The organism is Paraplanobispora takensis (genome assembly GCF_016863195.1).
GTDB classification, from domain to species: domain Bacteria; phylum Actinomycetota; class Actinomycetes; order Streptosporangiales; family Streptosporangiaceae; genus Planobispora; species Planobispora takensis.
Genome location: NZ_BOOK01000036.1, coordinates 110,829 through 166,841, shown reverse-complemented (window position 1 = coordinate 166,841; position 56,013 = coordinate 110,829). Strand labels below are relative to the sequence as shown.

The following is a 56,013-nucleotide window of genomic DNA, read 5'->3' as shown; positions in this document are numbered from 1 at the left end:
CGCGCTCGGGTGTCCGCATCATGACTCGTACTCCCTCGCGCCTGCAGGGACAGGGCAGGCACTCGCTGTCTTACCAGGAAATACCTTGCCATGCAGGGCGATAGATAACCTTCATCTTCCCCGTGATCCGCCGGGCCGGTCCTCTGCCAGGACTCCGTCCACGGGCGGCGGTCCGGTGGCGATGTAGACCATGGCGGTCTCGGGCTCGAACACCGCCCGGTAGCCGGCGTTGGTCAGCACGCTCATCACGGCCAGGTGCACCGCGGCGCGGATGCCGGGGTAGCGGCCGGACATCCCCTCGGCATCGGTGGGGTCCCACATCACGACCAGCCCGAGGTCGGCGTCGGAACGTAACCGCACGCTGTAGGGGTCGTCTTCGGAGGTGCGGGAGTTGATGAATCCGGCGTCGGTCAGCAGGGCGCGTACGCGCGCCTTCAGGCGGGCGATGTCGTCGTGGCCGGCAGGGTCAGGGGCGTCCACACCCCTCACGGTAGCGGAGGCGCCCGGTTTCCACGGCCGGACCTGCGGATGGAGCGGGCCGCGGAGCGGGAGACGCCGGCCGGCGCCGGACGACGGGCGCCGGCCGGCTCCGCTCACGCGGTGCCGTACGGGTTGTCGATGACGTATCTCCACAGGCCGTCCCGGCCGCGCCGGGCGACGTCGGCGGCGGTCCCCTCGAAGCGGACGCCGGAGCCGTCGCGCGCGGTGCCGCGGATGGACCAGTCGACGATCAGGAGGGCGATGTCGCCGGCGACGTAGACGTGCCGGGGCCGTGACTCGATCGGCACGCCCAGGCCGACCAGGTGCGCGATGGCCCCGGTCCGCGCCGGGCCGGCGAGAGGATGGCCGGGCCGCGGGACGACGAGGCCGTTCTCCTCGTAGGTCTGGTCGACGGCGGCCGGATCGCCGGCGTTGAACGCGTCGACGAAGACGGCGTGGTGGAGTGCGGGGTCCTCGGTGAGACGCACGCGAGGCTGCGCGGGGTCATGATTACTCATCATGACTTATGCATCATAACACGAATTTAGTTGAAATTTCCAGTTTTATTGGCTCGTACGGCTGCGCGTTCACGGCCGCTTCCATGAAAAAGACGGCGGGAATTCTTTTCCGTCCCGCGAGCCGGCGGCCGGGAAGCCGCGAGCCGGCGGCGGGGAGGTCACGGGCTGACGGCGAGGAAGAGGAAGCAGGCGAGCAGGGCGAGATGCACGCCGCCCTGCAGGAGGGTCGCGCGTCCCGGGACGACGGTGAGGGTCGTCACGACGACCGTGATGGCCAGGAGCACCATGTGCGTGGCGCCCAGGCCGAGCAGCAGCGGCCCGTCGAGCCAGATCGACGCCACGGCGATGGTCGGGATGGTCAGCCCGATGCTGGCCATGGCCGAGCCCAGCGCGAGGTTGAGGCTGGTCTGGATCCGGTCCCGCCGGGCGGCCCGGGTGGCGGCGATGGTCTCCGGCAGCAGCACCAGCAGCGCGATCACGACGCCCACGACCGCCTGCGGCAGCCCGGCGGAGGCGACGGCCGCCTCGATCGCCGGGGATTCGACCTTCGCCAGCCCGACGACGGCCACGAGCGCCACCAGCAGCAGGCCCACGCTGGCCAGGGTCCTGCGTCCCGAGGGGGGAGCGGCGTGCTCGTCGACGTCGATGACGGCGCCCTCGGAGGTGACGGGCAGGAAATAGTCACGGTGCCGGATGGTCTGGGTGACGACGAAGAGCCCGTACAGCGTGATCGAGGCCACCGCGGCGAAGGCGAGCTGGGCGGAGGAGAAGGCGGGCCCCGGCGTGCTGGTGGTGAAGGTCGGCAGCACCAGGCTCATCGTCGCCAGCGTGGCCACCGTGGCGAGCGCGCCGCCCGTGCCCTCGGCGTTGAACACCGCCACCCGCCGCCGCAGCGCTCCGACCAGCAGCGCCAGGCCCACGATGCCGTTACATGTGATCATCACCGCGGCGAAGACGGTGTCCCTGGCCAGCGACGCCGTCTCCGGGCCGCCGGACAGCATCAGGCTGACGATCAGCGCGACCTCGATGATCGTCACCGCCACCGCGAGGACGAGGGAGCCGAACGGCTCGCCCACCCGATGGGCGACCACCTCGGCGTGGTGGACGGCCGCCAGCACCGCGCCCGCCAGGAACACGGCCGCGATGACCACTCCCGGCGTCGGCAGGTCGCGTCCCCACGACAGGATCAGCATCACGGTCGCGAGCAGCGGGACGAGGACGGTCCAGTGGGCGGCGGGTGAGCGGATCAGGTCTCCGACGACGGAGAGTGGGCGGGTCATGCCTCCAATGCTGCCTCACCGCCCTGCCCCGGCCGGTAGGCGGCCTTCGGGAGCGGCCCTCACCGGTCGAGGGCGGTCCACAGAGTGGTGAACTCCTCGGCGGTCAGCGGGTTCAGCCCGAAGTCGTGCGGATGGAGCGGGCCCTCGGCCAGGAAGCCGTGCTCGTCCTCCAGATGGCGCCAGGAGTATCTCCGGGGCAGGCCGTCGGAGCCGAGCTCGGCATGTCTGACCGGCCAGTACTCGCCGCCGTCGTCCACGACCGTCTCGAACAGCCAGATGCGGCCGTCGCCGTCCACGCCGTGCCAGTACAGGTGCGGCCGGTCGCTCTCGTCGAGCGTCCGGATCATGTATCTGCGCTGGTCCTGCAGCATCTTCATCCCCTCTGCCGGAATCGGCTCCGCCGAAAACTACCGAAAGCCTCTGAAAACTGCCGAAAATCTCTGGAAACCACCGAGAAGCATCAGAATCCGCCGGCCTCCGCGGTCCGGAGAGCTCCACCGGGTCCTTAGTCTGGCCTGGTCATGTTGCGCGTACTCGGTCCTCTGCAGGCGGAGATCGACGGCCGCGCGGTGGACCTGGGCACCTCACGGCAGCGGGCCGTGATCGCCAGGCTGGTCGCCGCGGGCGGGCACGTCGTCTCCACCGATCGTTTCATCGACGACCTGTGGCGGGGGCAGCCGCCGCCCAAGGCGCTGGCCGCCCTCCAGGTCTATGTGTCGAACCTGAGGCGGGTGCTCGAACCCGCACGGGCGCCGCGCACCCCTGCGACCATACTGGTCAGCGCCGCCCCGGGATATCGCCTGTGCCTGGACCCGGAGCTGGTGGACGCCTGGTCGTTCCCCGCGCTGACCGACTCCGCCGCCGCCGCGCTCGCCGCGGGTGACGGGGAACGGGCGCTGGAGCTGGCCGACCGGGCGCTCGGGCTGTGGCAGGGGGCGGCCTACGCCGAGTTCGCCGACGAGGAATGGGCCGAGCCGGAGGCGGCGCGGCTGGAGGAGCTGCGGCTCGTCGCGGTGGAACACCGGGCCGAGGCGCTGCTGGCACTCGGGCGCAACGCCGGGATCGAGCTCGAACGGCACGTGCGCGCCCATCCTCTGAGGGAGAACGCCGTCCGGCTGCTGGCCCTGGCCCACTACCGCGCAGGACGGCAGGCGGACGCGCTGGCCGCCATCAGGCGGGCCCGCGACGTGCTCGCCGAGGAGCTGGGAGTCGATCCCGGACCCGGCCTGCGCGCGCTGGAGGCCGACATCCTCTCGCACGCCGAGTCGCTGCGCCGGGAGCCGCCGGCGTCCGCCCGGACGCCGGTCCGGCTGCGGGCGGCCGAGCCCGTCCCGGCCGAGCCCGTCCCGGCCGAGCCCGTCCCGGACGGGCACGACCTCGCAGAGGGCCCCGGCCCCGGAGACGGTCATGCCCGTGGCGACGGGGAGGCTCGCGACGACGGTGACGCCCGTGAGGACGGTCTTGCCTCCGAGCAGACCGGCGGGCTCGTCGGCCGTACGGCGGAGCTGGCCGCGCTGCACGCAGCGGCCGGGTCGCCGGGGTTGCACACCGTCTGGCTGGGCGGGGAGGCGGGCGCGGGCAAAAGCGTGCTGGCCGAGACGTTCTCCCGGAGGCTGGCGGCGCGGGGATGGCTGACCGCGACCGGGCAGTGCCCGGAGACCGACGGCGGGGCGCCGCCCGCGTGGGCGTGGAGCGAGGTGGTGCGCGCGCTGGCCGCGCCGTGCCCCCCGCAGGGCGACACGGCGGTGCGGCTGGCGCCGCTGCTGGCCGACGACGCCCCGCCCGCCGGTCAGTTCCTGCTGGCCAGGGCGGTGGAGGACTATCTGGCGGGAGTCGTGCGGGAGGGCGTGCGGCTGCTGGTCGTGCTGGAGGACGTGCACCGCGCCGACGGGGAGACGCTCCAGCTCCTGCGCCACCTGGTGGTACGGCTCGCCGCGCGGGACATCACGGTGGTGGCGACCTACCGTCCCGCGGAGGCCGGCGACCACCTCGGCGCCACCTGGGCGGCCCTGGCGGGCCGGGACACCCACCGGGTCGACCTCGGCGGGCTCGGCGGCGACGACGTGGCCCTGCTGCTGAGGCGGCGCTCCGGGATCGAGGTGGACGCGATGACCGCCCGCGCGGTGGCGGAGCGGACCGGGGGCAACCCGCTGTTCGTCTCCGAGACCGCGCGGTTGATCAGCACGGACGGCGCCTCCGCGGCCAGGGCGCTCCCTCCCGGGGTGCGCGACCTGATCAGGCGCAGGATCGCCCGGCTGCCCGCCACGGCCAGGACCGTGCTGCGGGACGCGGCGATCGTCGGCCGCGACGTGGACGTGGACGTGCTGCTCGCGATGGAGGGTGCCGAGGAGGACACGGTGCTCGAAGGGCTGGAGGCCGGCGTGCTGACCGGCCTGCTCACCGAGCCGGCGCCGGGCCGGGTGCGCTTCGCCCACGTGCTCGTGCGCGAGACGCTCTACGAGGACACCCCGGGCATCCGCCGTACCCGCCTGCACGGCAGGGTGCTCGCCGCGCTGGAACGGGCCCGGCCGGGGGACGTCTCCGCGCTCGGGCACCACGCGCTCGCGGCGGCCACCCCGGGCGCGGCGGACCGCGTGCTGCCGTACATCGAGGCGGCCGCCTCGGCGGCGGCGGGCCTGCACGCCTACCGGGAGGCGGAGACGCTGTACTGCGGCGCGCTCGGCCTGGTCGGCGACGACGACCGCCGGAGGCTCGACCTGCTGTGCGGGCTGGTGGGCGTCCAGGCGCAGGAGGGCAACGTCATGGGGGCCAGGGAGAATCGGGAGCGGGCCATCGAGGTGGCGCGGCACCTGGGATCCGGGCTGGTCCGGGCCCTGACCTCCTACGACGCCCCGGTCACCTGGTCGATCCAGCCGAACCGGAGGGTCGACGGGCCGTTCGTCGCCGTGCTGGAGGAGGCGCTGGCCACGCCGGGGCGGGACGGGCAGGACGACGAGGCGCGCTGCCGGCTGCTGGCCACGCTCGTCTTCGAACTGGAGGGACACGACGACGAGCGGTGCGAGCGCTACAGCGCCGAGTCCCTGCGGCTGGCCCGCGCGCCGGGCCGTACCGAACTGCTCTGCCTGGCCCTCAACGCCCGCTACTTCCTGCTGCTGACCCCGGGCCGGCGCGAGGAGCTGGAGGCGGTGGGCCGGGAACTGGTGGAGCTCGGCGAGCGCGGAGGGCTGCCGGGGTACGCGATGCAGGGCCACCACGCCCTGTTCATGGTGAGCCTGGGCCGGGGCGATCTGGCCGCGGCCCGGCACCACGCCGACCGGGCGCTGGAGTACTCCACCGGCGGGCAGCTCGGGCTGGCGCTGGCCGTGCTGGCGCTGCTCGACACCCTGGTCCTGCTGATCAGGGGGGAGTTCGAGCGCGCGGAGAGCTCCTACACGGCCACGGCCGAGATCATGGCCGCGGCCGGGGGCGCCAACGCGCTCGGCATCGGCGTCGCCGGCCGGTTCGTGACCAGGCTGGCGGCGGGCTCGCCCCAGGACATCGACGAGATAGCGGCCATGTACGAGCTCATCCCGCAGGACTCCTCCGAGATCCTGGTCCGGGCGCTGGCGGCCGAGGGGCGCCACGAGGAGGCGCGTTCCTTCTGGGAACCGGACTGGGAGCATCGTCAGGACTACTACTGGCTGGTACGGCTGGCGCTGCGGGCGGAGAACGCGGTGGCCCTGGGGGACCGGGAGGTGGCCGAGCGGTGCTACCGGGAGCTGCTGCCCTGGGACGGGGAGACGGCCGGCCTGCAGTCCGGGTCGATCACCATCGGACCGGTCGCCTGCGTTCTCGGCGATCTCGCCGAGTTCCTCGGCCGGGACGGCACGGACCACTACGCGAAGGCGGCGCGGGTCGCCGAGGCGATCGGCTCCCCGCACTGGGCGCGCAGGGCCGAGGACATGCTCAGGCGGCAGGGGTCCGGGCGGCAAGGGCTCAGGCAGTAGGGACTCAGGCCCGGACTCAGGTGACGGGGACTCAGGTGGCCTGGCCGAAGATGAGCCGCTGGCGGCGCCGGTAGCCGCCGCGCAGCAGCGCCAGCATGACGGTCAGCACCGGACCGGCCAGCCGGCGCAGCCGGGCGAGCTCGTCCGGCCTGGCGTAGTGCTCGATCCTGGGCAGGTCGAACTTGATGTTGCCGCCCTTGCGGACCGCGTTCTCGACCGTCTCCCAGTCGGCCACGGACACGTACTCGGTGATGATCGGGAAGATGAGCCGCTCCTCCTCCTCGATGTGCTCGTCGAGCATGTCGGCGAGCCGGGTCAGCGCGGTGGCGAGCGCCGAGGCGTCCCGGGTGGCGGCGAAGCGGGCCGCCTGCGCGGTGATCTCCTCCAGCAGGGGGTCCAGCTCGGAGTGGTCGTCGCTCAGGTCGCGCAGGTCCACCTCGGCGCCGGCGGAACGCTCGATGACCGGCCAGAGCATCTCGTCCTCCATCGTGTGATGGTGGTGGATGCTCCTGCACAGCAGCGCGACGTCCTCGGAGATCGCGGCGGCGCGGGCGGCGCCGGCGGACTGCCGGCCGGCGGCCAGCTCCGTCGCCAGGACGGCCATGCGGCGGGTGTCGCCCCGCATGGCGCGGTGCGCGATCGTGAATCCCAGCAGGTCGGGGGTCATGTCAGGGCCCTTTCACATCGTTGCGGGTGGTACTCCGCAACGATGCGACGGCCCGTTTGGAACCTACTTGGTGAGGACTTGCGATCCTCTCGGGGACCCGGTCGCGGCGGGCCGGGGCACGGGAGATCCGATTTCGCATCGTGTGCTCGGGACGTGTATGGTTACACCTGTCCGCAACGCGAGAGCGGCAACGGACAGGCCCCTATAGCTCAGTCGGCAGAGCGTCTCCATGGTAAGGAGAAGGTCAACGGTTCGATTCCGTTTGGGGGCTCCACAGCCTCGATGCCCTGACCGTCCGGTCGGGGCATTCGGCTTGGGTGGGTCTGAGGACCACCCGTGAAATGCTCAAGGTTCCCGGCACACGGACGGGCACAATGGGGGAAATCCCCATGGAATTGTCCTGACGTGCGCAAGTGCGCAGGCGCTCTGCGAGTCGGGTATCCTTGCGGTGGCCGGTCGATTTCGCCGGTCCCAGGCGGAGTAGCTCAGTCAGGCAGAGCAAACGGCTCATAATCGTTGTGTCGCCGGTTCAAGTCCGGCCTCCGCTACTACCCTCCCGGGCCCCGACCACAAGCGGGGCCCCGGCATGGGTTGTCCCAGTCCCGAACGTAGAAAGGCACTCCCAAGTGGCTGCCACCGACGTTAGGCCGAAGATCACGCTGGCCTGCCAGGAGTGCAAGCACCGCAACTACATCACGCGGAAGAACCGGCGCAACGACCCGGACCGGCTTGAGCTCAAGAAGTACTGCCCGAACTGCAAGACGCACCAGGCGCACCGCGAGACCCGCTAAGTCTCTGCGAAGCCCTCCCCCTCGGGGTGGAGGATGAGAACTTCTGTAGCGCTCAGATACCCAACGCAGACCGGCGTCCCCTCCAAGGACGCCGGTCTGTTGCTTTTCCCCGGTCTGCATGACAGTCATGGCCATGCCCGGTGTGCTCCGGACCTTTTCGCTCGGACCCCGGTCCGTATGGCGGGGCCGTACCTCCTCGACCTCGCCCGGGCCGCTATCGTGATCGATTGTCGCATCCGCACAGCTTTCCGGCGCGGGTGTTGACCGTGCTCGACAGCCGGCTGCGGTGCGTGCCGGGCTACGGTTTCCTGGTGGCCGATCGGGGCTCGACCTCCCGAATCTTGTTCTGTTACTGTCGGCCTCACCAGCTCGGATTCCGTAAAGGAGCACGATGGCTCTGAACCGCGATTTCGTCGGGCGGGCGTCCGCGCCTTCCGCGCCCTATGAGGTCAGCCGTGTGAAGATCAGGGAGTTCGCGACGGCGATCGGCGACAGCAATCCGATCTACCACGACAGGGGTGCCGCGCAGGCGGCCGGTCATCCCGATGTCGTCGCCCCGCCCACCTTCCCGATCGTGTTCAGCCTGTCCGGCGGGGCGATCCTGGCCGACCCCGAGCTCGGCCTGAACTTCGCGATGGTGGTCCACGGCGAGCAGCGCTTCGAGTACCGCAGGCCCATCCACGCCGGTGACGAGCTGGTCAGCGTCTCCACCGTGACCGATATCCGCAGCGTCGGCCGCAACGAGTTCATCACCGTCAGGAGCGACGTCACGACCGTCGAGGGTGAGCTCGTCTGCACCACCTACAACACCATCGTCGAGCGCGGAGGGGCGGGCTGACATGGCCGCGACGGTCAAGTACGACGAGGTCGAGATCGGCCAGGAGATCCCGGCCGCGGACTATCCGGTCCGCCGGATCAACCTGGTGATGTACGCCGGGGCGTCGGGGGACTTCAACCCCATCCACTGGAACGAGCGCTTCGCCAAGACCGTCGGCCTGCCCGACGTCATCGCCCACGGCATGTTCACCATGGCCCAGGGCGGCCGGTTCGTCACGGACTGGGCCGGCGACCCCGGGGCGGTCGTCGACTACGGGGTGCGGTTCTCGTCCATGGTGGTCGTCCCCGACGACGACCACGGCACCGTGATCACGGTCAGCGGCGTCATCGAGGAGAAGCTCGAGGACAAGCGCGTGGTGGTCGCCCTGACGGCCAAGTGCGACGGCTCCCGGGTGCTGTCCAAGGCGCGCGCGGTGGTCCAGCTCGCCTGAGGCGGGCTTCGGCCGGTCCGCGCCCGGGCGCGTGCACCGGGGCGGGCCGTGCCGGGCTTCTGCGTGGGGTCGTGCCGGGCTTCTGCGTGAGGCCGGGGCGAGAGAATCTTCTCCCGGTGCGTGGGTAGCGTCAGGAAATGAGCGAAACACCACGTTACGTGACTGAGCGGGCCGAGGAGAGGACCGGTGAACGGCTCGACGGCCGGCCCGAGGACGCTTCCGCCGCCGCCGAGGCCGCCACGCCGGGTGGCTCTCCCCACGCCATCCCCGAGCCCGAGGCCAAGCGGGTCGCCGACGAGGAGGCGGCCCCCGAGCAGGTGCCCGAAGGCTCCGAACTCGTCGGCCGGGCCGGTGACAACGAGCTGGAGGGCAACCCCCAGCGGGTGGCCGCCTCGCAGCGCTACTGGGACGGGGCCACCGGGACGTCGCGGATCGACGAGGCCATGCCCCGCGGCCAGGACGAGGATCCCGCCGGATCGGGCGAGAACACCGGCGGAACGGAGCTGTGACCTGACATCCCGGCCCCGGGCATGCCGCACTGCCTTGCTCCGTGGTGGGGCGGTGCCGAGGGGGTGGGGGGCCGCGTAGGGTGGTCGGCGGATTTCGCATTGACCCCCGAGGGACGTGGCATGGCAGAACGGGTGGCAGGGGTACGGCTGGCGCCGTACACGACGTTGGGGCTGGGCGGACCGGCGCGGGCGTTCGTGGAGGGCGGGTCGGCCGAGGAGATCGTCGAGCTGGTCGCGGAGGCCGACCGGGCGGGCGAGCCGGTCCTCGTGCTCGGGGGCGGCAGCAACCTGGTCGTCTCGGATGACGGGTTCGACGGGCTGGTCGTGCGGGTCGCCTCACGGGGTGTCGAGATCGACGGCGACCGGGTCACCGCCCAGGCCGGGGAGGACTGGGACGCGCTGGTCGCCCGGGCCGTGGCGGAGGGGCGCTCGGGCGTCGAGTGCCTGTCGGGGATCCCCGGCATGGTCGGCTCCACGCCGATCCAGAACGTCGGGGCCTACGGGCAGGACGTCTCGCAGACGATCACCGGGGTGCGGGTCTACGACCGGGTCTGCGGGCAGGTGCGCGACCTGCCGGCGGCCGAGTGCGGGTTCGCCTACCGGCACAGCGTCTTCAAGGAGGACCCCGGCCGGTACGTCGTCCTGGCGGTCACCTACGTGCTGCCCGGGGACGGGCTGTCCGGTCCCGTCGCCTACAAGGAGCTGGCCGTACGGCTGGGCGTCGGGATCGGCACGCGGGTGCCGCCCGCCGAGGTCCGGCAGGCGGTCCTGGAGCTGCGCGCGGGCAAGGGCATGGTCCTGGACGCCGCGGACCCGGACAGCCGCAGCGCGGGGTCGTTCTTCACCAACCCGATCCTCACCGCCGCCCAGGCGGCCGAGCTGGAGCTGCGCGCCCCCGGCTTCCCCCGCTGGGACATGCCCGGCGGGGACGGGGTGAAGGTCCCGGCCGCCTGGCTGATCGAGAACGCCGGGTTCCCCAAGGGCTACCGCCGCGGCCCGGCCCGGATCTCCACCAAGCACACCCTCGCCATGACGAACCCCGGCCTGTCGGCGACCACGGAGGAGCTCCTCGACCTGGCCCGCGAGGTGCGCGACGGGGTGCGCGAGAAGTTCGGCGTGACCCTGGTCAACGAACCCGTCCTGGTCGGCACCCGGCTGTAGCGTCCGGCCCCTAACCGGCCCCGACCGGTTCCGCGGCGGGAATGAGCAGCTCCCGGCGGGTGTTAAGGTCGGGTGGAAACACCCGAAGGGGAGTAGTCCCAATCGCGTGATCGACACACTGGCGCCCCGGCGCCCGGTCACGCGGGCCTCGTTCCCGGTGAGAGGCGCGGTTGCGCGCCCTCCCGCGCGGACAGGCGGACGAGACCTTCGGCCTGGCAGGCATACGACATCAATGCCGCCGGGCCGAAGCGCGCCCGAAACTCCCCGGGTGCCCTCGCCGGCCCGGTCGCATGCGCATGAAGGGCGATCGCGTTGGAAGCGTTCTGGATCAGTCTCGCTGTGATCTTCGTGGCCGAGCTCGGCGACAAGAGCCAGCTCATGGCGATGACGTTCGCCACCCGGTTCAAGCCGTGGCCGGTCCTGGCCGGAATCACCCTGGCCACCGCGGTGGTCCACCTCGTCAGCGTCGGCCTCGGCGGCCTGGTGGGGGACTTCCTGCCCACCACCGCCATCTCGATCGTCGCGGGCCTGGCGTTCCTCGGCTTCGCGCTCTGGACGCTGCGCGGCGACGAACTGACCGACGACGAGGCGCAGAAGGCCCGGCGCACCACCCGCTCGGCGATCATCGCGGTGACCGTGGCCTTCTTCCTCGCCGAACTCGGCGACAAGACCATGCTCGCCACCATCACCCTGGCCACCCAGCACGGCTGGTTCGGCACGTGGATCGGCTCGACGGTCGGCATGGTCGCCGCCGACGCCCTCGCCATCGTGGTCGGCCGCATGCTGGGCAAGAACCTGCCCGAGAAGGCCATCCGCTACGGCGCCGCCGCCGCCTTCGCGATCTTCGGCGTCCTCCTGCTGCTGGAGCCGGTCATCGCCTGACCCGGGCCGGGGCGAGACGGGAGTCAGTCGATCAGGGCCAGGCGGTGGGCGGCTGCGGCGGCCTCGCCGCGGGTGGAGGCGCCGAGCTTGCCCAGGATGTTCGAGACGTGGACGCTCACGGTCTTGGCCGAGATGAACAGTTCGACGGCGATGTCCCGGTTCGAACGTCCCAGGGCGACCAGCCGGAGCACCTCCTGCTCGCGCGGGGTGAGCGGCGGGGCGGCCGGGGCGTCGTCGCCCGCGACCCCCTCCCGCGGATCCTCGGCGTCCCGGGAGAGCGCCACGCCGGTCCGGCGGGCCAGGGCCTCGATCTCGGTGATCAGCGGACGGGCCCGCATGGCGACGGCGATCGGATGGGCGGTGCGCAGCCGTACGGCGACGCCTTCCCGGTCGCCCGCCTCGGCGGCGGCCCGCCCCGCGTGCAGCAACGACTTGGCCCGCATGAAGGGACGGTCCAGCCGTTCCCAGGCGAGGGCCGCCGCGTCGTGGTCGCGGGCCAGGCAGAGCCGGTAGGCCTCGGCCACCGGAGTGTCGGCCGTCATCATGGCCCCGGCCTCCTCGGTCCGGCGGCGCAGCGCCGCGGCCCGGCCGGGGGCGACGCTCTGGGCGGCGTCGCAGACCCAGGCGATCAGCACGAGGATCCGCCAGCCCAGCAGCGGCTTGCTCAGGATCCGGGTGTCGAGCTGGAGCTTCTCGGCGGCCTCCAGCGCGGCCGCCGGGTCGCCCTCCAGCAGGTGGAGGCTCAGCTTGAGCCGGGCGTTGGCGGTCAGCTCCTGGGTGAACTCCTCCTCCACGGTGAAGCCGTCCACCTCGGCCAGCACGGACCTGATGACCTCGGTCTCGCCGCGGATGGCCGCCACGTCCCCCCGGATCCGGCGCAGGTGGTGCCGGGTGCGCAGGGTCGGATCCATGGTCAGGGCCTGCTCGGCCGCCTCGGCGGCCTCGTCGAGGCGGCCCAGGCACTCCAGGGCCTCGGCCCGGTTGTTGGCGATGAAGGTGCCCTGGACGCGGTAGCGGCCGTACTTCCTGGCCAGCCGTTCTCCTTCGAGGGCGAGCTCCACCGCGCGGGCCGCGTCGCCCATGTTGTACAGCGCGTCCACGTTGTTGGCCAGGGCGCGCAGGATGACATGGCCGGAGCCGATGCGCTCGCCGATCGCCCGGGCGGTCTCGTTCAGCTCGACCGTCAGCTCCATCTGGCCGGCGACCGAGTGTCCCACGCCGAGGGTGAGCAGCAGGTCGGCCTCCAGGTCCCCCTGGCGGTGGGCGCGGGCGATCTCCAGCGCCTCCTCGGCGAGCGCCGTCCCCTCCGTCACCTCGCCCTGGAACATCAGGTAGGAGCTGAGCCTGGCCAGCACGTTGGCGCGGGCCAGGCCGGGCAGGGGGACCAGCCGTTCGGCGTGGCGCAGGTCCTCCAGCGCCCCCGGCTTGCGCTTGGAGATCTTGAACTGGGAGAGGCGCACCACCAGCTCGGCCACCCGCTCGGGATCGGCCTCCTCGTCCAGCTCGGACAGGGCGGCCTTGACGAACTTCATGCCCCGGTCGATCTCGCCGCAGGCGTGGGCCGCCTTGGAGGCCTCCTCCAGGACCGTGGTGTGGTCCACGCCGATCCGGTCGGCGGCGTCGGGCACCTTGCTCCACAGGCTGAGCACCCGCTCCAGGAGCTGCACCTTCTCGTTGTAGGCGAAGGTCTTGGCGGCCTTGAGGGCGGCGTCCCAGGCGGAGACCAGGGCCCACAGGTCGTCGCGGGCGGCGTACCAGTGGTGGGCGATCTCGATCGCGGCCCGGCCCGGCGGGACCAGCCTGCGGTTCTTCTCGATCTCCTCGGCGAAGCGGGCGTGCAGCCGTACGTGCTCGCCGGGCAGGAGCTCGTCGTGGACGGCCTCGCGGATCAGCGCGTGCCGGAAGACGTAGGCGCGGCCGTCGGCGACCTGGACCACGTTGGCCGCGATGGCGGGACGGAGCGCGTCCTCCACCTCGACGTCGGACAGGCCGCTGACGGCGGCCAGCAGGGCATGGCTGACCCGGATGCCGCCCGCGGCGGCGATGCGCAGCACGCGCTGGGTCTCGTCGGGCAGTTGCTCGACGGAACCGATGATCAGATCGTGCAGGGAGTCGGGGAAACGGCAGTCGCCGTCGCACTCCAGCAGGGCCTCGACGAACAGCGGGATGCCCTCGCTGCGCTGGTAGACCCTTCCGACCTGGGCGAACTCCGGAGTCGTGCCGAGGATGCCGGCCATCTGGGCGGCCACCTCGTCCCGGGTGAGGCGGGGGAGCTCGAACCGCAGGACCCCCTCCACCCGGCCGAGCTCGGCGAGCACCGGCCGGAGCGGGTGCTGGCGGTGCAGGTCGTCGGAGCGGTAGGTGAGGACCATCAGGACCGGCGCGGTGCGCAGGTTGCGGCTGAGGAAGGCGATGAGGTCGCGGCTGGAGCGGTCGGCCCAGTGGATGTCCTCGATCAGGAGGATGACGGGGCGGCGTTCGGCCAGCCGTTCCAGGAGGGTGAGGATCTGCTCGAAGAGCCGCGCGCGTGCGGTCTCGCTCTCCACGTCGCCGCTGGGCTCGCCGAACTCGGGCAGCAGCCGGGCCAGGTCGCGGGCCGCCCCCTCGGGCAGCAGGGCCGCCACCTCCTCGGCCCCCTGTTCGCGGACGAGCTGGCGGATCGCCGCGGTGAACGGGGCGTAGGCCAGGCCCTCGGCGGACAGCTCCACGCAGCCCCCGGCGAGTACGTGGGCGCCGTCGGCCGCGGCCCGTTCGGCGAAACAGTTGATCAGCCGTGTCTTGCCGACCCCGGCCTCCCCGCCGAGGAGCACGGCCGCGGCGGCCTTCTTGCGCGCCTGTTCGAAGGCCTCGCCCAGGCCCGCGAGCTCCGCCTCCCGCCCCACGAAGACGGGGCTCACCGCCCGACCCATCATGTCGTCCAGCATGTCATGCCTTATGTCGGGGTTTCTCCTCCTTATTCGGCGGCGCACCTATCCGGTGGCGCGCCGCCCGCCCGGTGGGCGAACCACCGGGCGGGCGTCAGGGGGGCTGAGATGCCCGGCCGGACGGGAGGAGGCGGCCGGGCTCTCGTGAGGCGGTCATGCTGCGCTGAACTTGCGCAGGAACCCCAGCGCGCGGTTGCGCTCGCCGCGGGAGCGGCTCTTGCTGGCGGCCTGCGCCTCGCGTACCCGGCGGTACCTGGCGGCGTCGGCGCGGAGCTCGGCGTGGCGGTTCATCATCATGTCGAAGTGGATGTCGGGACCCATGTCGGGTGCCTCCTTGAGTGGTGCGATTCCCTTACACACTCAAGATTCGGTCTAAGGCCCCCACCCCCACATCGGACGGATGCCCTATCTCCGGCGTCGGGACCGCCTCAGGGGTACCTAGACCGCCCGTCCCCCGCCTTAGGCCATGCCGGAGACACCGGGGTCGGCGAATGTTGACGAAAAGCTGTGGAAGGACTGGGCCACGTCCAGTTTGGAACTAATCACACCAGTCGGCATGCTGGAGTGGTGTCAACTATGACCTCTTCGCTCGCTGACGTGGCCTCGTCCAACGCCACGCTGCGAGCTTTCCTGCACGGCCTGCCCGGAGTCGACCGCGTGGGCGCCGACCAGCGGGCCGCTACGCTCGGCACCCGTTCGATCAAGACCACCGCCAAGGCGGCGGCCATCGACCTGGCCATCCGCATGGTGGACCTGACGACCCTGGAGGGCGCGGACACGCCCGGCAAGGTCCGGGCGATGTGCGCCAAGGCCGTCCACCCCGACCCGGGCGACCCGTCGGTGCCCAAGGTGGCGGCGGTCTGCGTCTATCCCGACCTGGTGGCCCAGGCGGTCGAGTCGCTCGGCGACTCCGGGGTGAAGGTGGCCAGCGTCGCCACCGCGTTCCCGAGCGGGCGCTCCTCGCTCGACGTCAAGGTCGCCGACACCGCTCTCGCGGTGGCCGCCGGAGCCGCCGAGATCGACATGGTGATCGACCGGGGCGCGTTCCTGGCGGGCGACTATCTGAAGGTCTTCGAGGAGATCACCGCGATCAAGGCGGCCTGCGGTGAGGCGCACCTCAAGGTGATCCTGGAGACCGGCGAGCTCGCGACCTACGACAACGTACGGCGCGCCTCCTGGCTGGCCATGATGGCCGGGGGCGACTTCATCAAGACCTCCACGGGCAAGGTCCAGCCCGCCGCGACCCCCTCCGTGACGCTGATCATGCTGGAGGCGGTCCGCGACTTCCTGGCGGCGACCGGCCGCAAGGTCGGCGTCAAGCCCGCCGGCGGCATCCGGACCACCAAGGACGCGATCAAGATGCTCGTCCTGGTCAACGAGACCGCGGGTGAGGACTGGCTGCACCCCGACTGGTTCCGCCTCGGCGCCTCCACCCTGCTCAACGACCTGCTGATGCAGCGCCAGAAGATGGCCACCGGCAGGTACGCGGGCTCCGACTACTTCACTCTGGACTGACGATGTTCGAATACGCACCGGCACCCGAGTCCCGCGACATCGTCGACATCAAGCCGTCCTACGGCCTGTTCATCGACGGCGAGTTCGTCGACGGCACGGGCGCCCCGTTCAAGACGATCAACCCCGCGACCGAGGAGACGCTGGCCGAGGTGGCCACCGCCTCCGGCGAGGACGTCGACCGCGCCGTCCGGGCCGCGCGCAAGGCCTTCGGCGTCTGGTCGGCGATGCCCGGCTCCGAGCGGGCCAAGTACCTGTTCCGCATCGCCCGCATCATCCAGGAGCGCTCGCGCGAGCTGGCGGTGCTGGAGACGCTGGACAACGGCAAGCCGATCCGCGAGGCCCGCGACGTGGACCTGCCGCTGGTCGCCGCGCACTTCTTCTACTACGCGGGCTGGGCCGACAAGCTCGACTACGCCGGCTACGGCCCCGGCCCGAAGCCGCTGGGCGTGGCCGGCCAGGTCATCCCGTGGAACTTCCCGCTGCTCATGCTCGCCTGGAAGATCGCTCCCGCGCTGGCCTGTGGTAACACGGTGGTGCTCAAGCCCGCCGAGACCACCCCGCTGACCGCGCTGCTGTTCGCCGAGATCTGCCGGCAGGCCGAGCTCCCGCCGGGCGTGGTGAACATCGTGACCGGTGCCGGGGAGACCGGGGCGGCCGTGGTGAACCACCCCGACGTGAACAAGGTCGCCTTCACCGGCTCCACCGAGGTCGGCCGCCTGATCGCGCGCAGCGTCGCGGGTTCCGGCAAGAAGGTCACGCTGGAGCTGGGCGGCAAGGCCGCCAACGTCGTCTTCGACGACGCCGCGATCGACCAGGCCGTCGAGGGCATCGTCAACGGCATCTTCTTCAACCAGGGCCACGTCTGCTGCGCGGGCTCCCGGCTGCTGGTGCAGGAGTCGATCGCCGAGGAACTGCTGGAGTCGCTCAAGCGCCGCCTGAGCCTGTTGCGGCTCGGCGACCCGATGGACAAGAACACCGACATCGGCGCGATCAACTCCTCGGCCCAGCTCGCCCGGGTCCGCGAGCTGTCCGACATCGGCGAGGCCGAGGGCGCCGAGCGCTGGTCGCCGGCGTGCGCGCTGCCGGAGCGGGGCTTCTGGTTCCCGCCGACGATCTTCACCGGCGTCGCCCAGTCGCACCGCATCGCCCGCGACGAGGTCTTCGGCCCCGTACTGGCCATGCTGACCTTCCGCACCCCGGCCGAGGCCGTGGAGAAGGCCAACAACACCCCCTACGGCCTGTCGGCCGGAGTGTGGACCGAGAAGGGCTCGCGCATCCTGTGGATGGCGGACCGGCTGCGGGCCGGCGTGGTGTGGGCCAACACCTTCAACAAGTTCGACCCGGCTTCGCCGTTCGGCGGTTACAAGGAGTCCGGGTACGGCCGGGAAGGCGGACGGCACGGGCTGGAGGCGTACCTCGATGTGTGAGCATCGCCGGCCCCGGCGCCGGGCCCGCCGGGCCCAGAGCACCCGGGGACACGGTTTCGCCCGGGCGGGCCGTCCAGGGCCGCGCGGCTGGTTCGCCCACCGGTGCGGGGTGAGCCGCTGCGGCCAGATCTTCGTGCCGGTACGGCTGGCACAGCAGCAGAGCACGCGGAGAGGGCGCGGAGATGAGTAAGACGGAGGCGGCCGCGCGGCTGGCCGTGCGCAAGACCTACAAGCTGTACATCGGCGGGGCGTTCCCGCGTTCGGAGAGCGGAAGGTCCTATCCCGTGACCTCCTCCAAGGGCGAGTTCCTGGCCAACGCCTCCAAGGCCTCCCGCAAGGACGCCCGCGACGCGGTCTCGGCCGCGCGCAAGGCCTTCGGCGGCTGGTCCGGGGCGACGGCCTACAACAGGGGGCAGATCCTCTACCGGATCGCGGAGATGCTGGAGGGCCGCCGGGCGCAGTTCGTGGCCGAGCTGGCCGAGGCGGGCACGAAGAAGGCCGGGGACGTCGTGGACGCGGCGATCGACCGGCTGGTCTGGTACGCCGGGTGGTCGGACAAGATCACGTCGGTGGCCGGGGCGGCCAACCCGGTCGCGGGGCCGTACTTCAACATCTCCTCGCCGGAGCCGACCGGGGTCGTCGCGGTGATCGCGCCGGACGAGCCGCTGCTCGGGCTGGTCTCGGTGATCGCCCCGGTGATCGTCACGGGCAACACCTGCGTCGTGGTCGCCAGCGAGCGGGCGCCGCTGCCGTCGATCACGCTGGCCGAGGTGCTGGCCACCTCCGACCTGCCCGGCGGCGTGGTGAACGTCCTCACCGGCTCGGTGAAGGAGATCGCCCCCTGGCTGGCCGCGCACATGGACGTCAACGCCGTCGACCTGACCGGCGTCGCCGACGAGGATCTGGCGATCACGTGTGAGCAGGCCGCGGCGGAGAACCTCAAGCGCGTCCTGCGCCCGGCCGCGGCCGACTGGTACGCCGACCCCGGCCTCAAGCGCATGACGGCCTTCCTGGAGACCAAGACCGTCTGGCACCCCACCGGCGTCTGACCCGCCGTACGGAAGGTGCGAAAGGCGCCGTACGGCAGGCGCCGTCACCCGCGTGACGGCGCCTGCCCGGCCTTCGCCTTGCGATAGCCGTCCAGGACGTCCTGGCGCAGCAGGTGGCCGAGACCGGCCCGCTCGATCCGCAGCGCCAGCCCGGCCGCGTCGGTGTCCATCTCCCGGGCGGCGGTCTCCAGATGCCAGTCGTGGGCTTCCAGGCGGGTCAGCAGGTGGCCGCGCCTGGTCTGGGCCTCCGACAGGCGGAAGGTCTTCAGATAGGCGACCGCGCCCCGGTGGTCGGTGACGACCTCCCCGATGTGGTTGTCGCGCCGGCGCTCGAACGACGGCAGGAAGCGCGACAGCGTGAACCGGCCCAGGCGGCGGACCCTCCGGAAGGCGTGGGCGCCCTCCAGCAGGCCCGCGGCCATGACGGAGGCGTGGAAGCCGTCCCACTCGGTGTGGGCGCGGGCGACCGCGGCGCGCAGGCCGGCGACCGTGGACGGCGAGCCGAGCCGGGCGGTGAAGTCGGGGACCGGGTAGGAGTGCATGGCGCTGTGGTAGATCAGCTCGCCGTACATGTCACGCACGAGCGAGGGGTGCAGCGCGCGGTAGTCGTCGGGGTGCGGCACCACGGTGGCCCCGGCCAGGACGTCCCCGGCGTAGACCACCAGACCGCACTGGCCCTCGTGGATCTCGAAGACGCGCAGCGCGTCGTCCAGACCGCGCACCTCGGCGCCGCTGTAGGCCGCCTCCTCGCGGGGCGACAGCCCGTCCCTGACCGCCTGCCTGGACCACTCCCGCCAGGCGATCGGCGGACCGCCGAAGTGCAGGGCGAGGAACCCCTCCATGGCCAGGTGCAGCGGCAGGAAGCGGACCCTGCCGGGCTCGGCCCGGCGGACCATCCTGCGGGTGAGGTGCAGGTCCATGCGGTCGATCAGCTCGCCCAGCTGGGTGCCGTAGGCCGCCGCGGCGGTGCCGTCATCGGTCCAGGAGGCGACCATGGCGTGCGGGATGTAGGAGGTGTAGACGGTCTTGTCCGGCAGCGCGACCGCGGTGATCTCCCGGTCGTAGACGTGCGGGTGCAGCCGCAGGTCGGTGATCGGCTCGGACCGGACCAGCGGCACGAGCCTGATCGCGCCCCAGCACTGCGCGGGACGGGCCCGCAGCCCGGTCAGGTCGATCACCGCTCGGCCGTCCGCTCTCCGAGATAGCCGAGCAGCGAGGCGTAACCGGCGCGGCCGGTGGCGAAGCGGGCCAGCTCCACCAGCGCCGGAAGGCTCTCCGCGTCCCGGATGCCCGCGGTGGGCGTCTCCGGCGACAGGCGGCGCACGTCGAAGCCGCCGGCGTCGTAGACCGGGTTCAGGTGCACGACGCCGGCGGAGGGGTCGATGCGCTCCCGCCAGACCCGCAGCACCTCCGCGGCCAGGCCGGGCGGCGCGTTGTCCCAGCCGTCGGAGACGACGACCAGCAGGTCGGGCCGCGTCTCCAGGGCGTCGAGCAGCCGTTCGCCCAGCGGCGTCGCGCCGGCCGGCCGTACCAGCAGCGGATCGCCGCGGTGCGACAGCCACATCGCCCGGTACTGCCCGGCCAGCTCCCGCAGCAGGTAGTGGCAGCCCAGCGCGACCGCGAGCGGGCGGCGGCGCTTGTGGCCCGAGCCGTAGGAGGAGAAGCTGTCGTCCAGCACGGCCGTCACCCGCCCCCACGAGCCAGCGCGCCCGCCCGCGGCGCGCACGGCCGAGGCGCGCAGCGCGGCGTGCAGCTCGGCGCGGCGGCTCACGCGCTCCTCGTGCGGCAGCGCCAGCGCGTAGGAGGCCAGCCGGACCAGCGGCATCGCGGCCAGGTCCGGGGCGCTGCCGGAGCGCAACCGCTCAAGCCGGGTCATCCGGGGCGCGATGGCCGCGAGGAACCGCTCACGCGGGATCCGGTGCCGCGCGGCGAAACCCTCGGCGACCGTGTAGGGCAGCTCGTAGACGGCCCTGGTCTCGTGGTGCGCGCGGCGCCAGGCGTCGAGGAGGGGTGCGTCGAGGCGGGCACGGCGGCGCGGGGCGAACAGGAAGTCGCCCAGCTCGCCGGGGAGGCGCAGGTGGGCGTGCCGTACGGCCTCCTTCAGCGCGCGGCGGTACTTGACGGCGTCGAAGGCCAGGTCCGGGCGCTCGCCGAGCCACTCCCCGATGACGGCGCGGGTCCTGCGGTTGTTGACGCCCGCCCGGCGCAGCTCGGTGAACAGGGCGTAGACGCGCTGCGGCGCCATCGTCCGCAGGCGCCGGGCGATGAGGCGGCCCTCCCGCTCGGTCGCTCCGTCGGCCAGCAGGTTGCGGGCGATCAGCGCGGCGTTGTGGTCGTTGATCTCCAGCGCCAGGGCCGCGGAGTAGACCTCCCGGTAGTTGCCCATGATGTAGCGGTGCAGGAAGTCCAGTGAGAGCCGCTGCTCGCCCGCGGTGGAGCGGAACTCCCGCTGCCCGGTGGAGGTGATCGCGGCGTTGACGAACAGCAGCACGTCCTCGCAGGCGATCACGTCGTTCACGGGAGCCCCTCCGATGTCGGGGTCGGGGTCCTTCAGGTGGGGGGTTGGCCGGGGAATGATGGGGCGAACGGCGAAAGAGTCGCTTCACAGGCGGTTTCCGGAAGTCGCACCGGAGTCCCGCGGCCAACGCTCGGAACGGTATCACCGGCCATGGCCTGATCTGCACTGATTATCTCGGGGGTCAGGCGGGCGGGGCGTGGCGGGGCCAGGGGCGGGCGGCCTCAAGCTGGGCGGCCAGGATCAGCAGCTGGGCCTCGCCGCCGGGCGCGGCCACCAGCTGCACGCCGATGGGCACGCCGCTGGGGTGCCGGCCGTACGGGACGGTCAGCGCGGGCCAGCCGGCCATGTTCCAGGCCGCGGTGGCGGGGGCGTAGGTCAGGTTGGCGCGGGCGTTCCTGAGCAGGCCGCGGCGGCCCCAGCGTTCCGCGGGCGGCGGGACCATGGCCAGTGTCGGGGTGACGAGCACGTCGGCGTTGCCGAACCACTGGTCGGCCCCGTTGGCCCGCCAGCGGTCACGGCCCCGCGAGCCGTCCAGCCCGAACGCGCCCAGCACCCGGCCGGTGCGGGCCAGGGCCTTGGTCCGTCGTTCCAGCAGGTGCCGGTCGAGCCCGCGGGCGTCCTCCTCGGCGACGGCGAACCACGTGGCGACGGCGGCGGAACCGAGCCAGACGGGCATCCGCTCGCCGTGCCCGACCATTGTGTGCCCGGCCTCGCCGAGCACGCCGGCGGCGTCGGTCACCGCCTCCTGGAACCGCTCGTCCACCGTGAACCCCGGCGGCAGCGGGCACGGCGCGACGGCCACGCGCAGCCGCAGCGGCTCGGAGGTGGTCAGCCCGCCCGGGTAGTCGTCGATCTCGTCGTCCACCTGGAGCGTCTCGATCTTCCCCGGCGTGGCCAGGGACATGTCACCGGACATCACGGCCAGGGCCAGGGCGAGGTCGGTCACCGTCGTCGCGATCGGCCCGTTCTCCGACATCCCGTGCCAGCCGGGCTCGGGCGGCGGGACCACTCCCAGGCCGGGCTTGATCGAGACGACCCCGCAGCAGGCGGCGGGGATGCGCAGCGAGCCCAGCCCGTCGGCGCCGTGGGCCAGCGGGACCATCCCGGCCGCCACGGCCGCGGCGCTGCCGCCCGACGACCCGCCGGCGGTGCGCTCCGGGTCCCACGGGTTGCGCACCACGCCGTACACGCTGTCGGAGAACCCGGCCAGGCACAGCTCGGGCACGTTGGTGATCCCGACGACCACCGCGCCGGCCGCGCGGAGCCTGGCCACCACGGGATGGTCCTCGGCCGCGGGGGTGCCGGGCGTGGCGGCCGAGCCGACGCGGAGAGCCTCCCCCCGGACCGGGACGTTGTCCTTGACCGCCACCGGCACCCCGGCCAGCGGCAGCTCCGCCAGATCCTCCCGCTCCTGTACGACCTGCGCCTCGGCGAGGGCCCGCTCGGCCAGGACCTTGCGGAACGCCCCGATGCGCCCGTCACGCTCGGCGATCGCGCCGAGGTGCTCCTCGACGACCGCCGGAGCGGTGACCTTGCCCCGTCGCACGGCCTCCGCGATATCCGCTGCGGACTTTCCCACCCACGACATGCACCGAGTGTGGGCCTGCGGATATCGCGGAGGGAAGTGCGCTACGTCTCAATCGGATGACGTGTCCTTGCGGGAGACGCGGCCGGACTCCTTCAACGCCAGGCGCAGCGCGTACTCGATCTGGGCGTTGACACTCCGCAGGTCGTCGGCCGCCCACTTGGCGATCGCGTCGTAGACGGCCGGGTCGAGCCTGAGCAGGAGCTTCTTGCGTTCAGGCATGGTCAGGAGTAGAGACTGCCGGCGTTGACCACCGGCTGCGTCGCCCGGTCGCCGCACAGGACGACCAGGAGGTTGGAGACCATCTGCGCCTTACGCTCCTCATCGAGATCCACGACACCTTCCTCAGCCAGTCTGGTCAGCGCGAGCTGGACCATGCCCACGGCGCCGGAGACGATGTGCGTGCGGGCCGCGACGACCTGGGCGGCCTGCTGGCGGACCAGCATGGCCTGTGCGATCTCCGGAGCATAGGCCAGATGGGTGATCCGCGCCTCCAGCACCTCGACTCCGGCGAGTTCGGTGCGCTCGCGCAGCTCGGTGGTGAGCTCCCCGGCGATCTCGGCGCCGTCGCGCAGGCTGGTGCGGCTCTCCTCGTGGGAGTCGTAGGGGTGGCTGGTGGCCAGGTGCCGCACGGCCGCCTCCGACTGGATCGCGACGTACTCCTCGTAGTCGTCGACGGAGAACGCGGCCTTGGCGGTGTCGGTGACCTTGTAGACGACCACCGCGGCGATCTCCACCGGGCTGCCGCTCGCGTCGTTCACCTTGAGCTTGGCGGTCTCGAAGTTGCGGACCCGCAGGCTGACGCGCTGCTTGGTGGTGAACGGCATGACCCACTGGAAGCCAGCCCGGCTCACCGTGCCGATGTAGCGGCCGAGGAACTGCACGACCTTGGCCTCGTTGGGGTTGACGATCGTGAACCCGGTGGAGACGAGCACCGCGACGCCGAACCAGATCACCGCGGCGACGGCCGCTCCTTCCGCGCCCGCGGCGGCCGATCCGGCCACCGCGACGGCCCCGCCCAGGACGAGGAGGACGATCAGGACCGCGAATCCGCTGACCCGGAAGGCGTGTCGTTCCATGAATCCCACCTTTGCTATCGAAGTGATATCACCACGATAGCTAATGCGGCGCCGCCGCGCGCACGCCGGACGACGGCGGACCGGGGAGGGAGGTCCCCGCGGCACGGGCCTGCGGCCTGCCGTACGGCCTGTGGCCTGGGGCTTTCAAGTGAAACGCAAGTGAATGCCCTGATACTGGACACCATGTGGTTCCTCAACAGCACGGCACGCCGGCTCCGCCTCAACCCCGCTCTGCTCACCCACCGGCCCCCGGAGCCGGCCCGGCTGGAAAGCCTGCTCCGCCAGTACGACCCCGGCCTCAAGGTCTCGGACGGCTGGTTCGTCGCGAACGGCACCCGGGTGTGCTGGGTGGAGGTCACCGAGGGCGTGGCGGCCAAGGCGGGCATCCCGGCCGACCGGCGAGGGGCCGTCATCGCCAGCAACGGCAACAAGCACGCGGCCCGCTTCGTGCTCAACGCCCTGGCCAGCCGGATCGGCGGGGCGCTGTACCCGCCGGAGATCCAGGACGACTACGTCGACGTCCAGGTGAACCTGGGCCCCAAGCGCGGGGTGCTCGACTGCGAGGAGGTGGCCGGCCTGGTGCGCGCCGTCCTCGGCGAGCGGACCGTCCGCCACGACCACGAGCTGGGCATGTGCTCCTTCGAGGGCGGGCCGGGCAGCGTCGTCAAGGCCTCCTACAGCTGGCCGACCTCCGACCTGATGGACCCCGAGGACCACGTGATCGACCTGGAGCTCGACGCCAAGGACCTGGCCGGCCACCCGGGCCTGGAACTGCTCTACCGCACCGCGGTGTCCCTGGCCACCGCCCTCAACGCCACGGTCACCTCCTACGACATGCCCGTCACCCGGCTGGAGGACATCATCCCCACCCAGGACCGCCTCTCCGCCTGATCTCTTCCGCTCGTGCCGGTTCCGGGGGATAAGGTGCGCCGTACCTGATTCGATCTAGATCGTAGGAGCGGTGCGCTCGCGGCCGTGGACGGCGGCAACGGCCGTGACGAACATGTGGCGGAGAAAGCCCGCAAGATCATCGACGGGCTTCCCCCGACGCTCGAAGCCGCCGCGATCGTGGAGTTCGCCCACCCGATGAGGGCCGAGTCGCACGTCGACTTCAACCGGAAACACAAGATCTGCGGAGGGGCGGACGTCTCCTGCATCTATCTCCCGTCCTTCTTCGACTCCATCGCCGACGTCGCCTTCGATCTCGGCGAGGACGAATACGGCGCGGGCAGGTGACGGTTCCCGGCGTGAATGGCCGATGACCCTGCGGCGGTCTCAGCGGCGGGGGTTGGTACGGCGGGTCGCCACGGCGGACAGGGGGTCCTCGGGCCAGGGGTGCTTCGGATAGCGGCCGCGCAGTTCGGCGCGGACCGCGCGGTAGCCCTCCCGCCAGAACGAGGAGAGATCGCCGGTCACGGCGGCCGGACGGCCCGCGGGGGAGAGCAGGTGGACCACCAGGGGCACCCCGGCGACGCTCGGGGCCTCGTCCCAGCCGAACAGCTCCTGCAGCTTGGCGGCGAGAACCGGCCGCTCGCCGGAGTAGTCGATCCTGATCCGCGACCCGCTGGGCACCTCGATCCGCTCCGGGGCCACGTCCTCCAGCCGGGCGCTCCACGGCACCAGCCGGCGCAGGGCCGCGGCCACGTCGATGCGCTCCAGGTCGGAGCGGCGGCGGGCGCGGGACAGCTCGGGCTCCAGCCACAGCCCGGCGGCCTCGACGAGGGAGGCGTCGTCCACCGCGGGCCAGGGGTCGCCGAGCGCGCGGTGGCAGAAGGCCAGCCGCTCGCGCAGCGCCACGGCCTCGGGGGACCAGCTCAGGAGCGCCACGCCCTCGGTGTGCAGACCCTGCAGTACGGCGGGCGCGACGTCGGCGTCATGCAGGGGGCGGGAGGACAGCTCGACGGCCCCGAGGCGCTCGACCCGGCGGGCCGAGACGTCGCCCTGCCGCTGTCCCGGAGGGACCCGCCAGGCGATCTCGTCACCGGAGGCGTGCAGGGGCGCGGCGGCGAGCCTGGCGATCTCCTCGTCGATCACGACGGCCTGCCGGATCCGGGCGGTCGCCGCCCCGGAGGGCCGGTCCGCGACCGCGACCGCCAGCCACTGCGCCGTACCGAGCCGCGAGCCCCGTGACGTCTCGGCGGCGGTCCCCGAGACCATCAGATAGGCGCCGCCCCGCCTTCGGGCCACGCGTTCGGGATAGGCCAGCGCCACGACCGTCCCGGCCAGACGGTCGTCGTCCCACCGCCCGGCGGCGTGGCCGCCGCGGGGCGCGGCGCCGGCCGGGTCGTCGTCCCGTCCGGTCGCCGGGCCTTCAGGAGGTACGGCGTCGGCCGGGTCGTCGTCCCGTCCGGCCGCCGGGCCGCCGTGGGAGACGACTCTGGCCAGGCGTGCGGCCTCCTGCCGCCAGCGGGCGGAGAAGCCGTCGTCGCCGCGGCGGGCCGAGCGCCAGACCGCGACGAGGTCGTCGTCCGCGTCCCGGGGGAGCTGCTCGGACAGGAGCGCGACCACCTCGGCGGCCCGCGGGCCGACGTCGAGCAGCGCCCGGGCCAGCCGGGGGTGGACCCCGGCCGTGGCCATCCGCCGTCCCCGGTCGGTGACGACGGCGCCGGAGAGGTCCGGGCCGGCTGTGCCGTCGGGTCCTTCGGAAGCGCCGGGGAGATCGGCATCCGGGAGGGCCGGCCCGTCCGGCTTCCCGGAACCGTCGCCCGGCTTCCCGGAATCACCGTCCGGCCTCCGGGAACCGCCGTTTGGCCTCCCGGAGCCGGAGGCGTCGCGGGGGCGCAGGGCGCCGAGGGCGTGCAGGGTACGGCGGGCCGCGGCCATCGCGGCGGGCGGGGGCGGGTCGAGCAGCGCCAGGCCGGTGCCGTCGGGATCTCCCCAGCATGCTGCCTGCAGGGCGAAGCCGGTGAGGTCGGCCAGGGCGATCTCGGGCCGGGAGTACTCGGGGAGCCGCTCGTGCTCGGCCTGCGGCCAGCACCGGTAGACGACGCCCGGCGCCTCGCGGCCCGCCCGCCCGGCCCGCTGTTCGGCCGAGGCCCGGGAGGCGCGGACGGTGGTGAGGGAGCCGAGACCGCGGGCGTGGTCGGTACGCGGTTCACGGGCCAGGCCCGAGTCGACCACGACCCGGACGCCGGGCACGGTCAGGCTCGACTCGGCGACCGAGGTCGCGAGGATCACCCGCCGCGTCCGGCCGGGGGAGAGGACCGCGTCCTGGATGTGGGCCGGAGCCTGGCCGTGGACCTGGAGGACCTGGACCCCGCCCGTGTCACCGGGATGCCCTGGGCCGTCCACATGGCCGGGATGCCCTGGGTCGTCCACATGGCCGGGATGCCCTGGGCCGTTCGCGCCGGCTGGGCCGCTCGGGTGGCTCATGTCGGCGGTGCGGCCGGGGCCGGCGGTGCCGCTCGGGCCGTTCCTGCCGGTTGGGCCGCCGGAGGCCCTGTTCCGGCCGAGGTCAGGGTTTCCGCTGATTCCGGCGAGCATTCCGGCGACCCGGCCGATCTCGCCGACGCCCGGCAGGAAGCAGAGCACGTCCCCGGACTGCTCGGCCAGCGCCCGCCGTACGACGTCGGCGACGTGGGACAGGAAGGCGGGATCGACCCGGAGGCCGTGCGGGGGCGCCGTGGGCCGGGGCGGCGGCGCCCAGATCGCGGCGACGGGGTGCAGGGTCCCGGAGGCATGGATGATCGGGGCCATCCCGGTCAGGCCGGTGCCGGTGCCGAGCAGGCGGGCCCACGGGACCGCGTCGGCGGTGGCGGAGGTGGCGAGCAGCCGCAGGTCGGGGCGGAGAGCGGCGCGGACGTCGAGGAGGAAGGCGAGGGCGGTGTCGGCGTCCAGGTGGCGCTCGTGGCACTCGTCCAGCAGTACGGCGTCCACGCCGTCGAGTTCGGGATCGCGCTGGAGCCGCTGGAGGAGGACGCCGGTGGTGACGACCTCGACCACCGTGTCCGGCCCGGCCCTGCGCTCACCCCGGATCGAGAAGCCCACCTCCGCGCCCACGCGCGACTCCAGCAACCAGGCCATCCGCCGGGCCGCCGCACGCACCGCCATCCTGCGCGGCTCGGCCACGATCACCCGCCTGCGCGCCGTACCGTCCAGGAGCCCGGCGAGTGCGAGCGGGACCAGAGTGGTCTTCCCCGTCCCGGGAGGCGCGGTCAGCACGGCCACGCCGTACTCCTCCAGCGCCTCGGTCAACTCGGGAAGCACATGCCGGACGGGCAGCCCGGACCACTCGGAACGCACCCGACCAGTGTCCCCGACGTCACCCGCGAACCGGCCACGAGGGCTCACCGGCTGCCCGCCGTACCGGCGCCTGAGGGCGGCAGGGGGACGGGGAGCGGATCAGAGGCCGAGGTCGCCGGTGAGGTAACGCTGGAGGGTGGGGGCGACGGCGGTGGCCAGCTGGTCCGTGGTGAGGGCGGCCATCGGGTCCACGCGGAGCACATAGCGGGTGATCGCCACGCCGATCATCTGGCTGGCGGCGAGGATGGCGCGGGTCTCGGCGTCGTCGCCGGTCACGAGTTCGGCCAGCGGCCGCAGGACCTCGGCGACCATGAAGTCCTTGAGGATCCCCGCGGCGGCGGGGGAGGAGGCGGCGGCCTGCATGACGGCGTGCAGGCGGGGGCCGGTCACCGGGTCGTCCCAGATCGACAGGTAGCGGCGGATCAGGCGCTCTCCCAGGCCGTCCGGGGGACCGGCCCCGAACACGTCGCGCAGCCGCCGCAGGGGCATGCCCGGTCCCCGGATGGCCGCGTCGAACAGGCCGTCCTTGCTGCCGAAGAAGTGCATGACCAGAGCCGGGTCCACCCCGGCCGCCGTGGCCACGCCGCGGATCGTGGTCGCGGTGTATCCCTTCTCCTCGAACGCGGCCAGCGCGGCCTCCAGGATCGCCTCCCGCGTCTGGGGGGACTCACCGTTCCCGCGCCGCCTGCCGGGTCGTCGTGTCTCTTCCGTCACACCCCCTATTCAACCATGTTGAATTCGCCTATGTTGAATTCAACGCGGTTGAAGTCAACAGATGGTGAAAAAAATGAAGAAGATCATCGCACTTCTCGCGGCGGTGACGCTGGTGGGCATGCTGTTCTCCGCCTCCTTCGTCGGCGCCCTGCACAAGCCCGAGCCGCACGGGGTCCCCGTCGCGGTGGTCGGCGCCCCGGCGCAGCAGCTCCAGGCGGCGCTGGACCAGCGCAAGCCGGGGGCCTTCGCCCTGGAGGGCCATCCCTCCGAGCAGGCGGCACGGGAGGCCCTCCTCGGCCGCGACGTCGACGCGGTCCTGCTGGCCCAGGAGGGCAGACTGGTGGTCGCGAGCGCCGGTGGGCGCACGGCCTCGACGGTGATCACGCAGGTCTTCCAGGGCGCGGCCCAGGCCCAGGGGCGGTCGCTGACCGTGGAGGACGCGGTGCCGCTCCCGCCCGGTGACGCGGGAGGCATCTCCGGTCTGTTCTACGTCCTCAGCCTGGTCATCCCCGGGATCGCGCTGGCCGTGCTGCTGTCGAACGCCGTGCCCGGCCTCGGTCTCGCGGGACGCCTCGGCGTGCTGACGGCCGGTGCGCTGGCGGTCGGTACGGCGAACGCCTGGCTGGCCGACGTCGTGCTCGGGGCGCTGCCCGGCAGCTTCGGCGGGCTGGTGGCGATCTCGGCCGGGATCGTCCTCACCGTGAGCCTGGTCGCCGCCGGCCTGATGAAGGTCGTCGGCCCGGCGGGGGTGGGGCTCGCCGCCCTGCTGTTCATCCCGATCGGCCTGCCGGCGAGCGGCGGCCCGCTCGGCGCCCGGTTCGTCCCCGAGTGGTACGCCGCGATCGGCCGGTTCCTGCCCGTGGGCCCGGGCTCGGACGCCGTCACCAACGTCGTGCACTTCGGCGGCGCGGCGCTGCTCCGGCCGCTGGCCGTCCTGGGGGCGTGGGCCCTGGCGGGCCTGATCATGCTGGCCGTCCCCGCCCGCACCCCGGCGAGGCCGAGGGCCGTACCCGCCCCCGCCGCCCCCGTCGCCTGAGCCCGGAAACCCGCCGTCGCCTGAGCCCGGAAGCCGGGGGCCGGGCAACTGTCGGGATCCGGCAATCGCCCGGCCCGGCCGGAAACACGACGATCAGAGCGCTTCCCGAAGGAACGTTTCCCGGAAAGAGGAGATGGCCATGTACGGCGTGGAACTGCCCGCGACGGCCGTACTCGCGTACCTGGTCATCTCCGCGCTCACCGCCTTCGACGTCTTCTTCCCGGTCATCCCGGGAGAGGGCGCGCTGATGGCCGCCGGGGCGCTCACGGTCACCGGCGATCTGGAGATCCCCCTCGTCATCCTGGCGGGGGCCGCGGGAGCCCTCACCGGCGACCTCGCCTCCTACCACGCGGGCACCCGCCTGCGCGGCCTGACCGGCCCGCGGGGATCCGAACACGGTCGCGGCCCCGGGCACCCGGCGGGACGGATGACACGGACCGCGTCGGGAGCGGCGGCTGTGCCGGGGCGGATGCGGCGGGCCGTACCCGGGCTGGTGAACGGCTGGCCGGAGCGTTTCCACCGGCACGGCTCGCTGGTGCTGCTGGCCGCCCGGCTCGTGCCCGGCGGGCGCACCGCCGCCACCCTCGCGGCCGGGCGGCTGGCCTATCCCCGCCGCCGGTTCGCCCTCACCGAGCTGGCCGTCGACACGACATGGGCCACCGCCGCGACCCTCCTGGGCTTCCTGGGGGCCAGCGCCCTGCCCGCGGACCTCACCCCGGAACGGCTGCTGCTGATCGCCGAGGCGGTGCTCCTCGTCGTCTGCCTGACGGTGGGAGTCCGGCTGTGGCGGACCCGTCTGGCGCACGTGGACACCCTCCCCGTCGGGCAGGATGTAGATCGTGACGGAACCACCCGTACCGGCTGAAGCTTCCGACCCGCGTGACGACCCCGCCCCGCTCGGGGAGACGGTCGGCCTGCTCGTGCTCTCCGCCATTGCGATCATGCTGTTCGCCTGGCTGGTGGGGGAGACGGACGGGGAGGGGCCGGCCCCGCTCAAACTCGTGCTGTTCGGCCCGCTCGGGCTGGTCTTCTTCGAGGTCATGACCAACGAGGTCTGGTGGCGCCGCTGGTGGGGAGCGATCCCCGGCGCGGCCGCCGGCCTGGTCCTCTACTTCGAGGGCCGCGCCACGCTGGAGGACATCGTCGGAGCCTCCTGGGCCACCCCCGTCGCCTACGTCCTGGCGTGGGCGTGCTTCGGTGCGGTGTTCGCCCTGGCCAGCAGGGTCCCCCTGGGGCGCAGGACCTCCAGCGCCTGACGGGCCGTCATCCCCCTGCCGGGGGACGGGGAGTCGGTGAGCGGGAGGACGACCGCCCCCGGGGCGCGTGACAGGATGGTCCGAAAACCCGCCTGACGTGCGGAGATCTCGCATGATGTGCGCGGTCGCCGACGCCCTCGACCGCTGGACTCGCCGATGCCCTTCGACCGCCGGACCCTCCGATGACACCGCCGGACTCGCCGATGCCCTTCGACCGCCGGATCCGCCGATGACACCGCCGGAGCCCCGTCTGCCGCTGCTCACCAGGGCGCTGACCGGTCCGCCCGGCCGGTGGCTGCTCCCGCTCGGCGCGCTCACCGGTCTGCTCCTGCTGTACAGCGTCAGCGCCCCGGGCGGATACTTCGGGCCGGCTCTGCTGGGCGGGGTCCTGGCGCTGACACTGGCCGTCATCTGGATCCCCCGGTTCGTGGTGGGGCTGGCCCGCGCGGACGGCCGTCCGGGGCTGCGCCGGCACTGGGCGCGCTGGGCGGCGGTACCGCTCATGGCGGCCGTGGTCGCCGGACTCGGTTCCGCGGGCGTTCCCCAGGACGTCCGGTTCGCGCTCTCCAGGGCGAGCCTGGAACAGGCGGCGCAGGCGGTGAGCACCGGGGCCGAGCCCGAGGGCGGCAGCCGTCGGATCGGGCTGTTCTCCGTCTCGTCGGTCGTCAAGACCGGCGGCGGCGTGAGCTTCGGGTTGCCGGACACCGGCTTCCTCGACACCCACGGCTTCGCCTGGTTCCCCGCCGGCGCCCCTCCGGAGGAGCCTGAGACGTCCTACGAGCACCTGGAAGGCCCCTGGTACGAATGGCGGCGAACGTGGTGAGGCTGCGGAGAGCGCTGGGCCGCCCGGGCGTCTGGGTCGCCGTCTGCGCCGTGACGATCGTGGCGCTGGTGATGTTCCCGGCCGCCGCGCTCTGGCCGCTGGTCGCCGCGGCCGCGCCGGCCGCGATGTTCGCGGCCGTGGTGACCGCCTACGAGCAGGCCGCCGCGTTCCGGGCCAGGTATCCGGAGTACGGCGGGGGCACGGGGGATCGCGAGGGTACGGCGCGCCCCGGGCATCCGGAGCGCGCCGACGGCGACACTCCCGGGGCGGGTGAGTCCTGAGGTCGGAAGCGGGTATGGCGGTGCGCGGCGGGCCGGGTGCTGCCCACCCGGCCGGCCACGGACGCGCCTCACGGGTGGGCGGCACCCGGTCCACCGGAGACCCACCCCACCCGGCACGCGCCGCCGTACCCGCCCCTGCGACCCCAGGGCCCACTCGTCTAAGCGGACGGGTCGAGAACCCCGAAGCTCACCAGCGCGATGATGACGATGCCGAGGATGATGCGATAGATCACGAAGCCGGTGAAGCGGTGGGTGCTGATGTACCTCAGGAACCAGGCCACCGCCGCGTAGCCGACCGCGAAGGAGATCAGCGTGGCCAGGATCGTCGGTCCCCAGTCGGGGGCCTGGCCCTCGCCGATCTCGAACAGCTCCAGTACGCCGGCGCCCAGCACGGCGGGGATGGCCAGCAGGAAGGAGTACTTGGCGGCCTCCTCGCGGCGGTAGTCGAGCAGCAGGCCCGCGGTGATCGTGCCGCCCGACCGGGAGACGCCGGGGATCAGGGCGAGAGACTGCGCCAGGCCGTACAGGATGGCGTGGGTGAAGCTGAGGTGCTTCTCCAGTGTGAGCTTGTTGCGGGCGGTGTGGTCGGCGAGCCAGAGGATCAGACCGAAGACGATCAGCGTGGTTCCGATCAGCCGCAGGTCACGGAAGACCGTCTCGATGCTGTCCTTGAAGAGCAGGCCGAGGATGAGGATCGGGATCGTTCCCACGATCACGTACCAGCCCATCCTGGCGGCGTGGTGGGAGCGGAGCTCCGGCGTCCACAACGCCCGGGTCCAGGTGGAGATGATCTCCCAGATCTCCTTGCGGAAATAGATCAGCACCGCCGTCTCGGTGCCGAGCTGGATCACCGCGGTGAACGCGGCGCCCGGGTCCTCCCAGCCGAACAGGGCCGACACGACTCTGATGTGGGCGCTGGAGGAGATGGGGAGGAACTCGGTGAGTCCCTGGATGACCCCGAGGACCACCGCTTCGAACCAGCCGATCAACGTGGATGCCTTCCGTCCAGCGCGTGCGTGACCTCCGAGAGGTTAGCGGAGGGAGGTGAAGGCTGTGACTCGACCTTTCGGTTGATATGCCGGAGAGCGGGCCATCGGCCGGTGCGGGGTGTCGGCGGTGCGGCGCCGGCCCGTCAGCGCGGGGTGTCGGCGGTGCGGCGCCGGCCCGTCAGCGCGGGGTGTCGGTGGTACGGCTCCGGCCCGTCAGCCCGTCAGCCCGTCAGCCCGTCAGCCTGGGGGCTCCGCGGCCGCGGTCAAGTGGCCCCCATTCGGGACATCCCTGGTCGTCGACGAGCTCGCTCGCCTCTTTCATCACCGCGTCGTCGACGACGGCCACCACCTCGTCGTACTCGATGAGCGGCTCGTTGTCGGGGCCGCGGCCCACCTCCTCCCCGTGCAGCACCCACGCCTTGACCCCGGGCCCGCGGTCACGCCGCAGGTGCGAGTAGTCGTGCAGCCGCCGGGCGGCCCACAACCGCACCGGGCGCTCGCCCCACCAAGCCTCGATGTCCAGAGGGCTGGCGGACAGGCCGGGCAGTTCGGCTCCGGTGAGGGAGTCCCGGCTGCCACCGTGCTCGCCGTTGCCGTTCAGGTCCTTGGACCACCGGATGAACAGTCCCCGCCGCCTGCCGAGCAGCGTGGTGAGCTCCGACAGGCTGGTGACGACGGACGGCTCCGAGGCCATGACGTCACCATCTCCCTCCCATTGGTGGTGAGCTGCCGATTCCCCTGCGGAGGCGGCTCACACGCGTTGGCACCGCCGGTGGCCGGCGGGAACCCGGCTGCTTCCCACGCGGACAGGCCGGGACCGCCGGAAGGCGATCCCGGCTCCGTCCATGAGAGGCCGGATCCCGGACCTACTGGTTGCCCTCGGCGGCGGAGATGTCGGCCAGGGCCGAGTCGGGGTCGCGCTCCATCGCGAGGTCGCCGATGCTCACGATGCCCACGGCCTTGTTGTTCTCGACCACCGGCATCCGGCGTACGGCCCTGGAACGCATCAGCTGGACGACCTGCTCCAGGCTGGTGTCGGGCCCGACGGTCACGAGGTCGTCGCTGCACGCGTCCTGGACCGGAGTGTCGGGTCCCTTGTCCTCGGCCACGATGCGGACGGCGATGTCGCGGTCGGTCACGATCCCGCTGATCACCCCGTCGTTGGTGATGATGACCGCCCCGGTGTCCTCGCTGCTCATGATCCGGGCCGCGACGGACACGGGCTGCCCGGCGTCGATGGTCGCGGGATTGGCCGTCATCACATCGGCCACCGTCTTGCTCATGAGATCCCCCTTCGCGCTTGTGTGAGGACTCATACCCCACTTAAAGCGGACAAAAAGCTATATATCTCCGGATGTGGTCAGTGGTCAGGCGGGGTGCGGGGGCTGCTGGTCGGGCGGTACGCCGCCCCCCTTGCCTCCGCCCCGGTGCCCCTTGTCGGTGCCGTGTGGGCGGCCGGCGCTCCGGCCCTTGCTGGAGCGCGACTGGGAAATGCCGGTGTTGTCCTTGTCGGAGGTGCCTCCCCGTTCGGATCGCCGGAGTTCTGGCTGCTGCGGCTCAGGCATGACGCTCTCCTTCAGTCCTGTTTCGTGTGAGACAGGACGGTTCCCCGGAGAGGACCGGACGAATCCAAGCTTGGGTGACTTACGGTATTAAATAGGACATTAAACGGGGCGCCGGGGGGCATCGGCCGACTATGACGATGCCAGAGGAAAGCCGCCCCAAGACCGATGACAACGACCCGCTTCTGCAGTCGGCCGCCGAAGGGGCCCAGGACGGTGACGAGGCCTCCGACGAGGACGACAATCTCGAAGACCTCCAATGACCGTGCACGGCCGCCACTGACTGTGCACGGCCGCGACGGCTCCGGATGGCCGGCGCGGCCGTACCCGGACACGAGTACGGCCGCGCCCGTCCGGGCGCGGCCGTATCTCGGCGGTCGCTATCGAGTGATCTTGACGTCGTCCACTCCGGCCTCGACCAGCGAGGCGCCGGAGGCGTCGGCGGCCTGGATCAGGATGCGGACGGTCTGCCCGGCGTAGGAGGACAGGTTCGCCGTGGCCGTCGCCCAGGCGCCGTTGCGGTTGGTCGCCGCACCCAGCTGCTGGAACACCTGTGTGGTGCCCGCGGAGGTGACGACGCTGACGCGGAAGTAGTCGGCGCTGGAGGAGTTCGACCCGTGCGCCAGGTACCACGACAGCGACAGGTTCAGCGTTCCGCCCGTCGGCAGGGTGATCTCCGGTGACCGGACGCTGGTGACGCCGCCGTCGATGTCGTAGTCACCCGCCGAGGCTCCCGCCAGACGTCCGGTGACCAGGTCGTTGCTCCCGCTGACCGTGGTGCCCAGCTGCTTGGCGCCGCTGGAGGTGGTGGCCGCCGGGTCGCCGCGCTCCCACGCGCCGGTCGTGGCGGTGTCGGTGCCGCCCGGGTTGACCGTCCAGCCGTTGTCCGCCTCGAAGGTGTCCTGCCAGACGACCACCGGCGGGGTCGCGGTCGCGATCGTCCACACCGCGTAGGCGATGGCGTCGGCGTTGCGGTCCAGCGCGGTGTCGTTGATGTTGGCGGTCGTGTCGCAGGAGCGGTGGTAGCAGCGGTCGAACGCCTGCCCCGCCGTACCGCCCCAGAGCGAGGCCTGGGCGCTGGACTTGATGCCCTCGGCGCCGGTGAACGTGCCGCCCGCCGGGATGCCGACGGCGATGAACGGGCCGTAGTCGGAGCGGCCGTCGAAGTCCGTGCCCCGGGTGGGTACGCCGATCGAGGTGAAGTAGTCCTGGAGGGTGCGCTCCAGCTGGGCGGAGCCCGCCGGGCCGGGGCCCGAGCCCGTGCCGTCGGAGTTGTCGCCGTCGTAGACGAAGTAGCCGGGGTTGGGCGAGCCCACCATGTCGAAGTTCAGATAGCCCTTGATCCTCGACCGCTCGGCGGCGGGCAGGTTGTTGACGTAGAACTGCGAGCCGCGCAGGCCCAGCTCCTCGGCGCCCCACCAGGCGAAGCGCAGGCGCTTGGCCGGGGTGAGGTTCTGGCGGGCGACCTCCAGGGCGGTCTCCAGGATGGCGGCGCTGCCGGAGCCGTTGTCGTTGATGCCCGGCCCGGCGGTCACGCTGTCGAGGTGCGCGCCGACCATGAGGACGTCGTTCGGGTCACCCGCCCGGGTCCACTCGGCGATGACGTTGTAGCCGGTCGCGCCGTTGTAGGTGAAGGACTGGAGCGTGGTGGTGAACCCTGCCGCGTCCAGTCTGCCCTTGACGTAGTTGGCCGAGGCGAGATAGCCGGGGCGGCCGTGGGCGCGGTTGCCGCCGTTGGCGTTCGCGATCGTCTGGAACTCGTTCAGATGTGCCTTGACGGCGGCCAGGGAGATGTCGGGCGCCGCCGCGGCGGTGGCGGTCGCGGGTGCGGTGAACGCCAGGGGAAGGGCCAGGATCACTGCCGTTCCGATGGCCCGGAGAGTGCGCATGGGGTGCTCCTCGGGTTTGAGGTGGGGGGTCCCCCGAGCGGCGCGCACCCCGGTCGGGGCGCGCGCCGTACATCGTGGTGCGCGTGAGCGGCGACCCTGCCGGGTCACGCTCGGTTCAGGCCGTCTCTGGCCCTGCTTGCCTCACTCGAGCCTGCCTCACTCGAGCTCGTCTTACTTGGCCGCCTCACCGTGGGAGTGGGAGTGCCCGGCGGAGGAGGTGGTCGCGGACTTCGCCAGGGCGGCGGCGTTGCGGTCGGGGATGTCGGACAGGTCGAAGGAGAAGAACGACGAGGTGTAGGCGACTGCCTTGGAGTTGCGCTCCAGGGCGGCGTCACTGATGTTGGTGATCGTGTCGCACTCGGAGTGGTAGCACGGGTCGAAGGCGATGCCCGCGGTGCCGCCGAACTTGGCGGCCTGCTCGGGCGTCTTGATGCCCTCGGCGCCGGTGAAGATGCCGCCGGACGGGATGCCGTTGGCGATGAACGGGCCGTAGTCGGAGCGGCCGTCGAAGTCGGTGCCCTCGAAGGGCAGGCTGCGCTTGGTGTAGAAGTTCTCCAGGCGCTTCTCGATCTCGGCGGAGCCGGCCGGGCCGGGGCCCGCGCCCTCTGCGTCGGAGTCGTCACCGTCGTAGAGGAACGTGGCGTCGTTGGGCGAGGCCACCATGTCGAAGTTCAGGTAGAGACGGATCTTGTCCTTCTCGGCCTGGGAGAGACCGGCCACGTACTGCTCGGAGCCGAGCAGGCCCAGCTCCTCGGCGCCCCAGAAGCCGAAGCGGAGCTTGTACTTGGTGGGCACGTAGGCCATCTTCAGCGCGGTCTCCAGGATGGCGGCGCTGCCGGAGCCGTTGTCGTTGATGCCGGGACCCTCGGGGACGCTGTCCAGGTGGGCGCCGACCATCACGATCTCACCGCTCTTGCCCCAGCGGGAGTCGGCGATGAGGTTCTTGGTGTGGCCGAGCGTGGTCGTGGCGTCGACCTTCAGGTGCACGGTCGCGTCCGGGGTGGAGGCCAGGTCCGAGCCGACGGCGAAGCTGGCGAACACGATCGGGAAGCCGAAGCGCCACTCCCGGATGTCGAAGGTGAACGGGTCGGTACGGCCCGGCTGGCCCTCGTTGAAGAAGATGACGCCGGACGCGCCCGCCGCCTTGGCGTTGGTGGCCTTGTCGATGAACGGGCAGGTGCCGCGCTGGATCAGCGCGATCCGGCCGGCGACGAACCCGTTGAAGTCCTCGGGCTCGCAGCCCGCCGTGGAGCTGGGGGTCGGCGTCGGCGGGAGGACCGGGTCGACCACCTGGATCTGCGCGGTGACGTCACCGGAGCTGGAGGGCTGCACCGTCACGAAGTCGGTGGTGGGGGTGTAGGTCTTGGCCGGGGCCGACGTCCGCTCCAGGACCGGGGCGCTGTTCTCCGTCCAGCCGGTCACGAACTCCACGTCGGTGGTGGAGGTCCGGTAGCCGGCCTTGCGGAGCTTGTCCTGCACGTATGCCAGCGAGGCGTCGTACCCGGAGGTGCCCGCCGCGCGGTTGCCGCCGTTGGCGGTGGCGATCTCCTGGAACTTGTTCAGGTGCTTCTTGACGTTCTTGCCCTTGACCTGGTGGGCGATGGCGTTGGCCAGCACATCCGGGACGTCGACCCCGGACGACGCGTTCGCCGCGGGGGTGAAGGCAAGGGGAAGGGCGAGAGCCGTGGCGAGGGTGAGGCCTCGGACCAAGCCGTGTCGGAATCTCAGGCGCATAACGCTCCTCGGGAGACTGTATGGGGGGTCCCATTCCGTACTAGAGCGGAACGTACCGTGATCAATCACCTTCGACTAGAGCTGTTGACGCCGAGTTGCAAAAAGTTATGAAGCATGAGTTGACCGTGACGTGGCAGGCGCGGAGGCCCGACCCTGACAGGGTTTTCTCAGGGACGCTGAGGGAACGTGGTGCTCTCCGGCACTCGTTTTACCGGGTGAGAAACGACAACGATCCGGGAGATGCAAAGTGCACCGTTCGAGAAACCACAAGATAATCGCCGGCGTCTGCGGCGGGATCGCGGAGAGCCTCGGCTGGTCGCCCACGGTCGTCCGGGTGCTGTGGCTGCTGCTCTCACTGATTCCGGGACCCCTGTGGGTCGCCTACGTCCTGATGTGGATCATCATCCCCAAGGCGCCCGCGGCCCGCTACTGAAAATAAGCTGGGGGCATGAGGCAACGCCCCCTGTCCCTGCTCCAGGACGATCTGGTCGACTACGAGAAGGCCATGGAGCGGATGACCGACCTGGTCGGCGAACGGCAGCGTGACGAGCGGCCGGACACCCTCTGGCTGCTCAGTCATCCGCAGGTCTACACCGTCGGCAGGCGCACGCTGGAGCAGCACCTGCCCGACCCGTCCCACGGCATCCCCGTCGTGAGCACGGGCCGGGGCGGGCAGCTCACCTACCACGGCCCCGGCCAGCTCGTCGGCTACCTGATCGTCAAGCTCGGCGAGGGCGAGGGGATCGTCGACTACGTGCGCGAGGTCGAGCTCCGGCTCGTCCGCGCGCTGCGGGAACTGGGCGTCCCGGCCGAGCGGCGGGACACCCCGCCCGGCTCGGAACTGCTCACCGGCGTGTGGACGAGCGGGACCGGCCGAAAGATCGTCTCCATCGGCATGCGCCAGAGCCGGGGCGTCACCAGCCACGGGTTCGCCCTCAACGTCGACGGCGACCTGACCCCGTGGGACTGGGCGGTGCCCTGCGGCATGCCGGATGTGGACATGACCTCGCTCGTCCGCGAGACCTCCGGCATCCCGATGGACCGGGTCCGGGCCGCGGTCGCGGAGGCCTTCGAGGCGAGCTGACCCTCGGAGGGAGACGACCCCCGAGGCGAGCCGACCTGGCGAACCGCGGTCGTACGGCGGGCGCCCATGGCCGGGCGCCCGCCGTGCGACCGCTGAGCCGTGCGACCGCTGAGCCGTGCGACCGCTGAGCCGTGCGATCAGCCGACCGGCTCGGTCTCGTCGGTGGGGATGTCGTCGATCGTGCGGCGCGGTCCGGTGAACCAGTGCCGGGCCGACAGCGCCCACCACAGTCCCACGCCGATCACCATCACGCCGACCACGATGGGCGCGTAGTTCACCGCGGTCCAGGTGAAGTCCTCGCTGAACGGCACGGCCTCCGGGACCAGCGGCATGATGAAGTAGATCGACACGACGACGATCTCGATGACGGCGATCCAGCACATCACCTTGTACTTCGATCCCAGCGTCCACGGGCCGGGCACGAAGCTGTCGCCCATCCGCAGCCGGAGCCAGATCGGGATCGCGAAGGCGATGTAGAGGCCGATGACCGCGACCGAGACCACCGCGTAGAACGCCAGCGGCAGCCCGTTCGGGGCCTCGTAGAGCGCGGGCAGGGTGAGGATCAGCGCCAGCACGCAGCCGAAGATGATCGCGTTGACCGGCGTGCGGTTCCGGTCGACCTTCGACCACAGCCGCCAGCCGGGGATGGCCCCGTCCCGGGCGAAGGCGTAGGTCATCCGGGACATCGAGGTCACGCAGCTCATCCCGCAGAAGAACTGGCCGATGGTGGAGATCGCGAAGATCGCCGTGGCCAGGTTGCCGGGGAGCGCGGACTCGAAGATGGCCCCCACGAAACCGCCGGCCTCGTTGACCGCCTCCACGTCGGTGGCCGCGAACAGGAAGGCCAGCAGCAGGATCCAGCCGCCGATCGCCGAGTAGAAGATCGACTGCCACAGGCCGCGGGCGGCGGCCGTGGAGGCGCCCTGCGTCTCCTCCGACACGTGCGCGCACGCGTCGAAGCCGGTGATCGTGTACTGGGTCAGCAGGAAGCCCAGCGGCAGCACGTAGAACCAGTAGGAGGAGTCGGAGAAGCCGGAGTTGTTGATCGTCTCGGTGAACACGAACGACAGCGACTGGTGCGAGTCCGGGCCGAAGATCAGGATGAGCACGACGACGGCCGCGCCGAACACGTGCCAGTAGACGGAGACGTTCTGCAGCACCGAGATCAGCCGGTGGCTGAAGATGTTGATCAGAGCGTGCAGGACCAGGATGACCGCGAACAGCAGGAACGTGTTCAGGAGAGAGATCTCGAACCCGGAGACGAACCGGTTGATCGTGATGTTCATGAACGTCGCGCAGCCGTAGTCGACCGAGGCGGTGACCGCGATCAGGCCGATGAGGTTGAACCACCCGGTGAACCAGCCGTGGATCGGCCTGCCCATCTTCGCGGCCCACCAGTAGATGCCTCCCGCGGTGGGGTAGGCCGACACCAGCTCGGACATGCACAGGCCGATGATCAGGATGAAGATCGAGATCAGCGGCCAGCCCCACGAGATGGCGATCGGGCCGCCGTTGTTCCAGGCCTGGCCGAAGGTGGTGAAGCAGCCGGCCAGGATGGAGATGATCGAGAAGGAGATGGCGAAGTTGGAGAAGCCGCTCCAGGTGCGGGAGAGCTCCTGTTTGTAGCCGAGTTCAGCCAGGCGCCTGGCGTCCTCGTCCTGCGGGCTTGGCTTGGTCACTCAAGCCTCCTTGCGTGGTGCGGGGGGTGGGAAAGCCGGGGCGCAGGCCCCGGACGTCATCGATCAGCCGCCCGAATCCCGGGTCTTCCAGGTCCCGTACGGCCTGCGCGAACTTGTCGGCCGCCTCGGCGTCGTAGTCGAAGCCGGCGGCGGCCGCCTGCTCCCTCAGCAGTCCGTGGTGGACCGAGAACCAGAGGGTCCAGGTGAGGTTCGACATGATGAGGTTGAGCCTGACCCTGGCCGCCAGTCGTGGGCTGTCCTCGCCGAAATAGGCGCGGGCCAGTTGGCAGGTGAGGTCGGGGTGATAGTCCGCCTCGGCCGCGATGTCGCCCAGCTCGAAGGCCGGGTCGTTGTTCCCGGACAGCTGGTAGTCGACGATCCTGACCTCGTCGCCGCAGCGGATGAAGTTCTCCGGCAGCAGGTCGTTGTGGCAGGGCGCGGAGGGGAGCGGATCGGCCTCCAATGCGCGCTCGATCTCCGCGACGGCCGGCAGCCGGTCCTCGTATCCGGCGGGGGTCCGCAGGCCGTGGGCGCGGCACAGGGCGAGGAACTCCTCCAGCTTCCTGAAGATCGAGAAGTCGTTGACGAAGCGCGGCCCCGCGTGCAGCCGCCGGCAGGCCGCCGCCACCGGGCCCGGCAGGGCCCGTACGGCGTGCGCGTCCAGGGTCGTGCCCTCCAGATACTCCAGCAGCAGGGCGCCGGGCATCCGGTGCAGGACCCGGGGGCCGATCCCGGCCTCGGCCGCCCGCAGGGTGTTGGCGATCTCCTGGTCGAGGGGGATGCCGAGCCCGGCCGCGGAGACGCGCGGGTCGAGCACGCGCAGCAGCCAGCGCCGCCCGTCGGCGGCGTCCACCCGCGCGATGCGGTGACTGAGCCCACCCTTGATCGGCGTCTCGGTGACGGGCTGTCCTGCCCATTCCCGGACGGCGGCGAGAGCGTCTGGCATGCCGGACTCCTTTGGCCTACCTTCAGACCATTGATCCGATTCTGCGGACGAGTCGTTACAGAGGGGTTCCCACCTTGAAACTTCCTGATTCCGCGCGGGCCGTCGTGATCGGCGGCGGGGTGGCCGGTTGCAGCGTCGCCTACCACCTGGCGAGGCTCGGATGGAGACAGGTGGTCCTGGTCGAGCAGCACGAGCTCACCGAGGGCACCACCTGGCACTCGGCCGGGTTCGTGGGCCAGCTCCGCTCGACCGTCACCCAGACCAAGATGATCATGTACTCCGCCGGGCTCTACCCCGAGCTGGCCGAGCTCACCGGTCTCGACCCGGGCTGGCGGGGGGTGGGCGGCCTCCGGCTGGCGACCACGCCCGAGCGGGTGGAGGAGTCGCTGCGCCTGGCCGGGGCCGCCGAGACCTACGGGCTGGGGCTGGAGGTGCTCTCCGGCGCGCAGACGGCGCAGATGCTGCCGCTGCTGGAGACCGCGGACGTGCGGGCGGCGCTCTGGCTGCCCGGCGACGGCTGGCTCGACCCGGCGCTGCTGGCCAGGGCGCTGGCGGCCGGAGCCGAGAAGCTGGGCGTGCGGATCTTCACCGGGACCCGCGTGACCGGCCTCGACGTGGTGGACGGGCGGATCGCGGGGGTACGGCTGGCGGTCGCCGGCGAACGGCCGGGAGGGGGGCACGGGGCGCTCGCGGAGGCGGAGGAGCAGGTGATCGAGGCCGACGTCGTCGTCATCGCCGCCGGGGCCGCCAGCGGGCGGGTCGGGCGGCTGGCCGGGGTGGACGTCCCGGTCGTGCCGATCAAGCACCAGTACGTCGTCACCGAGCCGTTCGGGGTCCCCTCCTCCGCACCCACGGTCCGGGACCCCGACAACATCGTCTACTTCCGGGAGGAGGGCGGCGGGATCCTCGTCGGCGGGTACATCCGCACGCCCGAGATCTGGGACGCCTCCGCGCCGCTGGCCGAGCCCCGGACGCTCTTCCCCGCCGACATGCCGAAGTTCCGGGAGTCGTGGGACTCGGCGACCCGGCGGGTCCCGGCGCTGGGCCGTACGGAGATCGTGAAGGTCGTGCACGGGCCCGAGGCGTTCACCCCGGACGGGGAGTTCCTGCTCGGCGAGACCCCGGTGCGCGGCCTGTGGGCGGCGGCCGGGTTCTGCGTGCACGGACTGGCCGCGGCGGGCGGCGTGGGCAAGGTCATGGCCGAGTGGATCGTGGACGGCTCCCCCGAGTACGACGTCTTCGGCATGGACCTGCGCCGCTTCGGCGGACACGCCCGCTCCGCCTCCTGGGCCCGGGCCAAGGCGCTGGACTCCTACTCGAAGTACTACGACATCGTCTATCCGGGGGAGGAGCGCACCGCCGCCCGGCCGCTGCGCCGCTCTCCCGCCTGGATGCGGCACGTGGAACTGGAGGCCGCCTTCGGGGAGAAGGCGGGCTGGGAGCGGGTCAACTGGTTCGAGTCCAACGCCACGGCGGACAGCGGGACGGCGGACGGAGCGGGGCCGGAAGAGGCCGGGGCCGGTGCGCGCCGGGCCGCGGCGGGCGGTTCCGCGCGGGGGTCCCGGCCGCGGGGATGGGCCGGGCGGATCTGGTCGCCCGCCGTACGCGCCGAGTGCCTGGCCACCCGCGATGCGGCCGGGCTGTTCGACCAGACCTCCTTCGCCAAGCTGGAGGTCTCCGGGCCCCAGGCCCTCGCGCGGCTCCAGCGGGCCTGCGCGGCGCAGCTCGACCGGCCCGCCGGCTCGGTCGTCTACACCCAGCTGCTGAACGCGCGCGGCGGCGTCGAGGCCGACCTGACCGTCACCCGCCTGGCCGGCGACCGCTTCCGCCTGGTCACCGGGACCGCCTTCGGCGTCCACGACGCCGCCTGGCTGCGCGGCCACGGCCTGGAGGTGCGCGACGTCACCTCGGCGTACGCCTGCTACTGCCTGTGGGGACCGCGCGCGCTGGACATCCTCGGCTCGCTCTCGCCCGACGAGCTGACCTTCGGCTACATGAGGGCACGGGAGATCAGCGCCGGGAACGTCCCGGTGCTGGCCCAGCGGGTCACCTTCGTCGGTGAGTTCGGCTGGGAGCTGTACTGCCCCGCGGAGTACGGGCTCACCTTGTGGGACGCGCTCATGGAGGCGGGCGCGCCGTACGGCATGCGCCCGGCCGGGTACCGGGCGATCGACTCGATGCGCCTGGAGAAGGGCTACCGCGTCTGGGGATCGGACATCACCCCGGAGACCACCCCGCTGGAGGCGGGCCTGGGCTTCGCGGTGGCCCGGGACAAGGACTTCCTCGGCCGGGACGCGCTCGCCGAGCCCGTCCGGCGGCTGTGCTGCCTGGTCCTCGACGACCCAGCCGAGGTCTGCCTGGGCGGCGAGCCGGTCCGGCTGAACGGCGAGCCCGCCTCCCGCGTGACGAGCGGCGGGTACGGCCACCGCGTGGACCGCTCGATCGCCTACGCCTACCTCCCGGCCGGCACCGCCCCTGGCACCCGCGTCCAGGTCGGGGTGACCGGCACCTGGGCCGACGCCGTCGTAGCGGCGGAACCGCTCTACGACCCGGCCTCGGAGCGGGTCAGGAGACTCCCCGCCTGACCGGTCCGCACATCTTCTGGCCGCATGTGTTATTTTTTGGCCATGCGGTCAGAAAATGAGGCAGACGGCCAGAAAAAACGGTCGTTCATCGAGACGGCCCGCCGGGCCCAGATCGTCGCGTGCGCGATCGAGGTGATCGCCGAGGTCGGCTACGCGCAGACGTCGCTGGCGCTGATCGCGAAGCGGGCCGGGATCAGCAAGGGGGTGATCTCCTACCACTTCAAGGGCAAGGACGAGCTGATCCAGCAGGTGGTCGACGAGGCGTTCACCTCCGGAGACGCCTTCGTCCGCTCGCGGATCGAGGGGCAGATGACGGCGGCCGCCATGCTCAGGGCCTACATCGAGGCGACGGTCGAGTTCTACCGGACCCACCGGGCGCACATGACCGTCCTGCTCGACATCTGGTCGGCCTTCCGCCACGAGGACGGCAGGCCGAAGCTCGACACGACCGCCAACGAGCCGGAGATGGCCGCCGTCGAGGAGATCCTGCGGTTCGGGCAGCTCGCCGGGGAGTTCCGGGAGTTCTCCACCCGCGTGATGGCGGTCACGCTCAAGCAGGCCGTCGACGGCGTGCTCACCCAGATGGCCGCCTACCCGGACCTCGACTTCGACGCCTACACCCGCGAGCTGGTCACGACCTTCGACCTCGCCACCCGGAAGGAGCGGTGATGACCGCACACCCCACCCCCGGCCACACGGCCCGCCCCGGCGGCTCGGCCTCTCCCGGGAATCTCGGCCCCGGTGCGGCGAGCGGGTCCCCAGGCTCTCCCGGGTCCCCCGGGTCCTCCGGGGCGGACGGAGCCGGAGGGCTCAGCCTGCGGCCGCCGCGGCATCCGGTGGACCGCCGGGCCGTGGGCTGGTGGACGGGACAGGCACTGGTGATCGTCGCCCCGCCCGTGCTGGTCCTGCTCCTGCTCGCCCTGCTGATCCCGCCCGCCCGCTTCTGGCTCCTGCTCCCGGCGCTGGTCATCGCCGTGCCCGGCCTGGTCTACACGCTGGTGATGCCGCGGTGGCGCTATCGGGTGCACCGCTGGGAGACCACGGACGACGCGGTCTACGCGGCCTCCGGATGGATCTGGCAGAAGTGGCGGGTCGCGCCGATGTCCCGGATCCAGACCGTGGACATGATCAGGGGGCCGATCCAGCAGATGTTCGGCCTGGCCGGGGTGACCGTGACCACCGCCTCGGCGGCCGGCGCCATCAAGATCAACGGTCTCGACCGCGCCCTCGCCGACGACCTCGTCGAACGCCTCACCGCCCGCACCCAGGCCACCCCGGGAGACGCCACGTGAACGGCCCCGCCGCCCGCACCCCGACCACTCCGGAGAGCCGTACGGGCGGGAACGGCGAGGCCGGCGCGCCGTGGTCGAGGCTCGACCCGGGGCTGTTCCGGCTCGGCCTGGCGCGGTCGCTGGGACCGATGGCGCCGATCGCGGTCACCGCGCTCGTCGCCCGTGAACGGCTCAACCTCCAGACGCTCATCACGCTCGGCGGGATCCTCGCCACCCTCTTCGTGATCATGGTGATCGGCCTGGTCCGCTACGTCACCACCCGCTACCGGGTCACCGCCGAGCGGGTGGAGCTCCGCTCCGGGCTGGTCGTCCGGCGGCACCGTTCGGTCCCGCGCGACCGGGTGCGCAGCGTCGACCTCACGGCCGACCCGCTCCGGCGGATCTTCGGCCTGGCCACGGTGCGGATCGGCACCGGGCAGAACGACGAGGAGAAGGGGCTCGTTCTCGACGGGATCTCCCGCCGGGACGCGCGCCTGCTGCGGACGGCGCTGCTGGGCCGTGCGGCTCCGGCCGACTCCGTCATCACGGAACTGCGCCCCGCGTGGGTCGGCTACGCGCTGCTGAGCAGCTGGTCGCTGCTCATCGGTCTGGCCCCGTTCGGTGTGTTCTTCCGGGTCCTGGACGCCGTCGGGGTCAGCCCCGCCGAGGTCGGCTCCCTGGGTGAGCTGTGGGAGAGCGTCACCGAGACCCATCCGGCCGTGGTCGTCGCCGTCGCCGTTGCGATCGTGCTGGCCATCGGCCTGACCGGCACCCTCCTGCTCTACGTGGAGGCGTGGTGGAACTTCCGGCTGACCCGCGAGCCCGACCGCACGTTCTCGATCCGGCGGGGCCTGCTGACCACGAGGTCCGTGGCGCTGGAGGAACGGCGGCTGCACGGGGTCGAGATGGCCGAGCCGCTGCCGCTGCGCTGGGGTCGCGGAGCCCGGGTGAAGGCGGTCGCCACCGGGCTCGCCGAGGACGAGTCGGTCGTCCTGCTGCCGCCCGCCCCGCGCGCCGAGGCCCACCGGGTGGCCGCCGCCGTACTCGCCGGGCACGTCCCGGCGGAGTCCGTCGCGTCCACCACTCCGGCCGGGTCCGCCGTACTCGCCGGGTACGCTCCGCCCGCCCCGGCGTCGCCCATCCTCGCGCCGCTGGCCGTGCACCCCCGCGCGGCTCTCCGCAGGCGGGTCTCCAGGGCGATCTGGCCGCCGGTGGCCGTCGCCGTCCTCTTCGCCGGGCTCGCCGCCTGGCTGAGCTGGGTTCCCGGCTCGCTGTGGGTGGCGGGCGCGCTCATGCTCCCGATCACGCTGCTCCTGGCGTTCGACGCCTACCGGAACCTGGGCCACGGCCTGCACGGGCCCTATTTTGTCACCCGGTACGGCACCGCCCGGCGCAGGACCGTGGCGCTGCGCCGTACCGGGATCATCGGCTGGACGATCAGCCGCTCGCCCTTCCAGCGCAGGGCGGGCCTGCTGACCCTGGGGGCGACGACGGCGGCCGGCAGCGGGATCTACAAGGTGAGGGACGTCTCCGTCGCCGGAGGGCTGGCCTTCGCCGAGGAGTCAGTCCCGGGGCTGCTGGCGCCGTTCGTCCGCTGAGGCGGTTCACCTCCTTCGGATACATACCCCCCCGGGGTTGCCAAACCCGTTCGCGTGTGGCATCTTGGAGGCGTCGAGATACCCTATAGGGGTATGACTGAAGGAGGCGGAGATGAACGGCGCAACCAAAGTGGGCGCGTACGTGCTCGGGTTGGCGGCGGTGTTCGGCGGGGCCCTGGGCGTCGGCAAGGTCGTCGGGCCGATCGGGGACACCGCGGCCGAGACCTCCCACACCGCCACCGGGGACTCCCATGGCGCGGACCACGCGACCGCCGGTCCGGCGGCGCCCGGCGGGGCCGGAGAGGTACCGGGCGGGCTCCAGGTCTCGGCGGCGGGTTACACGCTGGTGCCCGGGACCGACGTGGTCGAGCCGGGCGAGACCGCCGACTTCCGCTTCTCGGTGATCGGGCCCGACGGCCGGCCGGTGACCCGCTTCACCCCGCAACACGAGAAGAGGCTGCACTTCATCGTGGTCCGCCGGGACCTGTCCGGGTTCCAGCACCTGCATCCGCAGGAGAAGGGCGACGGGGTCTGGTCGGTCCCGCTGACGCTGCCGGAGGCCGGGGAGTACCGGGCCTTCGCCGACTTCGCCCCCGAGGGCGCGTCCGGGATGACGCTCGGCATGGACCTGTCGGCCCCCGGCGACTATCGTCCCGAGCCGCTGGCCGCGCCCGTCCGCACCGCGACCGTGGACGGCTACACGGTCTCGCTGGCCGGAGACCTCGCACCCGGGCGCACGAGCAGGCTCACGCTCTCGGTGAGCAAGGGCGGCAAGCCGGTCACCGACCTGGAGCCCTACCTCGGCGCCTACGGTCACCTGGTCGCGCTGCGCGACGGGGACCTGGCCTACCTGCACGTGCACCCCGACGGCGAGCCCGGAGACGGGCGGACCGCCGCCGGTCCCGGCATCACCTTCTTCACCGAGGTGCCCAGCGCGGGGGCCTACCGGCTGTTCCTGGACTTCAAGCACGGCGGCACCGTGCGGACCGCGGAGTTCACCGCGACCGCCGGGGGAGCGGTCGTCCCGGAGAGCGGCCCGGCCGCGACGGACGATCCCGCCCCGGACAAGAGCCCGGGCAAGAGTTCGGACAAGAGCTCAGGCGAGAGTCCGGCCGGTGAGGACTCCTCGGAGAGCCCCTCCCCGGAGGCCTCGCACAACCCCGACGACCACACGCACTGACCGGGGAATACCCTACGGGGGTGGGGTGCGAAGTCAGTGTCCCGCCACGACAACCGCATCGATCCGAAAACCCGTCCGGGCGCTCCCCCCCGAGCGCCGGACATCTCATAGAGAGGCGACAGCCATGACCGTCACCACCTACCGCGTCGAGGGCATGACCTGCGGCCACTGCGTCAGCTCCGTCACCTCCGAGGTGAGCAAGATCGACGGTGTGACCGGGGTGGACGTCGACCTGACCGCCAAGCTGGTCACCGTGACCAGCGGCGCGGCCCTGGACGACGCCACCGTGGGCGCCGCGGTCGACGAGGCGGGCTACGAGCTCGCCGGGCGCGTCGGGACGGCGGGCGAGGAGACCGCCGAGGCGGCGGACGCCTGCTGCGGCTCGGGTTGCTGCTCCTGAGTCCCGCGCGGGCCGGACTGCTCCTGAGTCCCGCGGGCCGGACTGCTTCCGGGCCCCGCGGGCCCGGCCGGTGAGTTCCGTCACCGGCCGGGGCGCCGATTACCCCTCGCGGCCCCGGGCCGCGCACCATTGAGAGAGACCTCACGGGAGAAGCGATGTCCATGACCACCACCAGGCCGCCCGCCGGCGGCGGCGAGATCGAAATCGCCATCGGCGGCATGACGTGCGCCTCCTGCGCGAACCGGATCGAGCGCAAGCTCAACAAGCTCGACGGGGTCACCGCGACCGTCAACTACGCCACCGAGAAGGCCAAGGTCGTCTACGGCGGCGACGTCAGCCCCGAGGACCTGGTCGCCGAGGTGGAGAAGGCGGGCTACACCGCCGAGCTGCCCGCCGTACGGCAGGAGGAGGAAGCGCGGGACGAGCGCGACGAGCTCGCGCCGCTGCGCCAGCGCCTGATCACCTCCATCGTGCTCTCGGTGCCGGTCGTCGCGATGGCGATGATCCCGGCGCTGCAGTTCGAGTACTGGCAGTGGCTCTCGCTCACCCTGGCCGCGCCGGTCGTGGTCTACGGCGGCTGGCCGTTCCACAGGGCCGCCTGGACCAACCTGCGCCACGGCACCGCGACCATGGACACGCTGGTCTCGCTCGGCACGCTCGCCGCGTTCGGGTGGTCGCTGTGGGCGCTGTTCCTCGGTACGGCCGGCACCCCCGGCATGACCCACGGCTTCGAGTTCGCCCTGGCCAGGGGCGACGGAGCGGGCAACATCTATCTTGAGGCCGCCGCCGGAGTGATCGCCTTCATCCTGGCCGGGCGTTACTTCGAGGCCCGCTCCAAGCGGCGGGCGGGGGCGGCGCTGCGCGCGCTGCTGTCGATGGGCGCCAAGGAGGTCACGCTGGCCTCCGGGGAGCTCGTCCCGGTCGAGAGGCTCAAGACCGGTGACCGCTTCCTGGTCCGGCCCGGCGAGAAGATCGCCACCGACGGCGTCGTCGAGGAGGGCTCCTCGGCCGTGGACGCCTCGATGCTGACCGGGGAGTCCGTGCCGGTGGAGGTCCGCCCCGGCGACGCCGTGGTCGGCGCGACCGTGAACGCCGGCGGGCGGCTCGTGGTCCGGGCCACCCGGGTCGGCTCCGACACCCAGCTCGCCCAGATGGCCAGGCTGGTGGAGGAGGCGCAGAACGGCAAGGCGCAGGTGCAGCGGCTGGCCGACCGGATCTCCGGGATCTTCGTCCCGATCGTGATCGCCCTGTCGCTGGCCACCCTCGGCTTCTGGCTGGGCACCGGTGACGGTACGGCCGCCGCCTTCACCGCGGCGGTCGCGGTCCTCATCATCGCCTGCCCCTGCGCCCTGGGCCTGGCCACCCCGACCGCCCTCATGGTCGGCACCGGCCGCGGCGCCCAGCTCGGCATCCTGATCAAGGGCCCCGAGGTGCTGGAGTCCACCCGCAGGATCGACACCATCGTCCTGGACAAGACCGGCACGGTGACCTCCGGCACGATGACCCTCAAGGACGTCTTCACCGCCGAGGGCGAGGACCGCGAGGAGGTGTTGCGGCTGGCCGGGGCGCTGGAGTCGGCCTCCGAGCACCCGATCGCCCGGGCGGTCGCCCGCGCCGCGGGATCCACCGCCGCGGTCGAGGACTTCGCCAACGTCGAGGGCCTGGGCGTGCAGGGCGTGGTGGACGGCCACGCGGTGCTCGTCGGCCGCCCGCAGCTGCTGGCCGAGTGGTCCCAGCACCTGCCCGCCGACCTGGAGCGCGAGCTCACCGGGGCCCAGGCCCGCGGTGAGACCGCCGTCGCGGTCGGCTGGGACGGCCGGGCCCGAGCGGTGCTCACCGTGGCCGACGTGGTCAAGCCCACCTCGGCCGAGGCCGTGGCCGCCCTGCGCGGGCTGGGCCTGCGCCCGGTGCTGCTGACCGGTGACAACGAGAAGGTGGCCGGCCAGGTCGCCGACGCGGTCGGCATCGAGGAGGTCGTCGCCGACGTCCTGCCCGCCGACAAGGTCGAGGTGGTCAAGCGGCTGCAGGCCGAGGGCCGCACGGTGGCGATGGTCGGCGACGGCGTCAACGACGCCGCGGCCCTCGCCCAGGCCGACCTCGGCATGGCGATGGGCACCGGCACGGACGTGGCGATCGAGGCCTCCGACCTGACTCTGGTCCGCGGCGACCTGCTGGTGGCCGCCGACGCGATCCGCCTGTCGCGCCGTACGCTCGGCACCATCAAGGGCAATCTGTTCTGGGCCTTCGCCTACAACGTGGCCGCCCTGCCGCTGGCGGCGATGGGCCTGCTCACCCCGATGATCGCCGGCGCCGCGATGGCGTTCTCCTCGGTCTTCGTGGTCAGCAACAGCCTGCGGCTGCGCCGCTTCCGGTGAAGCGGTAGAAAAGCCCCGGCTCCCTGAGGGAGCCGGGGCTTCGTCGTGTCCGGGGTCAGGCGGCCGACTCCGCGGGGACGGGCGGCCGGGCCGTACGGGAGACCAGGCGGTGCAGGCCGACCAGGACGCAGCCGAGGACGGCGAAGAAGAGCGTCAGGAGGACGGCCTGGACGGCGACGCCGCCGTAGCCGAGCTTGTCGACGTCCAGGAAGGGATAGGGATAGCGGCGATCGGTGCCGGGCTCCAGCAGGGCGCCGCGGGTCAGGGCGAAGACGAGATAGAAGGCGGGGTAGGCCAGCCAGACCAGCGGCGCCGTCCACACCGGCCGCAGGGTGCGGTCGAAGACCAGCCAGTCGGCGAAGGCCATGATCGGCGTGACGTAGTGCAGCAGCAGGTTGCCCATCTGGCCGACGTCGTCGCCCTGCCCGTCCGGCAGCAGGCCGAGCGGGCTGGCGCCGTGCATCAGGATGAAGTGGAAGACGAGCCCCGTGATCGAGATGAAGAGGGTCACCGCGCCCTTGAGCAGCGCGGAGGCGACCCCGCGCCACAGCGTCCAGACGTAGTAGGCCACCAGCATGATGTTGCTCTGCACGGTGAAGTAGACGGGCGGGTTGAGCGGATCGGAGGCCGCCAGCCAGGTGCAGACGAGCCCCGCCAGGCCCGCGGCGACCAGCACGACCCGATACGCGTGTGTCCCGTTCACGCACACACGATACTGGCCGGTAACCGACATATACCAGTCGATAACGGATTAACCAGGCGGTAAGCCGTCCCGGTTCAGCCGGACAGGTGTTCGCGGGCCTCGGCGGTCAGGCGGGTGACGGCGGAGCGGAGGCGGGCGAGGTCGGGGCCCTCGGCCAGGACCCCGCGGGAGACCGAGGGCAGCACGTTGCGGCGGGCGGTCGCGAACAGGCGGGCGGCGTCGGCGAAGGTGGCGCCCTGGGCGCCGATGCCGGGGGTGAGGATCGGGCCGTTGAGCCGCTCCACCGGATAGTCCAGGTCGTGCAGCGTCGCACCGAGCACCACGCCGATCGAGCCCAGCGGTCCGGCGTCGCGGTTCAGGTCGGAGACCCGGTCCATGATCGAGCCGGCGACGGTCCCGCCGTCCGGGCCGGTGGCGAGCTGGACCTCGCCGGCCTCCGGGTTGGAGGTCCTGGCCAGCACGAACAGCCCGGCCCCGTGGGCGAACGCCATGTCGGTCATCGGCCGGAGCGACCCGAAGCCCAGGTAGGGGCTGACCGTGACGGCGTCGGCGGCCAGCGGGCTGTCCGGGTGGAGATAGGCCTGCGCGTAGGCGGCGGTGGTGCTGCCGATGTCGCCCCGCTTGGCGTCCATGACGACCAGCGCGCCCGCGGCCCGCGCGTCGGCGACCACCGACTCCAGCACGGCCACGCCCCTGCTGCCGAAGCGCTCGAAGAACGCCGACTGCGGCTTGACCGCCGCGGCCAGGTCGCCCGCCGCCTCGACGGCCGTGCGGGCGAACTTCTCCAGCCCGGCGGGGGAGTCGTCCAGCCCCCACGCGTGCAGCAGAGCCGTACCCGGGTCGATCCCCACGCACAGCGGACCCCGGCTGTCGATGCGCGACCGCAGCCGCTCCCCGAATGACGTCATGACACCCCAGGATGCCAGGGCTATCCTGGGACCCGCGCGGCAGGGCGCACCCGGTCCGCGGGAAGGGCGAAGCCCACCTGAGCTCCACCCCATGACATCGGCCCACCTCCTTTTCTGCCCGGCCGCGCGGACATCGGGCGTGACGAAAGGGAGGCCACCGTGCCGTTCCTCCGCCTTCCCGACAATCCCCGCCTCGACCACCTGCGCAAACAGGCCAAGCGGCTGCTGCGCGAGGTCCGCGCCGCCGACCCCGCCGCGCTGGAGCTGGTCCGGGAGTTCCACCCGCGCGGGCCCGGCGGCCTCACCCTGGCCGGCGCCCAGCTGGTGACCGCCAGGATGTACGGCTTCGCGAGCTGGCCCCGGCTGCGCGCGCACCTCGGCACGATCGCCGAGCACTCCCGCTCGCCCCACCGCGTCCCCGAGTCCGCCGACCCGGCCGAGGAGTTCCTCCGCCTGGCCTGCCTGAACTACGGCAGTCCGTTCCGCGCAGGTCCGGCCCGGGAGATGCTCGCCGCCCGGCCGGGACTCGCCGTCGCGAACGTCCACACGATGGCCGCCACCGGCAGCGCCGGGGCGATGGCCCGGCTGCTGGCCGCCGACCCGTCCCGGGCCACCCGGCAGGGAGGCCCGTACCGGTGGGAGCCGCTGCTCTATCTCGCCTACGCCCGGGTCGGGGGCGGCGATCCCGTGGCGACCGCCCGGCTCCTGCTCGACCACGGCGCCGATCCCGACGCGGGATACCTGTGGGACGGGCTGACCTCGCCGTTCACCGCGCTGACCGGTGTCTTCGGCCACGGCGAGCGGAACGAGCCCGCCCACCCGCACGCCGCCGGGCTCGCCCGGCTCCTGCTGGAGCGCGGCGCGGACCCCAACGACAGCCAGACCCTCTACAACCGGGGGCTCGGCGGGTCCGGGACCGACGACACCGAGCACCTGGAGCTGCTGCTCGCCCACGGCCTGGGCACCGGGGACGGCGGGCCGTGGCACGAGCGTCTCGGACCGGCCCACGCCACGCCCGCCCAGATGCTCCAGGACGAGGTGCTGACCGCCGCGATGACGAACCGGCCCCGCCGGCTCCGGCTGCTGATCGAGTACGGCGCCGACGTGAACGGGCGCGGCACCGGGCATCCGGCCTTCGAGGGCCGCACGGCCTACGAGCTCGCCGTGCTGCGGGGCCACCCCGAGGTCGCGGGGATGCTCGCCGCGGCGGGGGCGGCCGGTTCCCTGGACGAGGTGGACCTGTTCCTGGCCGCCTGCATGCGCGGAGAGCGCCGCGAGGCCGGGCCCGACCTGGTGGCGCGGGCGATCGGGCGCGCGCCGTACCTGGTGAACCGGGCCGCCGCGGACGGCCGGGTCACGGCGGTACGGCTGATGGCCTCCCTGGGCTTCGCCGTGGACGCGGCGCGCGTGGGCACCCCGCTGCACGAGGCCGCCTGGGCCGGGGAGCTGGAGACGGTCAAGGCCCTGGTGGAGCTGGGCGCCGACCCGTCCGCCCGGGACCGCGATCACGACGCCACCCCGCGGGAGTGGGCCGAGCACGCGGGCCACACCGAGGTGGCGGCCTATCTCGCGGGTCTCTGAACGGGTCCCTGCACGGGTCTCTGAACGGGTCCCCGCGTGAGGCCCTATGCGGGTCCCCGCGTGGGTCCGTGCGCGGGACCCGGGCGGTCCGGCTCCGCGGCTAGATTGTCAGGCGATGACAAAGGGCGGCGCGGGAGCGGGCCGGGAGGGCGGCGATGGGGAAGGCGGAGCGGATCGCCGTACGGGACGAGCTGGCCGCCGCACTGCCCGAGGCCGGCCAGGCCCTGGTGGACGCCGTCGTGGAGGCCATCCCCGCCTACCGGGCGCTGGACCCCGGCCAGCTCGCCGAGGTACGGGCGATCGCGGCCTGGGCGCTGACCCGCGCCGTGGACGCGTGGGCAGGCGACGCGGCCCTGAGCGAGCAGGACCTCGCGCGCTTCCGGGGGATCGGCGCCGCCCGGGCGGGTGACGGCAGGCCGCTGCCGGCCGTGCTGCGCGCCTACCGGGTCGCGGCGGGCGAGGCCAACGACCTGGTGATGCGCCAGGGACGGGGCCGCCTCGACGTCGAGGACGTGCTCGCCCTGACCCGCCAGTGGCTCACCGGCCTGGACGAGCTCTCCGAGGCCCTGTTCTCCGGGTACGTCGCCGCCGGGGAACGGCTGGCGGGCGACCGCGAGCGCGCCGTACGCGACCTGTTCGACGACCTGCTCGCCGGGCGGCAGACCTCTCCCGGCGCGCTCGCCGACCGCTGCCGCAACCTCGGCCTCGCCCTGCCGCGCACCCCCGGCCTGCTGCTCGCCGAACCCCTCGATCCGGCCCTGTCCGCCACCCCGGCCGACGCGTCCTCCCTGCTCGACGCCGTCCGGTCCGGCTCCGGGGGATCCGGCGATCCGGGGCCCGGCGGCGGAGAGCCCCGTGGCGGGGAATCCGCCGTCCCCGGTCCCGCCGTCCCCGGGGCCGGCGTTCCGGGTACGGCGGAGCCCGCCGGGCTGGTCACCACCCGGGGGCGCCGCGCGGCCCTGCTGCTGCCGCCCGGGGCGCGGGCCGCGCTGGGGAACGCGGTCGCCGGGCGGGGCTGGCGCGGGTGCCTGATCGAGGGACTGCCCCTGGCGGAGGTCCCCGCGGCCTACCGGCTGGCCGGCGACGCCCTCGACACCGCGCCCGAGTACGCCTACGACGACACCGGCCTGCTGGGAGACGGCGACGCCCACGTCCTCGCGCTGCTCGACGCCCGTCCCGGCGCCGATCCGGCGGCGGTGGTCGGCTCGGTCCTCGGGCCGCTCGCCGACCCCCGACACGCCCACCTGCTGGAGGGGCTCGGCGCCTTCCTGACGACCGGATCGGCCACCGCCGCGGCCGATCTGCTCCACCTGCACCCCCAGACGCTGCGCTATCGCCTGCGCCGGGCCCGCGAGCTCACCGGGCGCGACCCGCGCCGCCCCTGGCAGCGCCTGGTCCTGGACGTCGCCCGCCACCTGGCCGAGATCCGTACGGCCCGGCGCTGAGCAGTGCGCGCGTCCCCCCGGACCGGCCGCCGCGCCCGGCCGGTCGAACGGGTCGTCGCGGGCAGCCAGCAGGCCGGGCCGGCCTCCCGCCGACCGGACGGGCCTTCAGTTGACGATGTCGCGCGGGGGCTT

Annotated in this window: 54 protein-coding genes, 2 tRNA genes and 1 pseudogene (2 of these 57 running past the window's edge); 31 read left to right on the top strand and 26 right to left on the bottom strand. The window is 72.5% G+C overall.

The features are described 5' to 3' along the window. From Pta02_RS25100 to Pta02_RS25080, 5 genes are all read right to left on the bottom strand, one after another. Positions 1-22: the 5' portion of an STAS domain-containing protein gene (locus Pta02_RS25100; RefSeq protein WP_203877377.1), read on the bottom strand. 380 nt of this gene lie to the left of the window's left edge; only the first 22 of its 402 coding nucleotides appear in the window; the start codon lies at positions 20-22; its stop codon lies off the left edge, out of view. An 89-nt stretch (positions 23-111) separates the two neighbouring features. Further along, positions 112-480: a hypothetical protein gene (locus tag Pta02_RS25095; RefSeq protein WP_203877376.1), complete on the bottom strand. Its 369-nt coding sequence runs from the start codon at positions 478-480 to the stop codon at positions 112-114. A gap of 113 nt (positions 481-593) precedes the next feature. Then, complete coding sequence (locus Pta02_RS25090; protein WP_239131212.1) at positions 594-1,001, bottom strand: YybH family protein; 408 nt, start codon at positions 999-1,001, stop codon at positions 594-596. A 155-nt stretch (positions 1,002-1,156) separates the two neighbouring features. Continuing rightward, a complete protein-coding gene (locus tag Pta02_RS25085; RefSeq protein WP_203877375.1) occupies positions 1,157-2,278 on the bottom strand; it encodes a calcium:cation antiporter in 1,122 nt (373 codons plus the stop codon). A 59-nt stretch (positions 2,279-2,337) separates the two neighbouring features. After that, positions 2,338-2,649, bottom strand: a complete 312-nt coding sequence (locus Pta02_RS25080) for a hypothetical protein (protein ID WP_203877374.1) — start codon at positions 2,647-2,649, stop codon at positions 2,338-2,340. A 150-nt stretch (positions 2,650-2,799) separates the two neighbouring features. On the opposite strand from Pta02_RS25080, the gene Pta02_RS25075 reads away from it, so the two are divergent. Beyond that, positions 2,800-6,225 carry an ATP-binding protein gene (locus Pta02_RS25075; RefSeq protein ID WP_203877373.1) on the top strand — a complete coding sequence of 1,142 codons (3,426 nt, stop codon included), beginning with the start codon at positions 2,800-2,802 and terminating at the stop codon, positions 6,223-6,225. A gap of 31 nt (positions 6,226-6,256) precedes the next feature. Here the strand turns inward: Pta02_RS25075 and Pta02_RS25070 are convergent, their stop codons facing one another. After that, the gene (locus Pta02_RS25070) at positions 6,257-6,892 is read right to left on the bottom strand and encodes a hemerythrin domain-containing protein (protein ID WP_203877372.1); all 636 of its coding nucleotides are present in this window, start codon (positions 6,890-6,892) and stop codon (positions 6,257-6,259) included. A 198-nt stretch (positions 6,893-7,090) separates the two neighbouring features. On the opposite strand from Pta02_RS25070, the gene Pta02_RS25065 reads away from it, so the two are divergent. The 8 genes from Pta02_RS25065 to Pta02_RS25030 all read left to right on the top strand — a co-directional run bounded on the left by Pta02_RS25065 (position 7,091) and on the right by Pta02_RS25030 (position 11,503). Beyond that, positions 7,091-7,166, top strand: a tRNA-Thr gene (locus tag Pta02_RS25065). 200 nt (positions 7,167-7,366) lie between these two features. Continuing rightward, positions 7,367-7,440, top strand: a tRNA-Met gene (locus Pta02_RS25060). A 78-nt stretch (positions 7,441-7,518) separates the two neighbouring features. Continuing rightward, complete coding sequence (rpmG, locus tag Pta02_RS25055; protein WP_030921771.1) at positions 7,519-7,683, top strand: 50S ribosomal protein L33; 165 nt, start codon at positions 7,519-7,521, stop codon at positions 7,681-7,683. 391 nt (positions 7,684-8,074) lie between these two features. Further along, a complete protein-coding gene (locus Pta02_RS25050) occupies positions 8,075-8,521 on the top strand; it encodes a MaoC family dehydratase N-terminal domain-containing protein (RefSeq protein WP_203877371.1) in 447 nt (148 codons plus the stop codon). A 1-nt stretch (position 8,522) separates the two neighbouring features. Next, positions 8,523-8,951: a MaoC family dehydratase gene (locus Pta02_RS25045; protein ID WP_203877370.1), complete on the top strand. Its 429-nt coding sequence runs from the start codon at positions 8,523-8,525 to the stop codon at positions 8,949-8,951. Positions 8,952-9,088: 137 nt separating this feature from the next. Then, entirely contained in the window at positions 9,089-9,460 is a 372-nt protein-coding gene (locus Pta02_RS25040; protein ID WP_203877369.1) for a hypothetical protein, read from the top strand. A gap of 120 nt (positions 9,461-9,580) precedes the next feature. Continuing rightward, a complete protein-coding gene (locus tag Pta02_RS25035; protein WP_203877368.1) occupies positions 9,581-10,621 on the top strand; it encodes a UDP-N-acetylmuramate dehydrogenase in 1,041 nt (346 codons plus the stop codon). Positions 10,622-10,933: 312 nt separating this feature from the next. Then, entirely contained in the window at positions 10,934-11,503 is a 570-nt protein-coding gene (locus tag Pta02_RS25030) for a TMEM165/GDT1 family protein (protein ID WP_203877367.1), read from the top strand. A gap of 23 nt (positions 11,504-11,526) precedes the next feature. Here the strand turns inward: Pta02_RS25030 and Pta02_RS25025 are convergent, their stop codons facing one another. After that, positions 11,527-14,427, bottom strand: coding sequence for a helix-turn-helix transcriptional regulator (locus Pta02_RS25025; RefSeq protein ID WP_203877366.1), 2,901 nt, complete (start codon positions 14,425-14,427; stop codon positions 11,527-11,529). A 153-nt stretch (positions 14,428-14,580) separates the two neighbouring features. Then, positions 14,581-14,748: a hypothetical protein gene (locus Pta02_RS25020; protein ID WP_203877365.1), complete on the bottom strand. Its 168-nt coding sequence runs from the start codon at positions 14,746-14,748 to the stop codon at positions 14,581-14,583. Between the two features lie 255 nt (positions 14,749-15,003). Here Pta02_RS25020 and deoC point away from each other — a divergent pair, with 255 nt between their 5' ends. The 3 genes from deoC to Pta02_RS25005 all read left to right on the top strand — a co-directional run bounded on the left by deoC (position 15,004) and on the right by Pta02_RS25005 (position 18,418). Then, a complete protein-coding gene (gene deoC, locus Pta02_RS25015; protein ID WP_203877364.1) occupies positions 15,004-15,942 on the top strand; it encodes a deoxyribose-phosphate aldolase in 939 nt (312 codons plus the stop codon). Positions 15,943-15,944: 2 nt separating this feature from the next. After that, the gene (locus tag Pta02_RS25010) at positions 15,945-17,369 is read left to right on the top strand and encodes an aldehyde dehydrogenase family protein (RefSeq protein ID WP_203877363.1); all 1,425 of its coding nucleotides are present in this window, start codon (positions 15,945-15,947) and stop codon (positions 17,367-17,369) included. 182 nt (positions 17,370-17,551) lie between these two features. After that, positions 17,552-18,418: an aldehyde dehydrogenase family protein gene (locus Pta02_RS25005; protein ID WP_203877362.1), complete on the top strand. Its 867-nt coding sequence runs from the start codon at positions 17,552-17,554 to the stop codon at positions 18,416-18,418. A gap of 44 nt (positions 18,419-18,462) precedes the next feature. On the opposite strand, the gene Pta02_RS25000 is transcribed toward Pta02_RS25005, so the two are convergent. The 5 genes from Pta02_RS25000 to Pta02_RS24980 all read right to left on the bottom strand — a co-directional run bounded on the left by Pta02_RS25000 (position 18,463) and on the right by Pta02_RS24980 (position 23,600). After that, entirely contained in the window at positions 18,463-19,596 is a 1,134-nt protein-coding gene (locus tag Pta02_RS25000; protein WP_203877361.1) for an ARPP-2 domain-containing protein, read from the bottom strand. Further along, the gene (locus tag Pta02_RS24995) at positions 19,593-20,936 is read right to left on the bottom strand and encodes a hypothetical protein (protein ID WP_203877360.1); all 1,344 of its coding nucleotides are present in this window, start codon (positions 20,934-20,936) and stop codon (positions 19,593-19,595) included. The genes Pta02_RS25000 and Pta02_RS24995 overlap by 4 nt, the downstream gene beginning before the upstream one ends. A gap of 181 nt (positions 20,937-21,117) precedes the next feature. Beyond that, complete coding sequence (locus Pta02_RS24990; protein WP_203877359.1) at positions 21,118-22,524, bottom strand: amidase; 1,407 nt, start codon at positions 22,522-22,524, stop codon at positions 21,118-21,120. A 48-nt stretch (positions 22,525-22,572) separates the two neighbouring features. Next, positions 22,573-22,743, bottom strand: coding sequence for a type II toxin-antitoxin system antitoxin (locus Pta02_RS24985; protein WP_203877358.1), 171 nt, complete (start codon positions 22,741-22,743; stop codon positions 22,573-22,575). A 2-nt stretch (positions 22,744-22,745) separates the two neighbouring features. Then, complete coding sequence (locus Pta02_RS24980) at positions 22,746-23,600, bottom strand: SPFH domain-containing protein (protein ID WP_203877357.1); 855 nt, start codon at positions 23,598-23,600, stop codon at positions 22,746-22,748. A 159-nt stretch (positions 23,601-23,759) separates the two neighbouring features. On the opposite strand from Pta02_RS24980, the gene Pta02_RS24975 reads away from it, so the two are divergent. Continuing rightward, complete coding sequence (locus Pta02_RS24975; RefSeq protein WP_203877356.1) at positions 23,760-24,491, top strand: hypothetical protein; 732 nt, start codon at positions 23,760-23,762, stop codon at positions 24,489-24,491. A gap of 84 nt (positions 24,492-24,575) precedes the next feature. Beyond that, positions 24,576-24,836, top strand: coding sequence for a hypothetical protein (locus Pta02_RS24970; protein WP_203877355.1), 261 nt, complete (start codon positions 24,576-24,578; stop codon positions 24,834-24,836). A gap of 39 nt (positions 24,837-24,875) precedes the next feature. On the opposite strand, the gene Pta02_RS24965 is transcribed toward Pta02_RS24970, so the two are convergent. Both Pta02_RS24965 and Pta02_RS24955 read right to left on the bottom strand, forming a co-directional pair. After that, positions 24,876-27,842: an ATP-dependent RNA helicase gene (locus tag Pta02_RS24965; protein ID WP_239131211.1), complete on the bottom strand. Its 2,967-nt coding sequence runs from the start codon at positions 27,840-27,842 to the stop codon at positions 24,876-24,878. 99 nt (positions 27,843-27,941) lie between these two features. Continuing rightward, positions 27,942-28,556, bottom strand: coding sequence for a TetR/AcrR family transcriptional regulator (locus tag Pta02_RS24955; RefSeq protein ID WP_203877354.1), 615 nt, complete (start codon positions 28,554-28,556; stop codon positions 27,942-27,944). A gap of 73 nt (positions 28,557-28,629) precedes the next feature. Between Pta02_RS24955 and Pta02_RS24950 the strand changes: the two genes are divergently transcribed. The 5 genes from Pta02_RS24950 (at position 28,630) to Pta02_RS24930 (ending at position 31,952) form a co-directional block, all read left to right on the top strand. Further along, positions 28,630-29,592 (top strand): hypothetical protein, encoded by a 963-nt coding sequence (locus Pta02_RS24950; protein ID WP_203877353.1) that lies wholly within the window; start codon positions 28,630-28,632, stop codon positions 29,590-29,592. A 139-nt stretch (positions 29,593-29,731) separates the two neighbouring features. Further along, complete coding sequence (locus tag Pta02_RS24945; protein ID WP_203877352.1) at positions 29,732-30,457, top strand: DedA family protein; 726 nt, start codon at positions 29,732-29,734, stop codon at positions 30,455-30,457. Next, the gene (locus Pta02_RS24940) at positions 30,432-30,848 is read left to right on the top strand and encodes a hypothetical protein (RefSeq protein ID WP_203877351.1); all 417 of its coding nucleotides are present in this window, start codon (positions 30,432-30,434) and stop codon (positions 30,846-30,848) included. Before Pta02_RS24945 ends, Pta02_RS24940 begins: the two co-directional genes overlap by 26 nt. Before the next feature lie 229 nt (positions 30,849-31,077). Then, the gene (locus tag Pta02_RS24935) at positions 31,078-31,671 is read left to right on the top strand and encodes a hypothetical protein (protein ID WP_203877350.1); all 594 of its coding nucleotides are present in this window, start codon (positions 31,078-31,080) and stop codon (positions 31,669-31,671) included. Continuing rightward, entirely contained in the window at positions 31,668-31,952 is a 285-nt protein-coding gene (locus Pta02_RS24930) for a hypothetical protein (protein ID WP_203877349.1), read from the top strand. The genes Pta02_RS24935 and Pta02_RS24930 overlap by 4 nt, the downstream gene beginning before the upstream one ends. 158 nt (positions 31,953-32,110) lie before the next feature. On the opposite strand, the gene Pta02_RS24925 is transcribed toward Pta02_RS24930, so the two are convergent. From Pta02_RS24925 to Pta02_RS24910, 4 genes are all read right to left on the bottom strand, one after another. Next, positions 32,111-32,941 carry an undecaprenyl-diphosphate phosphatase gene (locus tag Pta02_RS24925; RefSeq protein WP_203877348.1) on the bottom strand — a complete coding sequence of 277 codons (831 nt, stop codon included), beginning with the start codon at positions 32,939-32,941 and terminating at the stop codon, positions 32,111-32,113. Positions 32,942-33,170: 229 nt separating this feature from the next. Beyond that, positions 33,171-33,635: a DUF6098 family protein gene (locus tag Pta02_RS24920; protein WP_203877347.1), complete on the bottom strand. Its 465-nt coding sequence runs from the start codon at positions 33,633-33,635 to the stop codon at positions 33,171-33,173. 172 nt (positions 33,636-33,807) lie between these two features. Beyond that, complete coding sequence (locus Pta02_RS24915) at positions 33,808-34,224, bottom strand: CBS domain-containing protein (RefSeq protein ID WP_203877346.1); 417 nt, start codon at positions 34,222-34,224, stop codon at positions 33,808-33,810. A gap of 84 nt (positions 34,225-34,308) precedes the next feature. Then, a complete protein-coding gene (locus Pta02_RS24910; RefSeq protein ID WP_203877345.1) occupies positions 34,309-34,506 on the bottom strand; it encodes a hypothetical protein in 198 nt (65 codons plus the stop codon). Between the two features lie 137 nt (positions 34,507-34,643). Here Pta02_RS24910 and Pta02_RS42010 point away from each other — a divergent pair, with 137 nt between their 5' ends. Continuing rightward, positions 34,644-34,766, top strand: coding sequence for a hypothetical protein (locus Pta02_RS42010; protein WP_275423609.1), 123 nt, complete (start codon positions 34,644-34,646; stop codon positions 34,764-34,766). Between the two features lie 117 nt (positions 34,767-34,883). Here the strand turns inward: Pta02_RS42010 and Pta02_RS24905 are convergent, their stop codons facing one another. Next, positions 34,884-36,392 (bottom strand): M28 family peptidase, encoded by a 1,509-nt coding sequence (locus tag Pta02_RS24905; RefSeq protein ID WP_203877344.1) that lies wholly within the window; start codon positions 36,390-36,392, stop codon positions 34,884-34,886. Positions 36,393-36,563: 171 nt separating this feature from the next. Further along, positions 36,564-38,102, bottom strand: a complete 1,539-nt coding sequence (locus Pta02_RS24900) for a M28 family peptidase (RefSeq protein WP_239131210.1) — start codon at positions 38,100-38,102, stop codon at positions 36,564-36,566. A 271-nt stretch (positions 38,103-38,373) separates the two neighbouring features. Here Pta02_RS24900 and Pta02_RS24895 point away from each other — a divergent pair, with 271 nt between their 5' ends. After that, positions 38,374-38,559, top strand: a complete 186-nt coding sequence (locus Pta02_RS24895; RefSeq protein WP_203877342.1) for a PspC domain-containing protein — start codon at positions 38,374-38,376, stop codon at positions 38,557-38,559. 15 nt (positions 38,560-38,574) lie between these two features. Next, positions 38,575-39,210 carry a lipoyl(octanoyl) transferase LipB gene (gene lipB, locus Pta02_RS24890; protein WP_203877341.1) on the top strand — a complete coding sequence of 212 codons (636 nt, stop codon included), beginning with the start codon at positions 38,575-38,577 and terminating at the stop codon, positions 39,208-39,210. Positions 39,211-39,347: 137 nt separating this feature from the next. On the opposite strand, the gene Pta02_RS24885 is transcribed toward lipB, so the two are convergent. Together Pta02_RS24885 and Pta02_RS24880 are read right to left on the bottom strand one after the other, a co-directional pair. Next, complete coding sequence (locus Pta02_RS24885) at positions 39,348-40,889, bottom strand: amino acid permease (protein WP_203877340.1); 1,542 nt, start codon at positions 40,887-40,889, stop codon at positions 39,348-39,350. Then, entirely contained in the window at positions 40,843-41,835 is a 993-nt protein-coding gene (locus Pta02_RS24880) for a phosphotransferase (RefSeq protein WP_203877339.1), read from the bottom strand. The genes Pta02_RS24885 and Pta02_RS24880 overlap by 47 nt, the downstream gene beginning before the upstream one ends. 74 nt (positions 41,836-41,909) lie before the next feature. On the opposite strand from Pta02_RS24880, the gene Pta02_RS24875 reads away from it, so the two are divergent. The 7 genes and pseudogenes from Pta02_RS24875 to Pta02_RS24845 all read left to right on the top strand — a co-directional run bounded on the left by Pta02_RS24875 (position 41,910) and on the right by Pta02_RS24845 (position 51,244). Beyond that, positions 41,910-44,420: a GcvT family protein gene (locus Pta02_RS24875; protein WP_203877338.1), complete on the top strand. Its 2,511-nt coding sequence runs from the start codon at positions 41,910-41,912 to the stop codon at positions 44,418-44,420. Positions 44,421-44,462: 42 nt separating this feature from the next. Then, entirely contained in the window at positions 44,463-45,089 is a 627-nt protein-coding gene (locus Pta02_RS24870) for a TetR/AcrR family transcriptional regulator (RefSeq protein WP_203877337.1), read from the top strand. After that, positions 45,089-45,712, top strand: coding sequence for a PH domain-containing protein (locus tag Pta02_RS24865; protein WP_203877336.1), 624 nt, complete (start codon positions 45,089-45,091; stop codon positions 45,710-45,712). Before Pta02_RS24870 ends, Pta02_RS24865 begins: the two co-directional genes overlap by 1 nt. Beyond that, the gene (locus Pta02_RS24860; RefSeq protein ID WP_203877335.1) at positions 45,709-47,289 is read left to right on the top strand and encodes a PH domain-containing protein; all 1,581 of its coding nucleotides are present in this window, start codon (positions 45,709-45,711) and stop codon (positions 47,287-47,289) included. The genes Pta02_RS24865 and Pta02_RS24860 overlap by 4 nt, the downstream gene beginning before the upstream one ends. Positions 47,290-47,401: 112 nt before the next feature. Beyond that, on the top strand, positions 47,402-48,469 hold the full coding sequence (locus Pta02_RS24855; protein ID WP_239131209.1) for a DUF8832 domain-containing protein: 1,068 nt from the start codon (positions 47,402-47,404) through the stop codon (positions 48,467-48,469). 124 nt (positions 48,470-48,593) lie between these two features. After that, a pseudogene (locus tag Pta02_RS24850) lies at positions 48,594-48,797 on the top strand (heavy-metal-associated domain-containing protein); the annotation flags it as partial. Between the two features lie 233 nt (positions 48,798-49,030). Further along, entirely contained in the window at positions 49,031-51,244 is a 2,214-nt protein-coding gene (locus tag Pta02_RS24845) for a heavy metal translocating P-type ATPase (protein ID WP_373872417.1), read from the top strand. A gap of 55 nt (positions 51,245-51,299) precedes the next feature. On the opposite strand, the gene Pta02_RS24840 is transcribed toward Pta02_RS24845, so the two are convergent. Together Pta02_RS24840 and pyrF are read right to left on the bottom strand one after the other, a co-directional pair. Continuing rightward, complete coding sequence (locus Pta02_RS24840; protein WP_203877332.1) at positions 51,300-51,947, bottom strand: Pr6Pr family membrane protein; 648 nt, start codon at positions 51,945-51,947, stop codon at positions 51,300-51,302. A gap of 74 nt (positions 51,948-52,021) precedes the next feature. After that, positions 52,022-52,855: an orotidine-5'-phosphate decarboxylase gene (gene pyrF / locus Pta02_RS24835; RefSeq protein ID WP_203877331.1), complete on the bottom strand. Its 834-nt coding sequence runs from the start codon at positions 52,853-52,855 to the stop codon at positions 52,022-52,024. A 159-nt stretch (positions 52,856-53,014) separates the two neighbouring features. Here pyrF and Pta02_RS24830 point away from each other — a divergent pair, with 159 nt between their 5' ends. Next, positions 53,015-54,436, top strand: coding sequence for an ankyrin repeat domain-containing protein (locus Pta02_RS24830; protein WP_203877330.1), 1,422 nt, complete (start codon positions 53,015-53,017; stop codon positions 54,434-54,436). A 155-nt stretch (positions 54,437-54,591) separates the two neighbouring features. Next, positions 54,592-55,881, top strand: a complete 1,290-nt coding sequence (locus Pta02_RS24825; RefSeq protein WP_203877329.1) for a PucR family transcriptional regulator — start codon at positions 54,592-54,594, stop codon at positions 55,879-55,881. Positions 55,882-55,986: 105 nt separating this feature from the next. Here Pta02_RS24825 and Pta02_RS24820 read toward each other — a convergent pair whose 3' ends face one another. After that, on the bottom strand, positions 55,987-56,013 hold the final stretch of the coding sequence (locus Pta02_RS24820; protein ID WP_203877328.1) for a 2-hydroxyacid dehydrogenase. Its footprint extends 945 nt past the window's final position; only the last 27 of its 972 coding nucleotides appear in the window; its start codon lies beyond the right edge, outside the window — the gene reads right to left on this strand; its stop codon occupies positions 55,987-55,989.

Coding starts and splice junctions, on each gene's coding strand:
- Pta02_RS25050 (WP_203877371.1), top strand. CDS start 8,075: ATGGCTCTGAACCGCGATTTCGTCGGGCGGGCGTCCGCGCCTTCCGCG.
- Pta02_RS25010 (WP_203877363.1), top strand. CDS start 15,945: ATGTTCGAATACGCACCGGCACCCGAGTCCCGCGACATCGTCGACATC.
- Pta02_RS24990 (WP_203877359.1), bottom strand. CDS start 22,524: ATGTCGTGGGTGGGAAAGTCCGCAGCGGATATCGCGGAGGCCGTGCGA.
- Pta02_RS24915 (WP_203877346.1), bottom strand. CDS start 34,224: ATGAGCAAGACGGTGGCCGATGTGATGACGGCCAATCCCGCGACCATC.
- Pta02_RS42010 (WP_275423609.1), top strand. CDS start 34,644: ATGCCAGAGGAAAGCCGCCCCAAGACCGATGACAACGACCCGCTTCTG.
- Pta02_RS25045 (WP_203877370.1), top strand. CDS start 8,523: ATGGCCGCGACGGTCAAGTACGACGAGGTCGAGATCGGCCAGGAGATC.
- Pta02_RS24855 (WP_239131209.1), top strand. CDS start 47,402: ATGAACGGCGCAACCAAAGTGGGCGCGTACGTGCTCGGGTTGGCGGCG.
- Pta02_RS24920 (WP_203877347.1), bottom strand. CDS start 33,635: ATGGCCTCGGAGCCGTCCGTCGTCACCAGCCTGTCGGAGCTCACCACG.
- lipB (WP_203877341.1), top strand. CDS start 38,575: ATGAGGCAACGCCCCCTGTCCCTGCTCCAGGACGATCTGGTCGACTAC.
- Pta02_RS24950 (WP_203877353.1), top strand. CDS start 28,630: ATGAAGAAGATCATCGCACTTCTCGCGGCGGTGACGCTGGTGGGCATG.
- Pta02_RS25005 (WP_203877362.1), top strand. CDS start 17,552: ATGAGTAAGACGGAGGCGGCCGCGCGGCTGGCCGTGCGCAAGACCTAC.
- Pta02_RS25035 (WP_203877368.1), top strand. CDS start 9,581: ATGGCAGAACGGGTGGCAGGGGTACGGCTGGCGCCGTACACGACGTTG.
- Pta02_RS25075 (WP_203877373.1), top strand. CDS start 2,800: ATGTTGCGCGTACTCGGTCCTCTGCAGGCGGAGATCGACGGCCGCGCG.
- Pta02_RS24870 (WP_203877337.1), top strand. CDS start 44,463: ATGCGGTCAGAAAATGAGGCAGACGGCCAGAAAAAACGGTCGTTCATC.
- Pta02_RS24865 (WP_203877336.1), top strand. CDS start 45,089: ATGACCGCACACCCCACCCCCGGCCACACGGCCCGCCCCGGCGGCTCG.
- Pta02_RS25090 (WP_239131212.1), bottom strand. CDS start 1,001: ATGATGAGTAATCATGACCCCGCGCAGCCTCGCGTGCGTCTCACCGAG.
- Pta02_RS25040 (WP_203877369.1), top strand. CDS start 9,089: ATGAGCGAAACACCACGTTACGTGACTGAGCGGGCCGAGGAGAGGACC.
- deoC (WP_203877364.1), top strand. CDS start 15,004: ATGACCTCTTCGCTCGCTGACGTGGCCTCGTCCAACGCCACGCTGCGA.
- Pta02_RS24980 (WP_203877357.1), bottom strand. CDS start 23,600: ATGGAACGACACGCCTTCCGGGTCAGCGGATTCGCGGTCCTGATCGTC.
- pyrF (WP_203877331.1), bottom strand. CDS start 52,855: ATGACGTCATTCGGGGAGCGGCTGCGGTCGCGCATCGACAGCCGGGGT.
- Pta02_RS25085 (WP_203877375.1), bottom strand. CDS start 2,278: ATGACCCGCCCACTCTCCGTCGTCGGAGACCTGATCCGCTCACCCGCC.
- Pta02_RS24985 (WP_203877358.1), bottom strand. CDS start 22,743: ATGCCTGAACGCAAGAAGCTCCTGCTCAGGCTCGACCCGGCCGTCTAC.
- Pta02_RS25080 (WP_203877374.1), bottom strand. CDS start 2,649: ATGCTGCAGGACCAGCGCAGATACATGATCCGGACGCTCGACGAGAGC.
- Pta02_RS24845 (WP_373872417.1), top strand. CDS start 49,031: ATGACCACCACCAGGCCGCCCGCCGGCGGCGGCGAGATCGAAATCGCC.
- Pta02_RS24910 (WP_203877345.1), bottom strand. CDS start 34,506: ATGCCTGAGCCGCAGCAGCCAGAACTCCGGCGATCCGAACGGGGAGGC.
- Pta02_RS24945 (WP_203877352.1), top strand. CDS start 29,732: ATGTACGGCGTGGAACTGCCCGCGACGGCCGTACTCGCGTACCTGGTC.
- Pta02_RS25020 (WP_203877365.1), bottom strand. CDS start 14,748: ATGGGTCCCGACATCCACTTCGACATGATGATGAACCGCCACGCCGAG.
- Pta02_RS25070 (WP_203877372.1), bottom strand. CDS start 6,892: ATGACCCCCGACCTGCTGGGATTCACGATCGCGCACCGCGCCATGCGG.
- Pta02_RS24935 (WP_203877350.1), top strand. CDS start 31,078: ATGACACCGCCGGAGCCCCGTCTGCCGCTGCTCACCAGGGCGCTGACC.
- Pta02_RS25025 (WP_203877366.1), bottom strand. CDS start 14,427: ATGCTGGACGACATGATGGGTCGGGCGGTGAGCCCCGTCTTCGTGGGG.
- Pta02_RS24880 (WP_203877339.1), bottom strand. CDS start 41,835: ATGCCAGACGCTCTCGCCGCCGTCCGGGAATGGGCAGGACAGCCCGTC.
- Pta02_RS24905 (WP_203877344.1), bottom strand. CDS start 36,392: ATGCGCACTCTCCGGGCCATCGGAACGGCAGTGATCCTGGCCCTTCCC.
- Pta02_RS24825 (WP_203877329.1), top strand. CDS start 54,592: ATGGGGAAGGCGGAGCGGATCGCCGTACGGGACGAGCTGGCCGCCGCA.